The organism is Dechloromonas sp. ARDL1 (genome assembly GCF_051122455.1).
Taxonomy (GTDB): Bacteria; Pseudomonadota; Gammaproteobacteria; order Burkholderiales; family Rhodocyclaceae; genus Azonexus.
This window is the reverse complement of record NZ_CP168939.1, coordinates 1,807,899-1,864,469: the sequence shown is the minus strand read 5'-3', so window position 1 is coordinate 1,864,469 and position 56,571 is coordinate 1,807,899. Positions and strand designations below refer to the sequence as shown.

Sequence of the window (56,571 nt, the reverse complement as noted above, 5' to 3'; positions counted from 1 at the left end):
AAGTCCGGTGAGACCTTGTACGAGAACGATGGCGTCCGTTTGTGGAAACTGCCGGCGGTCGATGGCGGCATCGGTATTTTGTCGATCAAGTCCAAGATGCATACCATCGGCGACGAAGTGCTGGATGGCGTCATCGCCGCAGTACGTCAGGCCGAAGGGACGCTGGATGGTGTCGTTGTCTGGCATGAGGCACCGTTCGCCGTCGGTGCCAATCTGCAGCAGGTTTCCGAAGCCATTGCCGCCGGGCAATTCGAGCTGCTTGAGCAAACCGTCGAGAAATTCCAGCGCGCCTCGCAGACATTGAAGTACGCACAGGTGCCGGTGGTGACGGCGGTTCAGGGCATGGCCCTGGGTGGCGGCTGCGAGTTTGTCATGCATGCCGGCAAGCGCGTGATGGCGCTGGAAAGCTATATCGGTCTGGTCGAAGCCGGTGTCGGCCTGATTCCGGCTGGCGGCGGCTGCAAGGAGTTTGCCGTGCGTGCGGCCGACTGGGCCGCCCAGTCGGCAACGCCGGGCGAGGTGTTCAACTACCTGCAGCCGGTATTCCAGACCATCGCCATGGCCAAGGTCGCCAAGAGCGCGCAGGAAGCTGTCGATTTCGGCTTTGCCAAGCCGTCGGACACCATCCTGTTCAACGCCAACGAACTGCTGTGGGTAGCGATCAGGGAAGCGCGTGCCATGGCCGATGCCGGCTACGCACCGCCGCAAATGGCGCGTGGTATTCCGGTTGCCGGCAAGAACGGCATCGCCACCTTCGAGATGATGCTGGTCAACATGAAGGAGGGCGGCATGATCTCGGCCCACGACTACAAGGTCGCCAAGTCGGCCGCCATCGCCCTGTGCGGCGGCGAGATCGAGACCGGCAGCCTGGTCGATGAGGAATGGCTGATCACCGTTGAGCGCCAGCTGTTCGTCGAATTGCTGAAGACCCCCGAAACCCAGGCCCGGATCAAGCACATGCTCGAAACCGGCAAGCCCCTTCGCAATTAATCGGGTCAGGAGACATATAACCATGAGCAAACAGATTCAAGACGCCTATATCGTCGCCGCCACCCGCCTGCCGGTCGCCAAGCGCAACGGTATGTTCAAGAACGTCCGTCCGGACGACATGCTGGCGGCCGTCATCAAAGCGGTCGTCGCCCAGGTGCCCGGTGTCGATCCGGCGCTGATCGGCGACGTCATCGTCGGCTGCGCCATGCCGGAAGCCGAGCAGGGCATGAACGTCGCCCGTATCGGCGCGCTGCTGGCCGGCCTGCCGATCACCGTGCCGGGCATCACCATCAACCGTTTCTGCTCTTCCGGGGTGCAGGCGGTGTCCGATGCCGCCAACCTGATCCGCCTCGGTCAGGCCGACGTGATGATCGCCGCGGGCACCGAGTCGATGTCGGTGATGCCGCAGATCATGGGCAACAAGATGTCGATGAACCCGGCCATCTTCGCCAAGGAGGAAAACCTCGGCATCGCCTACGGCATGGGCCTGACCGCCGAGAAGGTCGCGCAGCAGTGGAAGATCAGTCGCGAGGCGCAGGATGCCTTCGCGCTGGCGTCCAACCAGAAGGCCTGTGCCGCGATTGCCGCCGGCCATTTCAACGCCGAGACGACGCCCTACGCGATTCGCGAGAGCCTGCCCGACCTGAAGAGCGGCCAGATCAAGCTGCGCGAGCGCACCGTCGAGTTCGACGAAGGCCCGCGTGCCGATGCCTCGCTGGAAAAACTGGCCAAGCTGAAGCCGGTCTTCCATGCCCGTGGTTCGGTCACCGCCGGCAACTCGTCGCAGATGTCGGATGGGGCCGGTGCCGTGATGCTGGTCTCGGAGAAGATCCTGCGCGAACACAACCTGACGCCGCTGGCCCGCTTCGCCGGTTATGCGGTCGGCGGCGTTGCCCCTGAAATCATGGGGATCGGTCCGATCGCGGCGATTCCGAAGGTGCTGGCGCAAGTGGGTATCAAACAGGATGACCTCGATTGGATCGAGCTGAATGAAGCCTTCGCAGCCCAGTCGCTGGCCGTGATGCAGGAACTTGGCCTCAATCCGGAGAAGGTCAATCCGCTGGGCGGCGCCATCGCCCTCGGCCACCCGCTCGGCGCGACGGGTGCCATTCGTATCGCCACGCTGGTCCACGGTCTGAAGCGCACCGGCGGCAAGTACGGCATGGTCTCGATGTGTATCGGCACCGGCATGGGCGCCGCCGGCATCATCGAGGCGCTGTAGGGCGTGAAACCGGCTTGGCTAGCCAAACTCCCGCCATCGTGGCGGGCGCGGATGGTGCGGATGGGGTTCAACTTCCATCCGGCCTTCCGCGGCACGGGCGGCCGGGTGATCCATGTGGCGCAGGATTTGCGCCACATCCGGGTGCGTTTGCCGCTCAACTGGAAGACGAAGAACATCGTCGGCTCGCTGTATGGCGGTTCGTTGTTCGCGATCACCGATGGCGCACACCCCATGATGCTGATGGCAGCGCTGGGTGACGGCTACATCGTGTGGGACAAGGCGGCGAGCATCCGTTACCGCAAGCCGGGTTTTTCGGCGCTGTATGCGGATTTCGTGCTGAGCGATGGCGAATTGGCCGACATCCGCGCCCAGCTCGCCACAACGCCGGAACTGGAGCGAACGTTTCAGGTGGAGTTGAAGGATAGCAGTGGCACGGTGCATACCGTGGTTGAACGAACGGTCTATATTGCCGATAAACATTACTACCGCCAAAAGAGCGGTGGAGGAGACAAAACGTGATTACATCGACATGTGTTCGGCGGGCAGCGCTGATTGCCGCCTTGATGGCCGTTCCCGGCTTGCATGCGGCCGAAGTGGCGGGCGTCAGGGTGGATGACAGGCTGCAAGTCGGCAACAGCGAGCTGGTGCTCAACGGTGCCGGACTGCGCAGCAAGCTGTTCATCAAGGTCTACGTCGGCGCCCTCTATGTGGGGCAAAAGTCCAGCACCCCGGCGGCGATCTTCGACAATACGGGGCCGCGCCGGATGGTGCTGCGCTTGCTCCGCGACCTGGACGCCGATTCGCTGCATTCGGCGCTCGACGAAGGCCTGAAGAACAACCACACGACAGCCGAAATGGCCGACATGAAGGTGCAGGCGGATCAGCTGGCCGGCATCATGAAGTCCATCGGCAAGGTACGCGAAGGAGACGTCATCGCCATCGATTTCTCGACGGAAGGCGTGGCGGTCAGCCAGAATGGAGAGTCTCGCGGCAAGGTTGCCGGCGCCGGTTTTGCCAAGGCGCTGCTCAAGGTCTGGTTGGGCGACAAGCCGGCCGATGCCTCGCTGAAGAAGTCGCTGCTGGGCAGCTAACGCTGACGTACGTAGGAGGAGACAAAAATGGAAAAAATCTGGCTACAAAGCTATCCGAACGGTGTCCCGTCGGAAATCGACATCGACCACATTCCATCGCTGGTTGCCTTGTTCGAGAAGGCTTGCACGACCTACGCGGACAAGGTTGCCTATATCAGCATGGGCAAGGAAATGACCTATCGCCAGCTGGACGAGGAAAGCCAGGCATTTGCCGGCTGGCTGCAGGCCAAGGGGTTCAAGAAGGGGGATCGTGTCGCGCTGATGATGCCCAATCTGCTGCAGTATCCCGTCGCGCTATTCGGCACGTTGCGTGCCGGGTGCGTGGTGGTGAATTGCAACCCCTTGTACACACCGCGCGAACTGGAGCACCAACTCAAGGATTCGGGGGCCACCGCCATCGTCATCGTCGAGAACTTCGCCCATACGCTGGAGCAGGTGCTGGCCCATACGGCGGTCAAACACATAATTGTCACGCCGATGGGCGAAATGCTGGGTTTCAAGGGCGTGCTCGTCAATTTCGTGGTCCGCCATGTCAAGAAACTGGTGCCGGCTTGGAGGATCCCGGCGGCGAGCGGCTTCAACAGTGCCCTGGCCATCGGTCGCAGTCACGGCTGGAAGCCGGTTGCGCTGACCCAGGACGACATTGCATTCCTGCAGTACACCGGCGGTACCACGGGTGTTTCCAAGGGCGCGATGCTGACGCATGCCAACATCGCCGCCAACGTCACCCAGGCCTATAACTGGATCAAGCCCGTCGTGCGCGAAGGTCAGGAATTCATCATCACCGCGCTGCCGCTGTATCACATCTTCGCGCTGACCGCGAACTGCCTGACCTTCCTGATGATCGGCGCACGCAACCTGTTGATCGCCAATCCACGCGACATTCCGGGCTTCGTCAAGGAGTGGGGCAAGTATCCGGTGACCGTGGTGACAGGCGTCAATACCCTGTTCAACGCCCTGCTCAACAATCCGGAATTCGCCAAGCTCGATTTCTCGACCATGCGGGTTACGCTGGGCGGCGGCATGGCAGTGCAGGGGCCGGTGGCCGAGAAATGGCTGAAGGTGACCGGAACCCCCTTGCTGCAAGCCTACGGCCTGACCGAAACCTCGCCGGCAGCAACCATCAACCCGCTGGACATGCGCGAATTCAACGGCGCCATCGGCCTGCCGATTTCGTCGACCGAAGTCGCGATTCGCGACGACAACGGCAACGAGGTACCGCAAGGCCAGGTTGGCGAAATCTGCGTGCGCGGCCCGCAGGTGATGAAGGGCTACTGGCAGCGGCCGGACGAAACCGCGCTGGTTTTCTACCCCGACCGCTTTCTGCGTACCGGCGACATGGGCTATATCGACAAGAAAGGTTTCGTTTTCCTGGTCGATCGCAAGAAGGACATGATCCTGGTCTCCGGCTTCAACGTCTATCCGAACGAGGTCGAGGAGGCCGTGGCCATGCATCCGGGGGTTATGGACGTGGCGGCCATCGGCGTTGCCGACGAGCATTCCGGCGAGGCGGTGAAAATCTTCGTCGTCCGCAAGGACCCGCGGGTGACCGAAAAGGAACTGATCGACCATTGCCGCAAGCAGCTGACCGGCTACAAGGTGCCGAAACATGTCGAATTCCGTGACGACCTGCCGCGTACCAACGTCGGCAAGATCCTGCGTCGCGCATTGAAAGAGGGGGCGTAATGCCCAAGGAGCATCCGTAATGCCTATTCCAGCCGCACTGAACAAGAACCTGTCGCTGCCCGCCATCTGCGCGCCGATGTTCATCATCTCCAATCCCGATCTGGTCATCGCCCAATGCAAGGCAGGCCTGATCGGCTCCTTCCCGGCGCTCAACGCCCGGCCCAAGGAACTGCTCGACGACTGGCTGACGCGGATCAAGGCCGAACTGGCCACCGATCCGAACGCCGCGCCGTTCGCCGTCAACCAGATCATCCACCCCTCCAACGAGCGCCTGGAGCATGACATGGCGCTGTGCGTGAAGCACCAGGTGCCGCTGATCATCACCAGCCTGTCGGCGCCGACGCAGATCGTGCCGCACGTGCATGCCTACGGCGGCAAGGTCTTTCACGACGTGATCAGCGTCCGCCATGCCGAAAAGGCACTGGAAGCCGGCGTTGACGGCCTGATCCTGGTCTGTGCCGGCGCCGGTGGCCATGCTGGCACGCTCAGCCCCTTCGCACTGGTCGGCGAAATCCGCAAGTTCTACGATGGCCCGATTGCCCTGTCCGGTTCCATTACCAACGGCCAGGCCATTCTTGCCGCACAGGCCATGGGCGCCGATTTCGCCTACATCGGCACGCGCTTCATCGCGACGACCGAGGCCAACGCGGTCGAAGCGTACAAGCAGGCCATCCTCGATTCGGCGGCCAAGGATGTCGTCTACACCCCGTATTTCACCGGGGTGCACGGCAACTACCTGATGAAGAGCATCGTCGCCGCCGGTCTCGATCCGGCCAACCTGCCGGAGAAGGACAAGACGTCGATGAGTTTCGGCGGCAGCCGCGACGCCAAGGCGTGGAAAGACATCTGGGGCGCCGGGCAAGGCGTCGGCACCATCGACGAGGTGCTGCACACTGCCGAACTGGTCGCCCGCCTGAAACAGGAATACCGCAGCGCCAAGGCGGCGCTGTGCAGCAATCCGTTCTGAACAATAAACCCAGGAGACAGCAGCAATGAGTGACTATCGCGCCCCGGTGAAAGACATGCGCTTCGTGATGGACGAACTGGCCGGTTTCAAGGAATTGAGCCAGATCGCCGGTTTCGAGGAGGCAACTCCCGATCTCGCCGACGCCGTGCTGGATGAGGCAGCAAAATTTGCGGGCGAAGTGCTGGCCCCGCTCAACCGCATCGGCGACAAGGAAGGCTGCAAGCTGACCCCGAATGGCGTCACTACGCCGCCGGGCTGGAAGGAGGCCTACAAGGCATTCCGTGAAGCCGGCTGGAACGGCATTTCGTCGCCTGCCGAATTTGGCGGTCAGGGCTTGCCGGACTCGTTGGGCGTTGCCGTCAAGGAAATGGTCTGCTCGGCCAACCTGTCCTTCTCGCTCGGCCCCTTGCTGACCACCGGGGCTGTCGAAGCCTTGCTCACCTGCGCCAGCGACGAACTGAAGGCCACTTTCCTCGAAAAGATGGTGACCGGCGAATGGACCGGCACGATGAACCTGACCGAGCCGCAGGCCGGTTCCGACCTGGCGCTGATCCGCTCGCGCGCCGAGCCGCAGGCCGATGGCAGCTACAAGGTTTTCGGCCAGAAGATCTTCATCACCTACGGCGACCACGACATGACGGACAACATCGTCCACCTCGTGCTCGCCCGCCTGCCCGATGCACCGGCCGGTGTGAAGGGCATCTCGATGTTCCTGGTGCCGAAATTCCTGGTCAATGCCGACGGTTCGCTCGGCGCGCGCAATGATGCCCATTGCGTTTCCATCGAACACAAGCTCGGCATCCACGCCAGCCCGACCTGCGTCATGGCCTATGGCGACAATGGCGGCGCCGTCGGCTACCTGCTCGGTGAGCCGAACCGCGGCCTCGAATACATGTTCATCATGATGAACGAAGCCCGTCTCGGCGTCGGCCTGCAAGGCATCGCCCTCGGCGAACGCGCCTACCAGCAGGCGCTCGCGTATGCCCGCGAACGCAAGCAAGGGCGCGACGCGCTGACTGGCGAAGCGCTGGTCAGTATCGACAAGCACCCCGACATCCGCCGCATGCTGATGCTGATGAAGTGCCGCGTCGAGGCCTGCCGCGCCATGGCCTACTACACCTCGGGCCTGCTCGACCGGGCACATGCCGCCGGCCATAGCGAAGAAGGCAAGCGCCAGTTGTGGCTCGCTGAGTTCATGATCCCTATCGTCAAGGGCGGCGGCACGGAAATGGGTATCGACGTCACCTCACTCGGCGTGCAGATTCACGGCGGCATGGGCTTCATCGAGGAAACCGGCGCCGCGCAGCACTGGCGCGATTCGCGGATCACCACCATCTACGAAGGCACCACCGGCATCCAGGCCAACGATTTGCTGTTCCGCAAGCTGATGCGCGACCAGGGCGCCACCGCCAAAGTCGTCTTTGGCGAGGTGTACGCCACGGCGAAGGCACTGGGCGCATCCGGCAAGCCGGAACTGATGGCCATCGGTCAAAAACTCGGGGCCGCCCTCAAGGCCTGGACTGACGCCACCGAATGGCTGGCTGCCAATGCCAAAACCGGTCTCGGCGGCGTACTCACCGCGGCCGTGCCTTACCTTCACCTCGCCGTCACGGTATGCGGCGGCTGGTTCATGGGCAAGGCCGCATTGGCTGCTGCTGGTTATCTCGACAAGGGCGAAGGCGATCAAGCCTTCTACCGCGCCAAGCTGGCCACCGCACGCTTCTACGCCGACCAGATGCTGCCTCAGGCAGCGGCTTACGCAGAAACCGTCAAGGCAGGCGACGCAGCGATTGCTGGCATGTCGGGTGACGAACTGTTCTGAGCATCAATAATCTTCTCTGCGGGTTTGGCAAAGCGAAATCCCCTGGCAACAGGTCTCACGCGTCAAACCATTGGGGGCCTTTGGCCCCCTTTTTTTGGCTCGTTGCGCCTGCCCGCTGAGGGCGGCGTGATCGTGATACCGACGCTTTCGAGGGCTCTTGCCAAATGGATGTTGGCGGCGACTAATTCCCGCTGTGCGGCGATCTGCTCACCCGGGAAGATGCCCCGATTGCGGCGCAAGAGCCATCGGCTGTGCTTGTTTTGGGCGGGCTGCCGGACGGCGTTGGCCTGATCGACGCAGACACGATCCTGCACATATCGCCAAAGGACGCCGCGACATGGAGATGCTCATAGTCCAGCTTTTCAATGGCGGCTGGGGTGCCAGCCGCCAATAAAACAACGATTTATTCCTTGATGGCTTCGATGGCGACGTCGATGCGGACTTCGTCGCCAACGTACGGTGCGTACTTGCCGGCGTTGAATTCGGAGCGCTTGACCACGGTGTAGGCATTGGCACCGATGGCGTCCTTCTTCAGCATCGGGTGCGGCATGGCCTGGAAGGAGGTCACGGTCAGGCTGACCGGTTTGGTGACGCCCTTCAGGGTCAGGTTGCCTTCAATCCTAGCTGGCTTGTCGCCTTCGAAGATGACCTTGGTGGACTTGAAGGTGGCAGTCGGGTACTTGGCAGTGTCGAGGAAGTCTTCGCCCTGAATATGCTCGTTGAAGGTGTCGTTGCCGGTGTCGACCGATTTGGTGTCGATCACGATGTCGACGGAGCCGGTCTTGGCGGCCTTGTCGAAGATGACCTTGCCGCTGTTCTTGTTGAAGCGCGACAGTTGGGTCGAGTAGCCGAAGTGGCTGTACGAGAAGCGCGAGAAGGTGTGGGAGCTGTCGGCGACGAAGGTTTCCGACGCAGCGAAGGCCGGGGCGGCGGCAGCAATGGCGAGGGCGAGGGTGGCGAGTTGCTTCTTCATGGTGGGTTCTCCGATTGAGGTTGGGGTTACTTGCTGTTGGCGGTGATGCGGAACTTGATCAGGACGTCGTTGGCGACGATGTCGAACTTGGCCCAGGAGCCTTCGCCAATGGAAAAGTCGGCGCGGCGGATGGTGAAGCTGCCGTCGAAAACGCCGGTGTTGCCTTGCGCGGTGAAGGTAGCGGGAACGATCACCTCCTGCGTCTTGCCCTTGATGCTGAGCTGACCGGCAACTTCGTACTTGTTGCCGCCGAGCGGCTTGATGGTGCCGGAAACGAATTTGGCAGTGGGGAAGGCCTTGGTGTTGAACCACGGCTTGCCGGCGACTTCCTGATCGCCTTCCGGAGCGCCAGTGTCGACGCTGGCCAGATCGACGTCGAAGGTGGCCTTGGCAGCCGTCGGTTTGGCGGGGTCGAAATTCAACTGGCTGGCAAACTTCTTGAACTTGCCATCGACGGCGACGCCCATCTGCTTGTAAGTGAAGTTGATGGTGCTCTTGTCCGGCTGGACCTGGTTGTATTCGACGGCCTGGACCGAGAAGGCAGTGACCATGGCAAGGGCGAGAATGATTTTTTTCATGTCGGTTCTCCGTTTTTTGGGGGGTATCAGTGCTTGGGCAGCATCCGGGTCAGGATGTCATCCTTGTCGATAAAGTGGTGCTTCAGCGCGGCACCGATGTGCCCGGCGAGCACGGCGACGAAGAGCAGGTTCAGGCTCTTGTGTACCAGGGCGAGCAGGTCACCGACTTCCTTGTTCTTTTCCAGCAGGTCGGGGATGGGCAGCACGCCGAAATAAACGGTCTGGAAGCCCTTGGCCGAACTCATTAGCCAACCGGATAGCGGGATGACGATCATCAGCACGTAGAGCAGCAGGTGACCGGCGTGGGCGGCGAACTGCATGATCTTCGGCATGCTGTCGGGCAAGGGCGGCGGGCGATGGGCCATGCGCCACAGCAGGCGGAAGCTGACGAGCAGGAAGGCGGTGACGCCGGCCCACTTGTGCCAGGAGTAAAGCTTCAGTTTTTCCGGCGACAGCGGCAGGTCTTGCATGGTGAAACCCAGGGCCAGGAGGGCGAAGAGCAGGGCTGCCATCAGCCAGTGCAGGGCCTTGGCGGTTTTCGTGTAGCTCATGCGGGTTCTCCTTGTTCAAAGGCATAAGCGTCCATGGCGATTACGTAATCGTCGATGCCGGCGTGGAAGCGTTGGCTGCGCGGATGGTCGCCGCCGGCTCCAAGTGCGACATGAAAGGGCAACAGATGTTCCTCGCTGGGATGTGCCTGCATGCCGCCCGGCGCCCGACGGCGGTAGTCGAGCAGGGCAGGCGCATCGTCGTCAGCCACCCGCTCGGCGACCCAGTCGGCAAATTCACGGACGTAGGCCGGTGTTTGTCCGCCGTTTTGCCAGGCGGCCTGAAAATCGCGCAGGTTATGGGTGATGCTGCCCGAACCGATGATCAGAAATCCTTTGGCAGCCAGCGGGGCAAGGGCGCGACCGATCCGGTAAGCCTGTTCCGGGCCGCCTCGGCTTTGCACGGAAAGCGGAACGACGGGTACCTCGGCATCGGGGAACATCAGGCGCAGCGGTACCCAGGCACCATGGTCCAGGCCACGTTTGCTATCGGTGGCGACGGGCAGGCCGGCCTGTTCCAGTGCAGTGACCACTTCGCGCGAGGCTTCAGGACAGCCGGTGGCCGGGTAGCGGATGGTGTATAGCGTTTCCGGAAAGCCCCAGAAGTCGTGGATGGTTTCAAGCTTCTCGGCAAAGCCGACGGTTGGCACGGCCGTATCCCAATGCGCGCTGACCATGATGATGGCGCGGGGCAGCGGCAAGGTGGCCGCCTTGGCGACCAGCGCGGCGCCGGCTGCGCCCGGACGCAGCGCGAAGGTGGGCGCGCCATGCGGGACGAAGAGGGCAGGTTGGATCGGGTTCATGACAGCACTCCGTTTGCGATGGGCCTACTGTATGCTCGTTTTTTGGTGCGAAATAGAGGACAATTGACAAATCACTATTGCTAATTAAGCAACAATGGATCGTCTGGATGCAATGCAGTTGTTCGTACGGGTAGCCGAACTCGGCAGTTTTTCTGCCGTTGCCCAGCAGATTGGTGTCGCCCGTTCCGTGGTGACGCGGCAGATTGCCGGCCTGGAGGCGCACCTTGGCGTCAAGTTGATGGCGCGCAGCACCCGGCGCCTGACCCTGACATCGGCCGGCACGGCTTATCTGGAAAAGTGCCGGGTCATTCTCAATCTTGTCGAGGCCGCCGAAACCGGAGTGGCCGAAGAGCGCCAGACGCCACGCGGCAACATTCGCATGGGGCTGCCGCTGAGTTTCGGCCTGAAGCGCCTGGCCCCAATGCTGCTGGCATTTGCTCGGCGCTACCCTGAGGTCCGGCTCGATATGGAGTACAGCGACCAACGGGTCAACCTGATCGAGGAGGGTATCGATCTTGCCATCCGTATCACCCGGCGCCTGGAGTCTGGCGACATTGCGCGCCGGATCGGGGGCAGTCGCCTGCGGCTCCTGGCGGCACCCGAATACCTCGCGCGACACGGAACACCGATGCATCCATCCGAATTGGCGCGACACCAGTGCCTGGGGTACACCAATACCGGCGGGCATAGCATCGCGTGGCAGTTCATGGTTAACGGGCAATTCGAGAGCTTTTCCGTGCGCAGTTGCCTTAACGCGAACAATGGAGAGGTTCTTGCCGAAGCGGCGGCACAGGGGATGGGAATCACCTGCCACCCCGATTTCGTTGCGGACAGCTTTCTCGCCAGCGGGCGCCTGGTCGAAATACTTCAGGACTTCCCATGCCCTGAATTGGGTATTTATGCCTTGCTGCCCAGCAACCGGCACGTGCCGCATCGGGTGCGGGTGCTCATGGACACGCTTGCCGAGCAACTCATGCAGCAGCCGGAGAGAAACAATTCTTTACGCAGTGACGACAACCGCTGAAATGACGAGGCGTTAATATGCAGGAATGCATGTGCTGCCGCTTCGGAGCAGCTGCCATTTCCGGTTCATGCAACTGAAAAAAGGAAAATCTGAATGAGCGGTATCGTGTGGACCATCGTGGTCGGCTTCGTCGTTGGCCTGGTCGCCAAGTTCCTGCATCCTGGCAAGGAAAACATGGGTTTCATCGCCACCATCCTGCTCGGGGTGGTCGGCTCCTTCCTGGCTGGTGTCGTCGGGCAGGCCATGGGCTGGTATCAGGCTGGCCAAGGGGCAGGATTTATTGCGTCGGTGGTGGTCGCGATCATCCTGCTGGTTATTTACGGTCGTTTCCGCGATAAGGGAATCCAATGAAAAAGAAACTGCTTGCTTTGTTGGCCATGGGCCTGGCCGCAACCGCCCAGGCGGGGGCTCTGATCGATCTGTCCGCCGAGGCCAGCCGGCCCGCCGCCAACGACATGGTGCGCGCCAGCGTGTTCAGCGAAGCCACGGGCAGCAATCCGGCCGAACTGGCACGGCGCGTTAACGGCGATATCGCCGAGGCGCTCAAGGTCATTCGCGACAGGAAAGGCGTCAGCGTCAAGAGCGGAAATCAGTCGACCTATCCGGTCTACACCCAGGCACGCAAGATCGATGGCTGGCGGATGCGCAGCGAGCTGCTGATCGAATCGAAGGATTTCGGCACCGTTTCCGATCTGCTGGGGCGCCTGCAGCAGATGCGCCTGGCGGTTGGCGACATCAGCCAGATGCCTTCGCCCGAAACGCGGCATCAGGCGGAAGACGAAGCCATGCGCGAGGCCATCCGCGCCTTCCAGAATCGTGCCGCGTTGATCGCCGATACGCTGGGTAAGGGCTGGAAGATCAAGCAGATGAATATCAACCAGGCGGGCGGCATGCCACCCACGCCGATGCCACGCGTCCGCGCTGCGGCGATGATGGCCGAGGCTGCGCCAGCGCCGCTGGAAGCGGGCGAGAGCGTGGTCACCACCAATGTCAGCGGGCAGATCGAACTAGCCGACTGATGGGCTGGCCGGGGAGGCTGCTGCACCGAGGCAATGCTGCGGCTTCGAAGCGCTAACAAAATGATCCTGGCGTTGTTGTGCCTCCTTGCCGTACGCATTGTACTGTCTGCGTCGGCACGCCTAGCCAAGACCGCTTCATTTCGTTACAGCTTCTTAGAAGCGCAGCGTTGTATGCAGCATGGCGGTTCGACCGAGCTGCGGCATTTGCCAGCGGCGGACGCCCATGATCTGGTCGCTGGATACCGGGTCGGCGTATTGCCGGTCGAACAGGTTGTAGATGCCCAGCGCGACTTCCCAGCGTTCGCCGGATGGGGCATAGCGCAGGTTGAGGTTGGTCAGCAGGTAGGCCGGGACCGACTGATTGCCCATGTCGGCGCAGCGGCGGCTGATCCACTGGCCTTCCAATCCCGCCATTACGTGGGGAATGCCGATCGGCATGCCGATATTGGCCTTGACCATGTGGCGCGGCGAGTTGTCGAAATGGCGCGCTTCGTTCGCCGCGTGCTGGATGCCATAGCCTGTGCGCAGGTGGCCGCCGTTATTCCAGCGTTGCTCATACTCGATTTCCAGGCCGCTTGCCCGGGCTGGTGATCCATTGATGGCCACGTCGTTTTCATCCGTCGTTACCATTCGGTCAATATGGAAATGGTAGGCCGTGGCCGTCAACTTCGACTGTATGCCGAAACGCTTCTCCCAGGCGATTTCCAGTGAGCGCATCTTTTCCGGCTCCAGTGAAGGGTTGCCGTAGGCGAAGCTCGGCGCCGTGTAGTAGCGTTCGTAAACGGTGGGTACGCGGAAGGCGGTTCCGTAAAGAATTTTGAACAGTCCTGCGCTTTGCGTTTCGTGGGTCAGCCCGATGCGCGGGTTCCAGAACGAAGCAAGGCGGCCTTGCGCATCGATGCGATCGTGGCTGAGTCCGAGCGTGAGCAGTGTGGCGTTGCCAATCTGGATCTCGTCCTGTGCAGTGAGCGAAATTTGCGTGCTTCTACGGTGGTCGTCGAGGCAGGGCGTCGTGGTGCCATTGTCTACGCAACCATAGCCGCGGTCGAAATTGAGCTGGTTCTGGCGCCAGTTTGACTTGTATTCGATACCCAGTGTGATCCGTTGGCCGGACCAGGCGGTATTCACCAGTCGGTTCTCGATGCCCCACCAACTGCCGCGTGCCCTATCGATGTTCATGACGTGCGGATCGGCGACCGGAGCTGTCGAATAGTCGTAGGGAAAGTGACCATCGAAACGATAGTCGCCGAGGTAAAGCTGCTGATGCAAGGTGTTGCTGGTGTTGAGTCGCCACTCCTTGCTCAGGTTGAGCAAGGTATAGGCATCGGTTTCCGTGTGGCTATGGTCGTCGGCAATGGTGTCGTAGCTGGCGGTGGGGACGGTTTTTTCGCGTTTGGCGTGGATTAGCGACAGATGCCAGTCGCTCCCCCGGATTTTTGCAAACAGTTGCCCACCTTCCTTGCCGCCGACACGATGCAGGTCGCGGCGCGAGCCGTCACCGCTGACATCGTCGACCGATAGCGTGCGGCCATGGGTCTCGAAGCCGGAAACCGAGAGCAGTACATCGTGACCGCCGACCAGGCCGCCCCAGCTCAGGCGCAGGCGACGGTCCGCGCCACTGCCGACCTTGAGTGAGGCTTCGCTTCCAACGCTGCTCCCGCTGCGGGTCACGACGTTGATGACACCGAACATGGCGTCGCCGCCGTAGATTGCCGCACTGGGGCCACGGATGACCTCGATGCGCTCGATCAGTCCGATATCGAGCGGGAAGGCTGAATCGACCGGCACGCTGGCGAAAACATTTTCATTGATCGACTGGCCGTCGATCAGGGTTTGCATGCGCGGGCGGTAGTCCCCGGGTTGCGAGATGCCGCGCACGCCGCCGTAGGCGTAGGTTTGGTCGTGGGTAACCGTGAAGCCCTGCAGGCTGCGCAGTGCGTCGCCCAGGGTACGCCAGCCGTATAAACGAATATCGTCGGCGGTGACGATGGAGACGACCGAAGGAATCTGGTCCGGATTTTCGGCAAACTTGGGGGTCGATACGATACGGACCTTGAGCAGATCCTCCAGCGAATTGTCGATGCCATCGATGCTGCCCCAGGCCGGGGTAGCCAAGGCGAGCAGCACGCTCAGTGCCGTGATGGAAAGGAGGCGGGCGGGGCGGATATTCCCGGCCGTCATTCGGGTTCGTTTGCCGGTGCGAGCGAAGCTGCCACCGGTTGGAAGTTGAGGAAGTCCTGGACCGGCATGGGGCGCGCGAACAGGAATCCCTGGAAAGTGTCGCAACCGATCTCGCGCAATAACGAAGCTTGGCGCTCGGTTTCGACGCCTTCGGCAACAACCGTCAGGCCGAGGGCGTGGCCGAGGGTGATGATCGCGTGAACCAGCGCCCGCTCGCGGCTGTCGTTTTCGAGATCGATGACGAAGGAACGGTCGATCTTGATTTCGTCGATGCTGAAACGGTTCAGGTAGCCGAGTGAGGAGAATCCCGTTCCGAAATCGTCGAGCGAAACGTGGATGCCGCGTTGGCGCAACTCGCCGATGACGTTCTGGGCGGTATCGGCGTTCTGCATCAGCAGGCTTTCGGTGAGCTCGATGACCAGCGATTCGGGCGGAATGCCGGTGCGGTGGAGTTGTTCGTCGATGAACTGGATGAGCGAGCGTTCGAAAATACTGTCGGCCGACAGATTGATGCTGATCCGTCCCGGTTTCATGCCCCAGGTGTGCCAGTCGGCGATCAGGTCGCAGACATGGGCGATCAGCCATTCGCTGATCGGGTGGATCAAACCGGTTTCCTCGGCCAAGGGAATGAACTCGCCCGGGGAAATCATGCCCAGTTCGGGGTGCTTCCAGCGCAGCAGGACTTCGGCGCCGGTCAGAGCTCCTGTGCGGGCGCACAGTTTGGGCTGGAAGTAGGGTTGCAGTTGGCCGCCTTGATCGATGGCCGCCCGCAGATGGCGTTCGAGCATCATGCGATGGCTGGCTGCGCGGTCATGCTGCGGATCGAAGAAGCTGACGCTGGCGCCGCCGCCAGCCGATGCCTGGGTGGCGACCAGCATGGCCTGGCGCATCAGTTCAGGAATGGCGTCGGCATGCTCAGGGTAGTCTGCGATGCCGAGGAAGGCCTTGACCAGGACTTCTTCGCCTTGCAGCAGCAGCGGACGCTGCATGATTTCGACGATTTGCCCGGAGAAGCATTGAACTCGCTCCTTGGTCATGCTCCCCGGCAGGGCGGCGATCAGGGAGTGTTCGTCGTAGCGCGCCAGCTTGACCTGTTGAATGCTGTCGAGATCGGTCCCGCAGCTGCATTCCGGCGCTTCGAGCAAGCCCTTGAGACGGCCGGTCAGGGCGCGGATGGTGGCGTCGGCAATCTCCTGGCCGAGGACTGTCTGCACATCCCGCAGATTGGCCAAATGGATGAAGACGATCGACAGGGGATGTTTTCCCGATAGTTCGGCCTCGCGTTCGAGCAATTCGACCAGGCGGGCACGGTTATTCAGCCCGGTGACCGCATCGTGCCAAGCCAGGTCGCGTATCCTTTCCTCCTGCGTGACGCGCTCGGTAATGTCCTGAGTGAACCCCTCGGCGCCGATATAGCGATGGCGTTCGTCGAAACGGGGAAAGCCGCGTTCGTGGACGTGCTGCCAGGCATTGCTGTCGGCCAGGCCGCGTAGACGATAGTCGATCTGGTATGGGCGCCCCATGCACAGTTCGGCGCGCTGGCGCAGCAGCAGGGTGCGGTCTTCGCGGTGTACCCGGGCCATCAGGCGCTTGTCGGGGAAGGGGAGCTGGCTGGCTCCGATGATTTCCAGGTATTCCCGCGAGGCGCGAATGATGTTGCCCTCGGTGTCGGTTGTCCAGTTGCCGAGGCGCGCGATCTGCTGGGTGTTGATCAGCGTGGCCTGGCTGTCGTACAGCTCGCGGATGGCTGAGGCGGAGCGCAGCAGGTAGCGGATGCGATGTGGCATCAGCGGAATGTTGAGCGGCTTGGTGATGAAGTCCGTGGCGCCGCAGCGATACGCTTCGTCGATGGAAGTCTGGTCGTCGAGCGCGGTGAGCATGATGATCGGCAGGTGTTCCAGGCGATGCTTGCGGCGCAGGATCCGGCAGGCTTCGAAGCCGTTCATGCCGGGCATCAGCACATCGAGCAGGATCAGGTCGGGAACGTGGCCCTCGCTGATCATCAGGATGGCTTGTTCGGCCGAGCTGGCCGTACTGACGTCAAACTCGTGCTGCGCCAGCACCGATTCGGTGATGGTGCGCATGACCGGCTCATCGTCGACGATCAGGATTCGGGGCTTGATGTTATCCACTTTATCCTGCCTTTTTCTGACCGAGTTCGTCGAGGAGTTGTTCGGCTGCCGAGCGGACCAGCGCGAATTCCGAAACGATGCCCGGTAGCAGGCCGAGGAGCGTAGCGGGCTGCCGGTTGCGGGCTGCCTGTTCTGCTGCCTTGCAAAGCGCCGAGAAATCGGCCAGTCCGAGTGCCGCGCTTGAGCTCTTCAGGTTGTGCACGATGCGGGTAATGTGCTCGAGGTCGAAGTCTCCGCTCAGGTTCGACAGCACCTCAATGTGGGAGGTACCTTCGCGCAGGTACGAGTTCACCACGTTCGGAATAATGCGATCGGCTTCCTTGCCGAGGCTGGCGCGCAGTTCACGGAAGTCGAAGCTCGGGAGCACGGCTGTTCCCGCCTTGTTCTCTGGCACGGCCTGGGGGGGCGGCTCTTCGATTTTCTCCATGGCTTCGTTTCCGATGCGTGTCGCTCGCAGCCAGCGCAGCATCGCCGTGCTGATGCCGCCGATAGTGACCGGTTTGGCGACATAGTCGTCCATCCCGGCCTGCAGGCACATCTCGCGGTCACCGGCGAGCGCATTCGCCGTCAGCGCGATGATCGTCTGTCGCGGCAATCCTTCAGCGGCTTCTCGTTCGCGGATGCGGCGGGTTGCCGTCAGGCCGTCCATGACCGGCATCTGGACATCCATCAGAACCATATCGAACGTTCTCTGCTGCAGGATATCCAGGGCTTCCTGTCCGTTCATCGCATGGCTGGTCTGGCAACCCAGGGTATTGAGAATCTGCTCGAGAATCAGACGGTTCGTGTCGTTGTCTTCGACCATCAACACATCGGCGCCGAAATGCAATGCGCCGCCGGTCTGCGCCGTCTCTTCCTCGTCTTCTTCAGTCAGGCTCCACATCTGCGCCAGTTCGGTCCATAGTGCCAGGTCGCCGAAGGGCTCGCTCAATTCCCCCTCGATCCATTCCGGCATGGGCAGAATCTGTCCTTCCGGGCTGGCCACGCCACGTACGATCAGTGCCGGTGCTGTCGGCCAGGTGTCGCGCAATTTGAGGATGCTGCGCAAATCGGTGCTGTCCTCGACCAGGACCGTGTCCGCGTTGAAATCTCCGGGTGTCGACGCGTCCTGCGTGGGGAACGAGGCGGAAATGGCTTCGATTCCTGCCCAGCGCAACAGCGTCAGCCAGTGCTGGCAACGCGTTTCGTTGCGGCAGGAAACGACGACACGCCTGCCGCGCAGGCCCGGCATCCAGTCCGGTAGTTGGCGGATATCTCCGCAGGTGCCCAACAAGGGCAGCGTGATCGAAAACACCGAACCTTGACCTGGGGTACTGGCGACCGTGATCCGACCGCCCATCAACTGGATGAGATCATGGACAATGGCCAGCCCCAGTCCGCTACCGCCGAAGCGGCGGCTCATGCTGTTATCGGCCTGGCGGAAGGGGGAAAAAATGTCGCGCTGCGCGGCTTCGCTGATGCCGATGCCGGTGTCCTGTACGTCGATGCTCAACTGCTGCTTGCCACCTTCAGGATTGCATCGGCAAGATATACGAATCCCACCGTTGCTGGTGAATTTGATCGCATTGTTGAGCAGGTTGGTGATGATCTGGCCGAGACGATACTTATCGCCGAGGATGTAGTCCGGGAGATTCGGGTCAATATCGAACCATAATTCCAACCCTTTCTTGCGTGCGGCAGGCGCAAAGGCCTGGGCTACCTGCCCGATCACCTCGCGGAAGGGGAAGGGGAGTTTTTCAAGCTGCAGCCCCCCTGCTTCGATACGCGAGAAATCGAGAATGTCGTTAAGCAGGAAAAGTAGCGAGTCGGCCGAGCCACGCAGGGTTGCCAGCTGGCTGAGCTGGTGGGCGCTGAGCTTGCCGGCGGCGAGCAAGTCGGCAACGCCGATGATGCCGTTCATCGGCGTGCGGATTTCGTGGCTCATGTTGGCCAGGAAGGCACTCTTTGCGCGGTTGGCTCCCTCTGCGGCTTCCTTGGCGAGAACCAGTTCCTGAGTTCGCCGATCGACTTCTTCCTCGAGATGTTCGCGATATTGTTCCAGCGCCTCGTCACGGCTGGCAATTTCGACGAGCATGGTATTGAAGGCATCGGCCAATTGTCCAATTTCGTCGTTGGAGTGTTTGGTTGCCCGCTCACTGAAATTCTTGCTACCGGCCACTCGATTGGCGGTGTCGGTCAATGATCCCAGGGCCGAGAGCAGGGAACGCTGCATCCGGTTGGCAATAAGCAGCGCCAGCCCAAATGCGACCAGCGAGGCTGCGGCAAAGGCTGCCAGATCGGTCGCGATTTCGCGCCAGACACTGCCAAGACTCGCAGTCAGGGAAACCATGCCGATGGTGGCTTCATTCATGGAGATCGGCACGATGCTGGTCACATGGCTCCAGTCGGCTACCGCTCCTGATCCGTTGACGAGAACTGTCTGACGATGGGCTACGGCGGGTGAGCCGGCCCCAGCGAGTTGGTAAGTGTGGGTAAAACTGCCGTCGGCGTTGGTCATGCGGCCGAGCACGATGTCCGGGTGCCGGGCCAGGGCGGCAAACAGGCGTTCGGCGCCGGGGGCATCCTGGAACTCGACGACAGCGGTAGCATTGAAGGCGATCACCTCAGCCATCGAGCGCAGTTCGGTCAGTTTGGCTGAGCGCCGGTGTTCGGTTTGTCGTGCGGCAAAGAACAGCGCCGTACACAGCAGGCTGATGCCGATCGATACGGTAATGATCAGGGCCAGCCGGCGGCGAATGGGCAGATCGTGCTTCATCGAGCGGCTCCGGTAACTTGGCGGGCGAGGCGTAGCATTTGCGAACTCGCTTTCAGGTTGGCACGACTGATCGTTTCGGCATTGACATCAAATTGCAGGCGCCCTTCATTGCGGATCAAGGCGATGGCCCCGCCATCCCGGACGAAGGTTTCGACGTCGCTCACCGTCAGTATGGGTTGTCGGTCGACCCAGCGCAAGACGGCGCCAATGCGGGCTTCTTCAGTGTCGGGGATGAACAGCGCCTGGCAGTCCGAAAGCTGGTCCGGGCTGCTCACCTTACGGATGCGCAGTTCGCGCCCAGCGATCAGGCGTCCTTCGTAGCTGGCCAGATAGGGGCCGAGATTTTCGCGTCCGAACAGGCAGATGCTGATCGTGCTGCGGGTTCCCGGCCATTCGACGTATTTCAGGAAGTTAACCAGGTAGGCTGCCTTGAGTTGCGATTCCGATGTCACCTCCCCGAAGGTCGACGGCATCGCCAGCGCCAGGCCCAAGGCCAGCGTCAGTGGTGCGATGATTCGACGGAGGATGCGATGAGGCATGCTTGAGGTATCAGAACGTCCAGCGGGTGCTGACCAGCCAGGTTCTCGGGATCTCTGTGGGCGTGGTGGGGATGTAGTCGGAATAGCTTTCGGGGCGATTTGAAGCGATCAGATTGCGGCCGATCAATGCAAATTCGAGATCCTTGTTCCAGCGATAGGCATAGCGTAGATCCAGGGTGATATAGCCGCCAATGCGGTCGAAGCGGGGGGCGGTGCCGGTATTGGGTACCGTGTCGATCAGCCTGAGTTGCTGGTAGCCGCTGGAGCCGCGCAGCCACAGGTCGAACTGTTGGTGGCTGGTGATGTTCCACTGCGAGCGCAAGGAGGCAACGTGCCTCGGATGGGCCTGCTCGGTGATTTCGGCATCGCTATTGACGATGGGGTCGTTGTTGCGATCCATCTTCAAGGTGCTCCAGGCATACGACAATTGCAGTCGCCAAGAGGGTGCGACCAGCCAGTCGGCGGAGAGCTCGATGCCGTTATTCCAGCCAGCCCCTTCGTTTACCACATGGGTCAGGTTGAACAGTGCCAGCGTTCCGGGAAAGGTGGTGGGGACGCCGAAGTAGTTGCAGGCGGCGACGTTCTGTGCCGGCAGAAATGCGTGACAGCCGAACATGCCGGTCTGGGCGCCCGAACGTTGTTTGGTTAGACGGTAGCGATAGGCGTTTATATCGGCATTGAAGTTGCTGGAGAATTGCTTGCGGTAGCCGAGTTCCACGCCGCGCGACATTTCGGGGCCGAAATTGCTGTTGGCGCTGGCATAGGTGATGACCGGAATGGCGGCGCCGGCCTGTTGGGTGACGGATCCCTGGGCGACGATGGATATGTCGCGCTCGGCGCGCGTGGAGACGCGCGGCGCCTGGGCCAGTTTCAGCCAGGCGGAGTCGGTGCGCGTCGGGGTCCACAGCATGGTGGCATTGGCGGAATAGTTCGTACCATTCCGGCTACTCTTGTCGGCCCGTGCTCCCATACCCAGTTTCAGGGTGTCGGGCAGCAGCGTCCAGTCGTCGTGCAGGAAAATGCCGGTGTTTTTCTGGTTGTACGATGAGCCGCTCACCTTGATGTAGGGTTCGTTGGTTGAAATCTCATCCATCGATGAGCGGTGGTTGAGACCCCAGATCAAGTCGTGCTGCTTGAGGACCAGGCGGCCCTGATAGTCCATGTCATAGGTATTGCGGCTCTCGTGGATGAAGTCGGTAATGTCGATGCCGGAGTTGATCACCGACATCAGCAAGGAAGATTCGATGCCGGCATCGCTCAGCCACCGATAGCGACCGACCAGGCTCTGACTGTTCAGCTCCTGTGTCGGGAAGTAGGGAGAAACGTGAAGTCCGGGCTGGTTCCAGTCCGGTTTGGTCCGCCAGATGTCGCCGGTTCTCGACTGGGTGGCGTTGGCCCAGATGCTCAGATCGCGGCCGCCGCCCAGCGCATGGTCGAGACGAAAGTCGACCAGCATGTTATCCAGGCGGTCGCGGGCATTTCCTGGGTAACCGTGTTGTTGGGAGTTGTCGATATGACGCCCCTGGGCGGAAAGGCGCCAACTGGTGCTGTCATTGACGACCTGTCCGAACCGGGCGTACAGGTTGCCGTTGCCCTGCGTGCCGCCGGCAACGCTGAGTGCGGCCCCCGCCTGACTGCGCGTTGGCTTGCTGATGATGTTGATCAGGCCATTGACCGCGTTGGCGCCCCACATGACCGCCCCGGCTCCGCGAATGACTTCGATGCGCTCGATATCCTCAAGCGGAATCGGATCGAGCTCCCACATGACGCCGGCAAATAGCGGGTGATAGATGCTGCGGCCATCGATCAGGACTTGCAGCTTGGTCGCGAATCGTCCGTTATGGCTGCGTGCAGTGACCGCATAGCGGCCATTGTCGATTTGCGCGACCTGGATGCCCGGCACCATGCGCAATACATCGGGCAGGGCCTGTGCACCAGACGCCGGATGTCTTCAGAGGAAATGACGAAAGCCGCAGCGGCCACGTCGGAGATACTCTGACTCTTGCGTGTGACCGAGGTGATGTCGGTCTTGACGAGCTCTTCGAGACTCAGGTCATCGATAAAAGGGTCGGTAGCCAGGCTGTTTGTCGAGAAGCCTGAAAGGAGTGCCAGCAAAACGCTTGCATATCTCATTGTTGCTCCCAATATGCGGCATATCATAAATATTGTTTTTGTTAATTTGTAGCTTCGCCCGTGATTTTCGCCTTGGCTGTTTGATAATGCAAGCTGAATTAGCAGGAAATTGATAAGGCTATTTATAAAAATGTGAAATATTTCAGCCTGGCATCGTTTTTCGCATCAACTGGGCGGGCTGGGGTTTGGATGCCCGTGTTGTCGGCTTCCGGGGGCGAATCGTCGGAGAGCAACCTACCCCGCCTGTGCTGTCGCTCAGCTGAGCAGGGCAACCGCCTTGATCTGGGCGCGCAGGACGAGGCCGGGGCGTATTTCGAGCTTCTCGGCTGATCGTCGGGTAATGCGCGCGAGCAAAGGCTCGCCACCTGCCTGTAATTTGACCATAACGTGGCCCGGGGTGTCGGTTGGCGCCAGGTCGATGACGGTGGCGGTCACACAATTCAGGATGCTGGACAACATTTGCGGCACCAGCGCCAAGCTGACATCCCGGGCGTGAATGCGGCAGCGCAGCGTCGTGCCGATGGCTTCGCTGCGGCGGGAAACGAAGATCATGCCACCCGAAAACTCGAGGCGCGTGAGGTCGTCGGCTTCGTGAGCCGCGATGCGGGCATCAATGACGACCCCTGCATCGTCGGCAAAGGCTGCCGGCAAGTCGATGCGGCCGAGCACGTCGTTGAGCGGTCCGCTGGCGACCGCCTTTCCGTTGTCGAGCAGAACCAGGTGGTCGGCCAGGCGCGCCACTTCGTCCGGAGCGTGACTGACGTAGATGATTGGAATATCCAGGTCGCGGTGCAGGCGTTCGAGGTAGGGAAGGATTTCGTTCTTGCGCCGGAGGTCGAGGGCGGCCAGCGGCTCATCCATCAGCAGTATCCGTGGGGCGGCCAGCAAGGCACGGGCGATGGCCACGCGCTGGCGTTCTCCCCCTGACAATTGCCGTGGCGAGCGCTCGAGCAAAGGGGCGATGCCGAGCAGGTCGGCGACATCGGAGATGCTCAGGATGCTGGCGCCGCGAGCCCGACGTTGGCCGTATTCCATGTTTCCGCGTACCGAAAGGTGAGGGAAGAGGCCGGCGTCCTGGAAAACGACCCCCAGGGCACGCTGGTGTGGCGGCAGGAAAATGCCGCGCGTTTCGTCCTGCCATACCGCGTCACCAAGGGCGAAATAGCCTTGGTTTGCCCGTTCCAGGCCGGCCATGGCACGCAGGCAGGTGGTCTTTCCCGAGCCGGAATGGCCGAACAGCGCGGTTACGCCCTGTCCGGGCAATCTCAAGTCGACATCGAGCGAAAACTCGGCCCGCTCAATAAGAAAGCGCGCGCTGATTTCACCGCTCATGGCGTCCTCCGCGTGCCGGGTTGAAGGTATACAAGGCCATCAACACCATGAAGCTGAACAGAACCATGCCACCGGACAGCCAGTGGGCCTGGGTATATTCCAATGCCTCGACATGATCGTAGATCTGTACCGAGACGACGCGCGTCTTTTCCGGAATGTTGCCGCCGATCATCAGTACAATGCCGAATTCGCCCACTGTATGGGCAAAGCCGAGAATGGCACCGGACAGGAAACCCGGCTTGGCGAGTGGTACCGCGACCGACCAGAAGGTGTCCCAGGGACTTGCGCGCAGCGTGGAGGCCACTTCCAGCGGTCCGTCACCGATGGCTTCGAAGGCGTTCTGTATGGGTTGCACGACGAAGGGCAGGGAATAGAACACCGAGGCGATGACCAGGCCAGGGAAGGTAAAGGGCAGCAGGCCGAGGCCCAGCGATTGTGTTAGCTGACCGATGGGCCCGTGCGGCCCCATGGTGACCAGCAGGTAGAAGCCGAGAACTGTTGGCGGCAGGACCAAGGGCAAGGCAACGACCGCACCGACCGCGCCCTTGAAAACCGAGCGGGTGCGTGCCAGCCACCAGGCGATCGGCGTACCAATGATGAGCAGCAGCAGCGTGACAATCGTGGCCAGTTTCAGGGTCAGCCAGACGGCTGCGAGATCGGTACTATCCATGCGGGCCAGGACGGTGGGAAAAGTTCAGGCAGTTTACACAGGGTTGACGCGATACCGAAGTGCCCTGAACGCATGGCATGCATTCCTTGCGATGGCGAAAATCAATTCCATGTGAATTTGCTCACGGACGTTTTTTTTCGCCTGGGTGACACTGACATCAAGCCAATACGAAAGCCGGATCATGTCAAGCATTTACTCCAAGACGCTACGCCCGCAGCCCGCTGACGCCGCGCGGGGCAAATCCGTGATGCAATCAGGTCAGGACGAAATCGGTGCCTTTAGCCTGCGCGATACCCTGAGCGGCATTTCGGTTCGTGAAGCCAACTTCGGCGAGTTTCTCGCCGCCATGAAACAACGTGGCATGCTGGCAGCCAAGGTCTGAACGGGAAAATGTTCGCCGACGGATGCTTCTCGGCGTCTCGGTCGTGCAACGACCGGAAGGGTGGTGCCCATGGGCAGGATCGAACTGCCGACCTCTCCCTTACCAAGGGAGTGCTCTACCACTGAGCCACATGGGCAACCTGGTGCGTCCTGACGGGGTCGAACCGCCGACATTCGCCTTGTAAGGGCGACGCTCTACCAACTGAGCTAAGGACGCGAAAGGGGGCGCATTGTAACCGATATCTGCCGGAAGTCGAGCCTTTGTCGCGCTAAATGTGAGAAAAAGCCCGATTTTTCCGGTCCGGTTCGTGCCCTACGGGAAAGTCCGAACTTGCTGCGGAGTTCCGAACCCCCGACAATGCGCTGCTTTTCAGGCCCGCTGTTCCCTCGTTACGCTGACGGCAGCGAATCCAGAATCCCTTTCTTGCGAATAGCCATGCACCGTATATTGCTTGCGTTCCTTCTGTTGCCCGCCACCGCCTTCGCTGCCGGTTCCCTGCCATCGGTCGGCGGCATTCCCGTCGATTTCATCCTCTTCGCCTTGACCTTGCTCGGTGTCGCGCTGTTCCATCACGCCACCTTGTATGTCGCGCTGACCGGCTTGGTCACCATCAGCCTGTACAAGATACTGTTCACCGGCTTCAAGACCGGCCTCGGCGTCGCCGGCTGGTTCGGCCACCTCGGCCATGAATGGGTGACCATCGCCAACCTGTTCTGCCTGCTCACCGGTTTTGCCCTGCTTGCCCGCCATTTCGAGAAGAGCCACGTGCCGGTCATCCTGCCCAAGTTTCTGCCCGACGATTGGAAAGGCGGCTTCGTTTTGCTGGCCATGGTCTTCGTCATCTCCAGCTTCCTCGACAACATCGCTGCCGCGCTGATCGGCGGCGCCATGGCCCACCAGCTGTTCAAGGGCAAGGTCCATATCGGCTTCCTCGCTGCCATCGTTGCCGCTTCCAACGCTGGCGGCTCTGGCTCGGTGGTCGGCGATACCACCACCACGATGATGTGGATCGACGGCATCAGCCCGCTCGTCGTTTTCGATGCCTACGTCGCCGCCGGCGTCGCGCTGCTCATCATCGGCTACTTCGGTGCCAAGCAGCAGCACGCCTACTGCCCGATCATCAAGCATGCCCACAGCCACACCAAGGTCGACTGGGGACGCATCTTCATCGTCGTCACCATGCTCGTCTTCGCGGTCGTCACCAACATCACCATCAACGTCAAGTTCCCCGAACTGGCCGAACATTTCCCCTTCATCGGTGTTGCCGTGTGGGCGGCCATCCTGCTTACCATTCCGGTACGCCGCCACGACTGGGAACTGTTGCCGGAAACGATCAAGGGATCCATCTTCCTGCTCTCGCTGGTGCTTTGCGCCTCGATGATGCCGGTCGAGGAACTGCCTCCGGCTTCCTGGCAATCCGCCTTCGTTCTCGGCTTTGTTTCCGCCGTCTTCGACAACATCCCGCTGACCGCGCTGGCTCTGCGTCAGGGCGGATTTGACTGGGGCTTCCTGGCCTACGCCGTCGGCTTCGGCGGTTCGATGCTGTGGTTCGGTTCCTCGGCCGGCGTCGCGCTGTCCAACATGTTCCCGGAGGCCAAGTCGGCGGCGCAGTGGCTGCGCCACGGCTGGCACGTGGTCGTCGCCTACGTGGTCGGTTTCATGGTCATGCTCGCCGTGCTCGGCTGGCATCCCGATGCCGGGCACAAGCAAGTCGCCGAACCGGTCAAGGCCGAAACATCGGTGGCCGTACCCGCCCAATAGTCAGGGAGTCCGTTGGCGTTTTGCAAAGGGCGGCCGCGGCCGCCCTTGTCGTTTCTACGCGGCCTGTCGTCATATTCGAGTCAGCTTGCGATGCTAGATTCTTTCGATTGCCTTTGGCTTGGCTGAAGGCGGCACTCGAAGAAAACCGGTGTAAACCCACCGACAGGGGGAATCATGCAGTCACGTCAGGCCTTGTCCACGCTGACACTGGGCGCAATCGGCGTCGTCTTTGGCGATATTGGCACCAGTCCGCTCTATGCCTTGAAGGAAATCTTCAACGGCCACCATCCCATCCCGGTCACGCCGGACAATATTCTCGGCATCCTGTCGATGGTGTTCTGGTCGATCATGCTGCTGGTTTCGCTCAAATACGTTTTGGTGATCATGCGTGCCGACAATCGCGGCGAGGGCGGTTCGCTGGCCCTGCTGGCGCTGGTTACGGAGCGCGCCAGGAATCCGCGTCTGGCCTGGATCGTTACCTTGCTCGGCATCTTCGCGGCGGCGCTGTTCTACGGCGACAGCATGATTACCCCGGCCATCTCGGTGCTATCTGCTGTCGAGGGGCTGGAGCTGGTGACGCCGACATTAAAGCCCTATGTCATTCCGATCACGCTGGCCATTCTGACCGGGCTGTTCTTCATCCAGAAACGCGGCACCGGCTCGGTCGGCCTCTTCTTCGGGCCGATCATGACCGGCTGGTTCGCCGTCCTGGGGCTGCTCGGCGTGTTGCAGATCGTGCACAACCCCGGCGTACTGGCCGCATTGAATCCGCTGTATGCCCTCGGTTTCATTGGCGCCCATCCGGGCCTCGCCTTTCTGGCGCTGGGTTCGGTCGTGCTGGCTGTCACCGGCGGCGAGGCGCTCTATACCGACATGGGGCATTTCGGTCGTTTTCCCATCCGCCTGGCCTGGTTCGCCTTCGTGATGCCGGCGCTGGTTCTCAATTACTTCGGCCAGGGGGCTCTGCTGCTGGCCGAACCGGAGGCGATCGAAAACCCCTTCTTCCACCTGGCGCCCGATTGGGCACTGATCCCGATGCTGGGATTGGCTACCCTGGCGACGGTGATCGCCTCGCAGGCGGTCATTTCGGGGGCTTTCTCGGTGGCGCGCCAATCGGTGCAGATGGGCTTGCTGCCGCGCATGCAGATTGTCCATACCTCGGGCAACGAGGAAGGGCAAATCTATGTTCCCTTTACCAACTGGAGCCTTTATCTGGCCGTCGTGGCGCTGGTCATCGGCTTCAAATCGTCGTCCAACCTGGCGGCTGCCTACGGCATTGCGGTGACCGGGACGATGCTGATCGATACCATCCTGCTCGCCTTCGTGATGGCGCTGATGTGGAAATGGCACTGGTCGGTCGCGGCGCTGGTGGCCGGCTTCTTCCTGACGGTGGATGTCGCCTTCTTTGCCGCCAATGCCATCAAGATTCCTGAAGGCGGCTGGTTCCCGATCGCCATGGGGCTGATCTCATTCACCGTGCTGACCACCTGGCGGCGCGGGCGGCGGCTGGTGTCGCAGGAGATGGCCAAGCAGAGCATTCCGATGGAAGACTTCATCACCGCCATCGACGACGTGCATCGCATCAACGGCACTGCCGTCTTCATGACCAGTTCCAAGGAGGGCGTGCCGCCGGCCTTGCTGCACAACCTCAAGCACAATCAGGTGCTGCACGACCGCGTCGTGCTGGTCACCGTACAAACGGCCGACACACCGCACGTCAACGACATGGATCGCATCTACCTGCACCGCATGGGCAAGGGCTTCATGCGGGTGATCGTTCGCTACGGATTCATGGAAAGCCCGGATATTCCGGCCGTTCTCGACCAGTGCAAGCACCAGGGTGAACGCTTCGACATGATGGAGACGACTTTCTACCTGTCGCGGGAAACCATCGTGCCGTCGATGACCCGCCGCATGACGCTGCTCCGGGCCCGCCTGTTCGCCTTGATGTCGAAGAACGCCACCAGTGCCAGCGATTTCTTCCAGATTCCGACCAATCGGGTAGTCGAACTGGGTACGCAACTGGTTATCTGAGGGTTTCGGCGATAGGGATAGAACGGAAGTCGACGGTGCTTGGCTTTGATGATTGAGTTTTTATTGTTTTTGGTGAATCATAGGCCGACATGGTCGCCCGTCTTCTCCGTCCCGACGTTGTTTCCTCCCCGCAGCATCTCCAGCTATCCGAATTGATCTCAGCGCTGAGTCACGCGCTGGATATCACCGAAGGGCAGCCGGAGGGGCACTGCGTGCGTTGCTGCTGGATAGGCATGCACATCGGTCGGCGCTTCGGCCTGGATGACGGCGAACTATGGAACCTCTACTACACGCTCTTGCTCAAGGATCTGGGGTGCAGCAGCAATGCGGCGCGTATCTGCGAGCTGTATCTGACCGACGACCTCCGATTCAAACGCGATTTCAAGACGGTTGGCGACAGCCTGCCCCAGGTGCTCGGCTTCGTGCTCGGGCATACCGGCTTGAAGGCGCCGCTGGCCGAGCGTTTCCGCAGCGTGCTGACCATTTTCCGGGAGGGTGACGAGATCGCCCAGGAGCTGATTTCCACGCGTTGCCAGCGCGGAGCCGATATTGCCCGCTTGCTGCGCTTCCCCGACAGCGTGGCAGCCGGTATTTATAGCCTCGACGAGCATTTCAATGGCCAGGGAAGGCCGCAGAGGCTGGCTGGCGAGGCGATCCCGCTCTACTCGCGCATCGCGCTGCTGGCTCAGGTTGTCGACGTATTTCATACGGCGGGTGGCCCGCAGGCTGCTGTCAACGAAGTGCGCGGCCGCTCTGGAAGCTGGTTCGATCCCGCGCTGGTCGGGATTTTCAATGACCTTGCCGCCGAGGATACCTTCTGGGCGACGCTGGCCTCCTCGGATGTGATGCATGCCATTCTGGCGCTCGAACCGGCCAGTCACATCGTCGCGCTCGATGACGATTACCTGGACGACATTGCAGCGGCCTTCGGTCAGGTCGTCGACTCGAAAAGTCCCTACACCAGCGGCCACAGCGCCCGGGTCGCGCTGTATACCGACCTGATTGCCGAAACGCTCGGTTTGCCGCTTGATCGTCGGCGCTGGCTCAAGCGCGGCGCCTTGCTGCACGATGTCGGCAAGCTTGGGGTGAGCAACAGCATCCTCGACAAACCCGGCAAGCTCGATGCCGACGAGTGGGCCGCCGTACAGTCCCATGCTGCCTATACCGAGGCGATCCTGTCGCGTATCGGTGCCTTTGCCGAATTGGCGGTCGTCTCTGCGGCACACCACGAGCGACTGGACGGCAAGGGCTATCCGCGCGGATTGCTGGCCGATCAAATCACGCTTGAAACGCGCATCATCACCACTGCCGACATCTTCGACGCCATCACCGCCGAACGCCCGTATCGCGGTGCCGTGCCGATTCCGAAAACGCTGGAGATCATGGCCGAAAACGTCGGGACAGCCATCGATCCCGAGTGTTTCGAAGCCTTGAAGAAAGCCATTGCCCACTTGCCGGCCTGAGCGTTTGCGGCAAGGTTTTGGCGTTCACCCGGTAAAATACGCGTTTTGCTCGCCGGCCAGTCCGGACAAGGTTTCATTGCATGACTACTGAACTCAAAGTGCCGACCGTCGGTATCGTTTCCCTGGGCTGCCCCAAGGCAGGCTCGGACACCGAACGCATTCTCACCAAGCTGCGCGCCGAAGGCTACAACCTGTCGCCCAACTACGATGACGCCGACCTGGTCATCGTCAACACCTGCGGCTTCATCGACGCTGCCGTCGAGGAGTCGCTCGACGCCATCGGCGAGGCGCTCAGCGAAAACGGCAAGGTCATCGTCACCGGCTGCCTGGGCGCCAAGGGTGACATCGTGCAGACGACGCACCCGTCCGTGTTGGCCGTCACCGGTCCGCATGCCGCCGACGAGGTGATGGGCTACGTGCACCAGCACCTGCCCAAGCCGCACGATCCCTACACCGACCTCGTGCCGCCGCAGGGCGTGCGCCTGACGCCGGACCACTACGCCTACCTGAAGATTTCCGAAGGCTGCAACCACAGCTGTACCTTCTGCATCATTCCGTCACTGCGCGGCCCGCTCGTTTCGCGCCCGGTCGGCGACGTCCTGGCCGAAGCCGAGAACCTGGCCCGTGCCGGCGTCAAGGAACTGCTGGTGATCTCGCAAGACACCTCGGCCTACGGTGTCGATGTGAAATACCGTACCGCCTTCTGGGGCGGCAAGCCGGTGAAGACCCGCCTCAAGGAACTGTGCGAGGCCATGGCGCAGTTCGGTATCTGGGTCCGTTTGCACTACGTCTATCCGTATCCCTCGGTCGACGACGTCATTCCGCTGATGGCCGAGGGCAAGATCCTTCCCTACCTCGATGTGCCGTTCCAGCACGCCAGTCCGGAGATCCTCAAGGCCATGAAGCGCCCGGCCTCGGCCGAGAACACGCTGGAGCGCATCGCCAAGTGGCGCTCGATCTGCCCGGAAATCGTCATCCGCTCGACCTTCATCACCGGCTTCCCCGGCGAAACGGAAGAGGATTTCGACCAGCTCATCCAGTTCCTCGAAGATGCACAGCTCGACCGCGTCGGTGCCTTTGCCTACTCGCCGGTCGAAGGTGCGGCGGCCAACGATCTGGGCCTGCTGCTGCCGGAAGACGTGCGCGAGGATCGCCGCCGTTGGCTGATGCAGGTGCAGGAAGATATCTCCGCTGACAAGCTGGCCGCCAAAATCGATAGCGTGATCGAAGTGCTGGTCGACGAAGTCGACGAGGAAGGCACCATTGCCCGCTCCAAGGCCGATGCGCCGGAGATCGATGGCCTGGTCTATATCGACGGCCATTTCGACGCCCAGCCGGGTGACTTCCTGCAGGTCAAGGTCATCGATGCCGACCACCATGACCTCTACGCCCAGATCGCCTGATCTGATTTCCACTTTGGTTGGCATCGTCGGTGCCAACCAGGTGCTGACCGAACCGGCTGATATCGCGCCTTTCGTCACCGATTGGCGCGGTCGTTATCGCGGCGCGGCGCGCTGCGTCGTGCGGCCCGCCCACACCGCTGAAGTAGCGGCCGTGGTCAAGGCCTGTGCCGAAACCGGCACGGCCATCGTACCGCAGGGGGGCAATACCAGCTTGTGCGGTGCGGCGACGCCGGATGCGGCGGGCGAGGCGGTCGTCCTCAGTTTGGGGCGATTGAATCGTGTTCTGGCCCTCGATACCGGTAACAACACCATCACCGTCGAGGCAGGGTGTACCCTGGCCGCCGTGCAGGAGGCGGCGCGTGCCGCCGACCGGCTGTTTCCGCTGGCGCTGGCCTCCGAAGGCAGCTGTCAGATCGGCGGCAACCTGTCGACCAACGCCGGCGGCGTCCAGGTCCTGCGTTACGGCAACGCCCGTGAACTGACCCTCGGCCTGGAAGTCGTGCTGCCCAATGGCGAAGTCTGGGCTGGTCTGCGCGGTCTGCGCAAGGACAACACCGGCTACGACCTGAAACATCTGTTCATCGGCGCCGAAGGAACGCTGGGCGTCATCACCGCCGCCGTCCTCAAGCTTTTTCCGCTGCCGAAGCGGCAAACCACCTGCTGGCTCAATGTGGCCTCGCCGGCGGCGGCCGTCACTCTGCTCAATGCTGCCAAATCGGCTTTCGATGCCCAACTCACGGCTTTCGAACTGGTATCGGAAACCGCGTTGCAACTGGTATTGAAGAATATTCCGGGGGCTGCGCGCCCGGGCGACGCCAGCCCGTGGTACGTACTGGCCGAGTTCTCCGATACCGAACCGGCTTCCGTCGAAGCTTGGCTCGCGGCACGCCTGGCAGCCGGCGAGGTGAGCGATGGCGTGCTGGCTGCCTCCGAAACCCAGGCCGGAAAGCTCTGGGCCTTGCGCGAGCATATTTCCGAAGCGCAGAAGATCGAAGGCGTCAGCATCAAACACGACGTGGCGGTGCCGGTGTCGCGTATCGCCGATTTCCTGGCGGCTGCCGATGCGGCGCTGGCGAAAGCCTACCCGGGGATTCGCGTCGTTGCCTTCGGGCATGTCGGGGATGGCAACCTGCACTACAACCTGTCCAAACCCGACGCCCAGGACAACGCGGCCTTCCTTGCCGGCCAGCCGCAGGTCAATCGCATCGTGCATGACCTGGTCCATGCCTTTGCCGGTTCGATTTCCGCTGAGCACGGGCTGGGGCAACTCAAGCGCGACGAGATACTGCGCTACAAGAGCGCGGTGGAGATGGCGACGATGCGCTCGATCAAGCAGGCGCTGGACCCGCGCGGTCTGATGAATCCGGGCAAGGTGCTCTAAGCGCCGTGCGGCGCGCCAAGATGGTGGCTCAGGCCGATACGAGGTCGGCGGTCACTTCGGGCGTGGGCAGTTGCAGCGGGACGGCGAAGCTGAACACACTGCCTTGACCCGGGCTGCTGTCGATGCGCAGTTCTCCACCCAGCAGTTTGCTCAGGCGGCGAACGATCGCCAGGCCGACGCCCAATCCGCCGTGGCGTCTGATACTGGAGCCATCGGCCTGGATCAGCAGCCCTTCGATGGCTTTCAACACATCCGGCGACATGCCGTGACCGGTATCGCTGACGGCAAATTCAATCCAGACGGTATCGCCGGCTTGCTGCCTGACCTTGGCGGAGACGCTGACGGTACCCGTCTCGGTGAATTTGATCGCATTGTCGATCAGGTGGTCGAGTGCATTGAACAGGCAGTCGCTGTCGCCAACGACAGTCTTGGGGGTGTCTGGGGAAGCGGTGTGATGAATCGCAAGCCCCTTGGCGGTGGCATCGCCGCGGCGGCGATGCGTTGCCCGGGCGAGCAGGTCGGCGCACAGGAAGGGGGCGGGGGTCAATTCAATCTGATCCGCCTCGAGTTCCGATAGCTTGATCAGGTTGTTAATTTGCGTCATCAGGAGCGTCGACGACATCTGGAGGTGCTTGAGCAATTCCTTCTGCTCCGGCGGCGCGTCGAGCATCAGCAGATCGGAGATGCCGATGATGCCATTCATCGGCGTGCGGAGTTCGTGGCTGATATTCGACAGGAACTCGGTTTTTGCACGGAGCGATTGCTCGGCGACCTCGCGGGCGTGGGCGAGGTGGGCGGCCAATTTGGTCTGCTCGCGTTCGAGCCGGATTGTGTCATGCAAGGTTTCGTTGAAAAACTGGGCACTGCGGGTGACGGTCACCAAGAAGAGCAGGCTCATCAGCGAGAAGGCGATTCCCGTGCTGTCGGCGCTGAACCCGCAGAGCGCAACGGCCAGGACGATCGGCCAGGCATAGCAGCGAAAGGCGGTGAGGTCCGCCGCGACAACCTGTACCGCGCCCGCCACCATGCCGGCCATGACAAAGGCCGTGAACAGCTTCAGTACCGGGTCGCCAGCCGTCATGAAGAGGACGGCACCACTGGCCCAGGTCAAGCCGCCGAGGCAGGCGCCGACGATGGCGCGCTGGCGCCAGCGTGCGGCGTGGGCATCGCGCTCGGCGGTGTCCTGCCGCCGATAGACGCGGTCGGCGAACAGGCGCAGCAGGGCGACGGCCAGGGCGACGCTGCCCCAGGCGATCAAGTATTCCTTGGCTAGGTGTGCCGAGCCGAGCCAGACCAGAAGGGCCGTGTTAAGAATGGAAACGATCTGTCCCAGTCGCAGGTTGCGATACAGCAGGGCAACTTGCGGACCCAGAACATCGGGATCGTTTCCGGAGGTCAATTCAGTGCCCGTCCTTCGCTGGCTGCGAACAGCGCCGCAACGTCGTCCGGCGTGAAGCGATATTCGCGGTTGCAGATGTCGTCGCGAATCAGGATCTCGCCGTGCTCGGCGAGGATGGCTTCGGCGTCCGCACGGCCAATGCCGCGGATCATGTCGCGCACCTTTTCCCAGTCTTCCGGGCAGTGGTAGGCGACGGGCAGCGGATCGTAGAGGCGGATGCCGTGCGCCTCGATATCTTCGTGGAAAAGGCGGGTGAGCAGGCTTTCCGCTTCCAGTTCGAGCAATTCGGCGGTTTTTACCGTCGCGGCAAGTTGCGTGATGCGGTGCCAGCCATCCGGATCGCGGGCATCGGCATCCGGCATTTTCTGCAGGAACAGGCAGACGGCCGCACGCGGGCTCGCGGTGGCGAACAGGCGGGAAGGCTGCTGCTCGGATTGTTCCAGATAGTGTTCGAAAATGCCGGCAATGCTGTCGCCGACCATGGGGACGTAGCTCTGGTAAGGCTGGCGCGCGGTCGGCAGGTCGAGGCTCATCAGCAACTGGCCGCCCTGGTGCGCGCCGAGTAGCTCGGGTACCGGCGCCGGCAGCACGACCAGGTTGCTGCGCGCCATGCCGCGCATCTGCAGCTTTTCGTTGCAGTCCATGACCAGCAACTGGATCGGGCCGCCGCCGCGCAATTGCAGGGTCAGGCGGCCGGGTTGCTTCAACTGGGCGGCGATCAGCGCGGTGACGGCAGCCGTTTCGCCGAGCAATTGTGCGACGGTGGGCTGGTAGTCGCGGTCGTGCTGCATGGCCGCCCAGGCATCGCCGAGGTGCACGAAGGCGCCACGAATATCCAGGCCTTCGAACAGGAAGCGGCGGACGAAACTGTCACTCATTTCTTCAGCTCCGCCGCATAGGTTTCCGGGGCAAAACCGACCAGCAGTGTCGTGCCGGTATCGAGTACCGGGCGCTTGATCAGTGACGGATACTCGGCCATCAGTTTCAGCGCCTTGGCTTCATCGACGTCGGCGCGTTCCGCGTCCGACAGCTTTTTCCACATCAGGCCGCGCGTATTGAGCAGTTTTTGCCACCCGGCCCGCGCCGCCCAGTCGGGCAACCGGCTCTCGGCGACGCCGGCCTTCTTGTAATCGACGAATTCATAGGCGACGCCATTTTCGGTCAGCCAGTTCATGGCTTTTTTCATGGTGTCGCAGTTCTTGATGCCGTATACCTGGATCATGTCTGGTCATTCTAGCGAAGGAGGTAAATTTTATCATTTCATTGCCCGGGCGCCTGAGATCGACAAAAAAGGCAGCCACGCGGGCTGCCTTTTCGGGGGTGAGCGACTTTCCGCCGGGCGCCGAGCTTACTTCCGCAACTTGGCGAAGGCGGCAGCCATCGCGTTGCCCGAGGGGGGGGCGCTGCTGTGCCGGGACTGTCCGCTGCCGGAGTGCTGTTTCGACAGCGGCGCACCGCGCTGGGCGCCGGCTTCGTGGCTGCGGCCCTTGCCCGGCTCGTCGGACATGCGCATGGTCAGCGCGATGCGCTGGCGCTGCAGGTCGACTTCGAGCACCTTGACCTTGACCACCTGGCCGGCCTTGACCACGTCGTGCGGGTCCTTGACGAAGGTATTGGACAGCGCCGAGACATGCACCAGGCCGTCCTGATGCACGCCGATATCGACGAAGGCGCCGAAGGCGGCGACGTTGGTGACGACGCCTTCGAGGATCATGCCCGGGCGCAGGTCCTTCACTTCCTCGACGCCGTCGGTGAAGGTCGCCGTCTTGAATTCCGGGCGCGGGTCGCGGCCCGGCTTTTCCAGTTCCTTCAGGATGTCCTGCACGGTCGGCAGGCCAAAGCGCTCGTCGGTGAACTTGCTGGCGTTCAGGCTCTTCAGCAGACGGCCGTCGCCCATGATTTCCTTGATCGGCTTCTTCAGGTCGACAATGATCTTTTCGACCAGCGGATAGGCTTCCGGATGGACCGACGAGGCGTCGAGCGGGTTGTCGCCGTTCGGCACACGCAGGAAGCCAGCGGCCTGTTCGAAGGTTTTGTCGCCGAGGCGCGGTACCTTCTTCAGGTCGTCGCGGCTCTTGAACGCGCCGTTGGCGTCGCGGTAGCTGACGATATTGGCGGCCAGGCCGGCGTTGAGGCCGGAGATGCGGGTGAGCAGCGGCACCGAGGCGGTGTTCACATCAACGCCGACGGCATTGACGCAGTCCTCGACCACGGCATCGAGATTACGCGCCAGCTTGGTCTGCGACACGTCGTGCTGGTACTGGCCGACACCGATCGACTTCGGCTCGATCTTGACCAGTTCGGCCAGCGGGTCCTGCAGGCGGCGGGCGATGGATACCGCGCCACGGATCGACACGTCGAGATCGGGGAATTCCTTGGCGGCCAGTTCGGAGGCGGAGTAGACCGAAGCGCCGGCTTCGGAGACGACGATCTTGGTCAGGCGTGCTTCCGGATACTTCTTCATGACGTCCTGCACCAGCTTGTCGGTTTCACGGCTGGCCGTGCCGTTTCCGATGGCGACCAGCGATACGCCATGCATCGAAGCGAGGCGGGCGATGGTCGAGATCGAGCCGCCCCAGTCGTTGCGCGGCTCATGCGGGTAGATGGTGGCGGTGTCGAGCAGCTTGCCGGTGGCGTCGACGACGGCGATCTTGCAGCCGGTGCGGATGCCCGGGTCGATGCCCATGGTCACGTGCTGGCCGGCCGGCGCGGCGAGCAGCAGGTCCTTGAGGTTCTTGCCGAAGATGCGGATGGCTTCTTCCTCGGCCCGCTCGCGCAACTCGTTCATCAACTCCAGCTCGAGGTGGGTATAGACCTTGACCTTCCAGGTCCAGCGCACGGTGTCCTGCAGCCATTTATCGGCCGGGCGGTTCTGGTGCTTGATGCCGAAGCGGGCGGCGATGCGCTGCTCGCAGGGATTGGGGCCGGGCTTGATGTTGTCCTCGTCGAGTTCCGAATCGAGCACCAGCGTGACACCCAGCACGCCTTCGTTGCGGCCGCGCAGCAGGGCGAGGGCGCGGTGCGAGGGCATGGCCTCGATCGGTTCGGCGAAGTCGAACCAGTCGCGGAACTTGGCCCCTTCGGCTTCCTTGCCCTCGACGACTTTCGAGCGGACCTGGCCATGCTCGGTGAGGTATTCGCGCAACTGGGCCAGCAGGTCGGCATCCTCGGCGAATTTTTCCATCAGGATCTGGCGGGCACCGTCGAGCACGGCCTTGGTGTCGGCGAAACCGGCTTCGGCGTTGAGGTATTTTTCGGCTTCGTCTTCCGGCGTCAGGTTCGGATCTTCGAGCAGGCCGAGGGCCAGCGGCTCGATGCCGGCTTCGCGGGCGATCTGGGCCTTGGTACGGCGCTTCTGCTTGTACGGCAGGTAGAGGTCTTCGAGGCGCTGCTTGGTTTCGGCGTCGTCGATCTCGGCCTTCAGCTCGGGCGTCAGCTTGCCCTGTTCCTCGATGCTGGCCAGGATGGCCGCACGGCGGTCTTCCAGCTCGCGCAGGTAGCCGAGGCGCTCTTCCAGTGTCCGCAGCTGGGTGTCGTCCAGTCCGCCGGTGACTTCCTTGCGGTAGCGGGCAATGAAGGGCACGGTGGCGCCTTCGTCGAGCAGGGCGATGGCGGCGTTGACCTGGGCCGGGCGAACGTTCAGTTCAAGGGCGATGCGGTGTTCTATGGGTGCGAGCATGGGTGCGGCAGTGCAGCAAAAAAGGGGGGTGAACTATGCGCAATACTTCCGGAAAATACAACCTCGCGCAGTTGGTGTAGGATGGTTGGGATCGATATTCCAATTGAATCGAGGAGGAGGGGGTATGAAAGTAGAAACCTATTTGTTTGGTGCGGTCGAGGTGAGTCCGGAAAAGGTCATTGCATTCCCGAATGGCTTGGTCGGGTTCGAGCAGAACAAGCGGTTCATGCTGGTGCATGAGGAGGGCAAGGCGCAGCCGAGCAGTTACACGCTGCAGTCGCTGGACGATCCGGCGCTGGCCTTGCAGATCGTCGATCCGGTGACGCTCGGCTTCAACTATGAGCTGGCGCTGTCCGATGCCGAGATGGCCATCCTGCAATCGCCTGCCGTCGAGGATGTTGCCGTGATGCAGGTCTTGTTCAAGCAGGAGGAGGGTGGCAAGGCGGCGATCATCCCGAGCCTGCGCGCACCGCTGGTGATCAATACCAAGGCCCGTGTCGGCCTGCAGAAGGTCATGGAGCAGGTGAGCCAGAACATCACCCTGTCGAACCTGGCCAGCACCGTCTGAAACGAACGTTCCCGCTTTTTGAAAGGCCGCCCTCGTCATGATGGCGGCTTTTTTACGGGCGCTTACTTGCCGCGCTGCAGCCTTTTGGCGATTTCGCCGTCGCAGGCATTGGCTACCCGCGCATATTCTTCGTCGGTATCAATCAAGGCCTGCGCCGCGTCCACTTTCCTTAGCTCGCGCTGCACGTAAGGCAGCCAGCGTTCGTTCAGTTCGTCCTGCAAGCGCCCAGTGGACTGGCCGACCGGACCTCGCCACGGCCCGCCGGTGGCAAAACGGGCGTTGAGCGTATCGGCAAGTATTTTCTCGATGTCGGCCTGATGCTTGCGGTAAGCGTCCACGTGCCGCATCTCGTGTTCGTGAATTTCCTTGTGGGCGCAGCTGCCCGGCGGAAACTCGCGGGCCACGTAGACGGTCATCGGGCTGAACCCGTAGGTCAGGGCGATCTGCGGGCTGGCGCATTCCCAACGCTTGCTGTCGTCGACGATGCTTGGCGTGTTCGACGTGAAGCGTGCTGTCGCATTCCCCCGCGTCAGGCCGAGCACCTGCCGGCCGGGACGCGCCAGGGCCGAGCCGAGGTTGGTCAGCGAACGGTAGCTGTAGGTCGTGTTGAGCGCCAACGGCGTTTCCAGGAGCTTGACGGTCACCGAGGGCTTGGGGAGTTCGGCGCATGGGTCGGCCGCCCGGACTGGCGAGGCCAGGACCAGCAGGGCAAGGGCGACCAGGGGCGACATGGCGTGCTCAGATTTCCTGTAGCTGGTCGCGGTAGCGCGCGGCGTTGTCGACGTAGTGCTCGGCCGATTTTTTCAGGTTTGCGATATCCGCATCGCTCAGTTCGCGCACGACCTTGCCCGGCGAGCCAACGATCAGCGAACGGTCGGGGAAGACCTTGCCTTCGGGGATCAGCGTATTGGCGCCGACGATGCAGCCTTTGCCGATCACGGCGCGGTTGAGGACGACCGAGCCGATGCCGATCAGGCTGCCGTCGCCGACCGTGCAGCCGTGCAACATGACCAGGTGGCCGACAGTGACGTCGTTACCGATGTGCATCGGCACACCCTCGTCGGTGTGCAGCACCGAGCCGTCCTGGATATTGGTGTTGTCGCCGATGTGGATCGGGTCGTTGTCGCCGCGCAGGGTGGCGTTCCACCAGATCGAACTGTTCTTGCCGAGACGCACGTCGCCGATGACGGTGGCGTTGGGAGCGACCCAGGCGTTGTCGCCGAGTTGCGGCTGTTTGTCGCCGAGTTTGAAAAGGGGCATCTGTGTCTCCTGTTGATCGTGAAGGGCGGTCTTCGTGTCGGTCGACCCGGGGCCGGTCGCCAATGTTACGCTGAGAGCCGGCTGGGGGCAGCACTGCGGGCGATACATTGCAACAGGAGTCGATATGAATTTTCGTGGAATCAAGTCGTGGCAATGGATTGTGATGGCTATTGCGCTGCTGGCGGCAATCGATTGGGCCATCCAGCGGCCCGACCCGCGCACGCGCGAGTTGAACCGGGCGTTGGCGACGCAGGCCAGCCAGAAATTGCGGGACTACCCATATCCGTTCCATGTGATCCGGGTCGAAGGTGATACGGCGGTGATGGGCACGCCGCGCAATTTCGACGTGCCGGCCTTCCGCATGCTGGGGGTGCTGTATCCCGACATCAACGTCAAGGATGCCAACAACCCGGCCTTCATCGCCGTCGAGCGCCTGCTCGGCCAGGTTCAGGACGAAGCCAAGGATATCGTGCTGGCCCAACCGGGTATCAAGCAGGTGCGCTGGGAGCTCGACAGAAACTGGTTGCAGCGCAAGGGTATCGAGGTGCAGAAGTAGTGAAGGCTTGCTGGGGCGAGGCTTGACGCTTCAAATTGGAGCGGCGGTCTGTCGAAAAGACTACAAATCAATTGTCTTGAGGTGAGCCAGAAACAACCTGGGAGTTGGCTTTCAAACAGATGCTGGCTGAGATGCAGGCTGGTTTGAAAACGGTTGTTTGAGCATGACGAAGCAAATTTTTTTGGAGTAATCCGAAATGCCTATTTTGATTGGGCTGATTTGCGATATATAGTTGTGTATATAACGATTGGTGGCTATCTGGGTTGCCACTGAAACGGGGGGGGGTATGAAACGCTGTGCCATCGCTATTTTCATCGCACAATTGCTTGTCGGAGGGGCTCGTGCCGATTCGCAAGTATTCGCCCTGGGGGAAATCCGGGTCAGTGCAACATCTGTTAACGAGGATTCGCTAGGTAGCGTCAGTCTCGATGCTGACGAAATCCGCCAGAATGATCGCTACACCGTTGGCGAAGCACTCGACTTGGTGCCCGGAATCACCCTCAGCAAGCAAGGGCGGCGTAATGAACAAATGATCTGGATGCGTGGTTTCAATTTGCGTCAGGTGCCGGTCTTTCTAGATGGCATACCCATCTATGTGCCTTACGACGGGTATGTCGATTTCGGCCGATTTTCGACCTATGATCTCTCGCGCATCGAGGTCGCCAAGGGTTTTAGTTCCGCGCTCTACGGTGCCAATACCTTGGGGGGCGCTATCAACCTGATCAGCCGTCGCCCCAGCAAGGTTTTCGAGGGCGAATTTGGTGGCAGCATGAGCTTCACCAGCCGCGGCGAGTTCAATGGGCATCAGCTGTACACCAATGTGGGTACCAACCAGGGCATGTGGTACCTGCAAGCTGGTGCTTCCTATGCCAATCAGGATTTTTATCGCCTGCCCGACAATTTTTTACCTAGCGCTGCCGAAAACGGAGGGCGGCGTGAAAACAGTTCCTATCACGATGGCAAGATCAATCTTAAATTGGGCCTGACCCCAAATGCCACCGACGAATATGCCATCAACTATATCAATCAGCAGGGGGTCAAGGATGCTCCACCATACGCCGGGAACGCTCCTGCCAACGAGTCTCCGGCATACTGGCGTTGGCCGCAATGGGACAAGGAAAGCCTTTATTTCCTGTCGTCGACACGCATCGCTGAGCACACGCTGAAGCTGCGCGTCTATCACGACAGCTTCAAGAATTCATTGGCCAGCTATGACGACGCCAATTACAGCACGATGAAGAAAAGCACTTCGTCCAGGAGCTACTACGATGACTACACCAACGGTTTCAGCATTCAGGGGGATCTCCGCCTCTCGGTCGACAACCTGTTGCGTACCTCCTACAACATCAAGCACGATATCCACCGGGAGAACAGCCAAGGCGAACCGGTCCGCCGTTTCGAAGACCTGACGCAAACGCTCGCATTGGAAGATACGCACGCGATCACTGCCAAGCTTTCCCTGGTTGGCGGTATTTCCTTCGAGGAAAGAAAAAGCCTGGAAGCACAGGATTACAACAGCACCACCCGGAAGCTGTCGGATTTCGCACGCGCCGACAATTCGGCCACCAATGGTCAACTCGGCCTCAATTACGAGCTCAACAATAGCGATGCCTTGTATGCCAGCGTCGCCAGCAAATCGCGCTTTCCGACCATCAAGGATCGCTATTCGTATCGCAGGGGTCGTGGGCTTCCCAATCCCGAGCTCAAGACGGAGGAAGCTATCCACTATGAAATCGGCTACAACGGCAGGCTCGGCGAACGCTGGATGGTCAAGGCAGCAATCTTCCATAGCGACATCACCAACCTGATTCAGAGCAACACGTTGAACAGGAATTGCGGCCCGGCCAAGTGCCTACAGACGCAGAATATCGGCAAGGCGCAGTCCCGCGGCATCGAGCTGGGGATTGCCGGCAGCCTTGCCCGCTGGGACTTCAACGCCCATTACGCCTACCTGGAACGCGAAAACCTGTTCAATTCGGACAAAATGACTGACACACCCAGGCACAAGGTATTCGCCAACGCCATCTGGCATGCCGGTCATGGCTGGATGATCACTGGGACTACAGAGGCTTATTCGCGGCGCTATTCGTCGTCCGACGGTGTGCAGGTTGCCGATGGCTTCGCCGTCGCCCATCTCAAGGTCGGTTATCGCCTGACGGGGAGTACCTTGGTCGAGTTTCGCGTCCACAACCTGTTCGACAAGCTCTACGCCTACGTCGAAGGCTACCCGGAAATGGGGCGTACCTATTTTGTCCAGTTCAACACGCCATTCGGTGGCTAGGGCAAGCAGCATGTTTGCGATTGCCGCTCCTCGTTCCCCCTCGCGGAAAAAGCTGCTGGCCTTGCTGCTGGGGATATCGCTTGCCACTCCACCGGTCTGGGCAGAAACGGTCACAGTCCGTGTTGCCGTAGTCGGTGGCCTTGTTCTGTGCGATGTCTGGCCGCGGTTGGCAAAAAAAGCCGAGCAGGCACTTGGCCTGCGCGTGGAGACGGTGGCCGCTTCGCCCAAAGAGGGGGTTGTGCCGGCCTTCGCTACGGGGCAGGCCGATTTGCTGCTTATTCACGGCAGCGATGCTGCCAACGCCTTGCTTGCTGCCGGCATTGCCGCCCCGCTGCGGGCCTGGGCGCTGAATGAGCATGTCATTGTCGGCCCGCCGGATGATCCGGCCAAGGTGCGCGAGGCGCCGAACGGCGCCGAGGCGGTGCGACGTATCGCTGCCAGCGGCGCATCCTTCGTGGCTTTTCGCGATCCCGGCAGCCATGCAGTGGTTTCGGCGCTTTGGCGCTCTGCCGGTATCCGGCCGGGGCAGTGGGTCATTCCCGATACCTCTGACACCGCTCAGGGGATTCTCGGCCTCGCTGCCGAAAAGGGTGCTTATACCGTCGTCGGCCATATCCCGGTGGCCTTCGGAAAAATGCCGGCGGCCGGTAGCGAAGTGCTGCTGAATGGCGACCCCGAGATGCGTCGGGTGTATGTCGTGATCGAACCCGGCCCACGTCATCCGGCTACTGCGGAACAACGCGCTGCCGCCCGGGAGTTGGCGGACTATCTGTTGTCGCCGGTCGGGCAGGCCGATCTGCGGACTGTGGACCGCGAGGCAGGCGGTCCCTGGATCTATACGTTGCCCTAACAGGCTGCTGAAATACCGCCCTGCAACTGCAGACGGTGGCATGGAACGGAGTCGTTTTTCGTAAGGCGAAGCGGATTTTCGGTCGTTCGCACGTGTTTTACAGGGATTCCGAGGTGTTTTCCTATCATATTGCCCCCAGCGGACGGATTGCTCCCAAGGAGCGCATGCGCGTCAGGTTGTAGGCGGCCATGGTCAGCACGAACAACTGATCGACCTTCTCCAGTCCGCGCACCATCACCTGGCGTATCGGCCCAATGAACTTGGCCCAGCCGAATCCCTGTTCGATGAGTTTGCGCTTTTGCTGGGAGATCGCGTAACCGTCACTGCCGGCAATGTCGTCCGGCACGGCAGAACGGCGATGGCTGGTGTTCTGCGCCACATGGGGAATGACATTCAGTTCGATGAGTGCCGCAATGAATTCCTGGGCATCGTAGCCCTTGTCCGCGCCGAGGGTGATTTCAGCCGTTTCGCCGGCGACTTGGCGGGCATCGGCGATCAGGGCCTTGGCAACTTCCCGCTCGGCATAGCCATCGGCCGTGGTCACGACCGCACTGGCAATGAGTCCGTGGCGGTTGTCGCTCAAGGTGTGTCCCATGTAGCGCAACTCACTGGCGGTATTGCCCTTGCGGTACAGTCGGGCATCCGGGTCGGTACGTGAGGCGTGGGTGTCATTGCTGCGTGACTGGCCCTTGAAATTGCCGCCGCCTTCATCATCTCCGCCGTCCTTGCGCAGGAAACTCTTGTGTCCCGCCCAAGCCTGGATGAGCGTGCCGTCGACACTGAAATGTTCGCCTGATAGCCAGTTCTGCTTCTCGGCAATGGCCAGTACCGCATTGAAGAGTTCGATCACGGCATCGTGGGCAATCAGGCGTTCGCGATTCTTGGTGAAGACGGTGGGCACCCAGACTGCATCGTCCATCGATAGGCCGATGAACCAGCGAAAGAGCAGGTTGTACTGGGTCTGCTCCATCAATTGCCGTTCCGAGCGAATGCTGTAGAAGATTTGCAGCAGCATGGCACGCAGGAGTTTCTCCGGGGCAATGCTGGGGCGACCGCCTTTGACGTCGGCGGCATACATGCCGCTGAGCAGGGGTTCGATATCCTTGAGCGCCCGATTCACCATCGCCCGGATCGGCCGCAACGGGTGCTGCGCCGGCACAAAGTCGTCCAGGCGACGCATCGTAAACAAACTCTCGGTGAAGGTGTCGGCTCCGCGCATGATCCGCTTTGTGCTCTCGGTAATCTCGGTGAATCTCTATAACGATCAAACCCGCTGTTTCGTCGACAGGATGGGGAAGTATTTCAGCAGCCTGCTAACGCTGAGTCGGTTGCGACAGCGCTACCTGGCCGACGCCGGCGAGCGTGGTGTCAGTCTTGCTCGACGGACAGTTTCTGCACTACCAGGCTGCCGACCATATCGCCTTCGACATTGACGGCGGTGCGCACGGTGTCGAGTATGCGGTCGATGGGTAGCAGGATGGCGATGGCTTCGGTAGGCAGGCCGACCGATTCGAGTACGAGCACCATCGACAGCATGCCGACGCTGGGGATGCCCGGCGCGCCGATGGCGCCGAGCATGGCGACGAAGAAAATGATCATCTGGCTGGCGATGTCGAGTTCGATGCCGGCCAGGCGGGCGACGAAGAGGGCTGCCGCCGCCTCGTAGAGGGCGGTACCGTCCATGTTGACCGTGGCGCCGAGCGGCACCACGAAGCTGGCAATATCTTTTCGTACGTGCAGGTGCTGCTCGGTACAGCGCAAGGTAATGGGCAGCGTCGCCGCGCTGGAACTGGTGACGAAGGCTGTCAGTAGCGCTTCGCGCGAACCCTTGAAGAACGACCAGGGCGAATGGCGGGTGACCAGCCAGAGGATAAGCGGCAGGACGATGATGCCGTGGAACAAGGTCGAACCGATGACGACGGCGATAAAGTGGCCGAGGCTGGCCAGCAGGGCATGGTTCTGCGTGGCGACCAGTTGCAGTAGCAGGGCGGCGAGGCCGAGCGGGGCGAGGCGCATGATCCAGCCGACGATCATCAGGCAGAGCTCTTGCAGTTCGGTCATCAGCATGCGGATGTTGCGGTAGCGCTCGCCGCCGATGACCAGCGCAATGCCCAGGAAGAGCGCAACGATGACGACGGCCAGGATTTCGCCCTGGGCCAGCGCCTTGAACGGGTTCTGGAACAGCCCGCGCATGAACTGCGCGATGTAGTCGGGCAGTGGCATCTGCCGCGCCTGGTAGTTGCGGGTTGCCTCGGCGAACATTTCCAACTGTAGCCCTTCGCCGGGGCGGAAAATATGCGCGGCACCGAAACCGATGACGATGGCGATGGCCATGGTCAGGAAGAAGAAAGCCAGCGTCGTCGTCCATACCCGGTGCATCTGGTCGTGGGCGCGCAGGTTGGCAACGCCGGTGACGATGGAGGCGAAAACCAGCGGCACCAAGACCATGCGCAGCAGATCGAGGAACAGGTTGCCGGCTATCTTGGCGCCGTAGAGCACCTCCGGCACGACCGGTGCGGCGTTCGGTGTCGACAGCCAGCTGCCGCCCGCCAGGCCGAGCAGGCAGCCGATCAGGATTTGCGTGTTCAGCGAAGGGAGTCTCATGGCGCGGTTCGGGGGTGGAAATGCGCCAATTCTACGTTGTCGGCGGCGCTGACGACTGGCATCATCGCCGCTTCTTATCGGGGAATTGGGACATGAGCGAACTTTCCGTACTCACCGCTGCCATACAGGCCTTTCGCGATGCGCGCGACTGGCGCCAGTTCCATTCCTTGCGCAATCTCATCGTGTCGCTCAATCTCGAGGCGGCCGAACTGCTCGAGCTGACGCAGTGGAAGAGCGATGCCGAGATCGATGCGATGCCGGGCGATGCGAAATCTGCCGAGGCCCTGCGCGACGAATGCGCCGATATCCTGCTGCTTCTGCTGCTGGTCGCCGACAAGGCCGGCATCGATCTCGCCGAGGCGGCTCATGCCAAGCTGCGCAAGAACGAACTCAAGTACCCCGTCGCCAAGGCCTACGGTTCGCGGGCCAAGTACACCGAGTTCAGCTAGCTGGCGAGGTGTGTCGGTCGGCGGGGTTCCGGTTCAGACCGATTCGCTCTCCAGCGCGTATTTTGCGCCGTCGCCCTGGGCGAGCAGTTCGGTGACACGGGGCAGGGTTTCGTGCAGTTTCTTTTCCAGCGTCCACGGCGGGTTGATGATGAACATGCCGCTGCCGTTCATACCGAAGCCGTCCCTGGCTGGCGCCTTCACTTCCAGCGTCGCGTGCAGCCAGTTCTTGGCGCCCAGTCCTTTCAGCCTTTCCGGCAATTGGCGGGATTCGAGCTTGGCGAGCATCGGGTACCACACCGCGTAGGTTCCGGTCGGGAAGCGCTTCAAGGCTTCCTGCATGCCCTTGACTACCGCGGCATAGTCGTTCTTGGTTTCGTAGGACGGGTCGATCAGCACCAGGGCGCGCCGGGGCGGGGGCGGCAGCAGCGCCTTCAGACCGGCGAAGCCGTCGCCTTCGGAAACCGTGACGGCGCGGCCGCTGCCCTTGAAGCATTCCTGCAGCAGCTTGATGTCCGTGCTGTGCATTTCAAAGACACGCAGCCGGTCGCTTTCACGCAGCAACTGGCGAGCCAGCCACGGCGACCCCGGGTAATGCTTGAGCTGGTCGTCGGGATTCAGTTGGCGGACGAGATCGACATAGTCGGTGACTGCCGGCGGCAGGCCCTTGGCATCCCATAGACGGCCGATGCCGTCCTTGTATTCCCCGAGCTTGGTGGCGTGCGGCGATTCCAGCGAATAGCGCCCCGCTCCGGCATGGGTGTCGATAATCCAGAACGGCGCCGGCTTCTCGCCCATGTATTCCGCTATCTGGACGAGGATGAGGTGTTTCAGTACGTCGGCGTGGTTGCCGGCGTGAAAGGCATGGCGGTAGCTGAGCATCGGGAAGGGGACCTGTTTCGGGTGGAAAGTCCTGTACCGGAGCAGCACTGGACAAGGCCGGGATTGTGCCGCGTAGTCCTTGCGACAGGCAAGCGCCGGGGGGCGAGCCGTCCCTAGTCGGGGAGCTGCTCCAGGGAGAAGAATGCCAGGCCTTCGTTGGCTTCCATGCAGTTGCCAAGCTGGCGGAGCAGGGAGCGGCCGGGCAGCTTGACCAGGACCTTCTGGCCGGAGCGATAAGTGCCCGGCGGGATGATCAGGCCGGCGAACTTGCCGTAAGCCGGCAGGCTGTGCAAGAAGATAGCCCGGCAATCGTCCGTTACGTCCTCGATGGTGACATCGACCACGCTGACTTGCGGCGACATCAGCTGGAGCCCGATTTCGAGGCGGACCTGCGACGACGAGATACGCCGAACGAAGCAAACATGGATCTTGCTCGATTCGCGAGGCTGCAGGGCGACGACGTCGCCGGCACCCAGCGTTTTCTTTTCTCCCTTGATGAAGCGCAGACGGAATCCGTCCGGGCTTTCGTCAACCAGCGCCCATTCGCTGGAGGTAAATTCACGTCCGTTGTAACGATGGGCGGCGTCGACCGAGCGCCGCGAAAAAGCGTTGCCGTCGAGAAAGGTGACGACGGAGTTGAATCCGGAAACCAGATCGCCACGGGGGCGGAAGTGCGTCCGGCTGAAGCGTCGCGAGCTCTTGCCGCCAATGGCCACGCGCAGCGATTGCAATACGGCGGGCGGCGCGTTGAGGTCTGGCTCGACGGTTTTACCTGGCCGACGGGTGATGTTGCGGTCGAGCGCCGCCAGCACCTGCGAACAATCGACCAGCAGGCTGCCGAACGTGGAGGTGGTCGCCGGCAGGCGCGATAGCGGATAGCCCGGATTGCCTTCGTCGGGACGCACCATGAAGCAGGAGTCCGGATGCCTGATGCCGGCGGGATCGGCTAGCGCGTCGCCGATGCTGGCATAGGCCGCCAGCTGTCGGGAGCAGATGTTGATCATCTCCAGCTCGGAGCGTGGCAGTTTGCTGGGCTCCAGATAGGCGAACAGTAGCGCACCGAGGTATTCATGCTCAATGGGCGCCGTTTCGCCGTTCAATGGCATCGAAAGCGGCCCGCGCACCATTTGGTAGAGATCGTGCAGTGTCTGCCAGGATGACGCGGAGGGCGCAGCGTAGGCTCGGTAGGCCAACAGCTGGCGTCGGGAAATCATGGCCATCGCGCGCTGGACGCTGCGATGGAAGAGGTGGCTCAAGCCGCTTTCGAGTGGCCCCTTGTTGATACCCCTCGCGATGCTGGCATAAGCGATCGACAGGCCCTTGAGCAGGTTGTCGACGTGGAGCGCGGCGGTCGTCGTGGCAAGCGGAAGCGGCAGGACGGCCTCGCTTATTTCCTGCTCGAGAGTCGGGAGGGCTTGTTCTGTTTCGTGCCGGATATCCTCGAGCAGCTTGAAGCGCATGTGGAGGTTGGGCTGGCGATTCACCGTCGGCAATACTGTCCCGGCCAGTTTGGCGACGGTCTCCTGTGGAGACAGGCCGACCAGGGTATCCAGCAGACCACGGACTGCCGCAACGCTTTTCTGCTCGGCGCTTGACGGGCCGAACGGGAGCAATTCGCGAAATAATTGCAGCGGGGAGTCCATGGCTTGGGGATATATTTTGACGTGCGAATTATCAGATAAATCTAATCGATTTTCTGTGGAGAATTTCCGCTTTTCGTATACTAATGCGATGAACTGGTACGAATTGTTACTTCTGTGCGCGCTCGCCGGCGCTATATGGTTTTGGCTGGATAGCCTGAAGGCGCGCGAGATTGGGGTTCTGGCGGCGCGCAAGGCCTGCCAGGAGGAGGGCTTGCAGTTTCTGGACGAAACCGTGGTTGGACGGTCCGTGAGATTGCAGCGGGATGACGAGGGCGTGATGCGGCTGCAGCGTATTTTTGCCTTCGAATACAGCGATACGGGCAATAATCGCTGTTTTGGCAGTGTGACCATGACCGGACATCAGGTCGACATGCTGCATGTTCGTCCTCACCTTTACATCGTTCCGAATCCACATGAAACCCTCCATTGAAGAAATCGAATTCCACGGCATCCCGGCTCTGCGCCTGCAAGGGCCGCGCGGCGCCCGTGCCGTGGTCAGCAAGCTGGGCGCCCAGGTGTTGTCCTGGATCACACCCGACGGCCGCGAGCGGCTGTTCCTATCCGACAAGGCCGTTTTCGACGGCAGCGTGGCTATCCGGGGCGGCATTCCGGTCTGCTGGCCGCAGTTTTCAGGCCTGGGCGACCTGCCCAAGCACGGCTTCGTCCGGACGCGCACTTGGCAGCTTGGCGCTCAACGTTGCGGCGACGACTACGCACTAGCCACGCTGGCGTTGTCGGATGACGAGGCGACCCGGGGCCTGTGGCCGCACGCTTTCCACCTCGAATTGACGGTGATGCTCGAGGCCGACCGCCTCGATCTCGAATTGAGCGTGACCAATACTGGCGGCGCCGAATTTTCCTTCACCGGTGCCCTGCATACCTATCTGCGCGTCGTGCAGGTCGAGGATGTGACGCTGGAAGGGTTGTATGGTCACGATTACCGCGATGCGGCCAACGGTGATGCGGTGATTCGCGATAGCGGCACCCATATCGCCGTTGAAGCCGAGATGGACCGCGTCTATCGCCGGGTGAAGCGGCCGCAACTGCTACAGGCCGGCAACTTGAGCCTGGCGACGCAAAGCCAGGGCTTCCCGGACGTGGTGGTGTGGAACCCGTGGGTCGATAAGTGCGCGGCTCTGGCCGACATGCCGGCCGATGGCTGGCGGCACATGCTGTGCGTCGAGGCTGCCGCCGAGCAACCAGTCGTTGTGGCGGCCGGCGACGAATGGTACGGCAGGCAAACGCTGGTGGCGGTCTGACCGGCCGGCAAATTTGATTTGCATTAGAGAGCCGGGCGGCATGCTCCGTTAGTCTCGTCGGAGATTGCGCCCGTAGGGCGCCATGACACCGGAGACGCCATGACTGCCCAGCCGCTTACTCTCGATACCTTGTTCGACGCCCTGGCCGAAGGTTGGCGGCTGGCCGGCGAGACGAAGGGAACCAGCATCGCCTATACCGCGATTTTCGTACTGGTCGGCGCCGGCATCATTGGCGGCCTGCTGGTCCGCGGCTGGACCCCCTTCGTCATCGCGGCGGCGGGCGCCTTCATGCTCGTCGGGCCGGCCATCTTGGCGGGGTTCTTCGGAATTGCCAGGGATCATGAAGCAGGGGGGTGCGTGCGTTTTTCGTCGGTGGCTGCCGGGTTTTCCGGTGCTAGTCGCGCCATCTGGGCACTGGCGCTGGTTTGCGGCCTGTTGTTCATGATCTTCGTGACCGACGCCGCGATCCTCTATGCCTACATGATCGGCGACGTGCCGGTCTGGCTGGGCGAACTTTTGCCGGCCTCGGCCAGCGTTTCTCGCTTCGTGCTGTGGTCTTCGGTTTCCGGGGCGGTGGTCGCTTTCCTGCTCTTCACCATATCGGCCTTTGCCGTGCCGCTTTTGTGCGAGCGCCGGGCCGGGCTGGTCGAGGCAGTGGTGACCAGCGTCCGCGTCGTCTTCGGCAATTTCTTCATCGCCATGGTGTGGGCCGTTCTGCTGTCGGCGACGGTCATCGGCAGCATTCTGGCCTTGCCGCTGCTGTTGCTGACCTTGCCCTGGCTTGCCTACGCCAGTCGGGCGTTGTATCGGGCCGCGCTGCCGGTCTGAGGTGGTGGCCGGACGGGGTATAATGCACGGTTTTCCGCCTTTTCCCGTCTACCGTGTCCGCTCTCGACCAAGAAATCTCCCGCCGTCGCACTTTTGCGATCATCTCCCACCCCGACGCCGGTAAAACGACGCTGACCGAAAAGCTGTTGTGGTTCGGCGGCGCCATCCAGGTCGCCGGTGAAGTGCGTGCCCGCAAGGCGTCGCGCCACGCGACCTCGGACTGGATGGAGCTGGAAAAGCAGCGCGGCATCTCGGTGACCTCGTCGGTCATGCAGTTCCCGTACCGCGAATGCATGATCAACCTGCTCGACACGCCGGGCCACGAAGACTTTTCGGAAGATACCTATCGCACGCTGACCGCCGTCGACTCGGCGACCATGGTCATCGACTCGGTGAACGGCGTCGAGGCGCAGACCATCAAGCTCTTGAACGTCTGCCGCATGCGCGATACCCCGATCCTGACCTTTATCAACAAGCTCGACCGCGAAGGTAAGGAACCGATCGATCTGCTCGACGAAATCGAATCCGTGCTCGGCATGCAATGCGCGCCGATCACCTGGCCGATCGGCATGGGCAAGCGCTTCCGTGGCGTCTATCACCTGTACGACGACACCATTGCCTTTTTCGACCCGCAGGCCGAGAAGGGCACGGCCGAGATCATCAAGGGACTCGATAACCCGCGTCTGGATGAACTGATCGGTGCGCAGGCGGATGAATTGCGTACCGACATCGAGCTGGTGCGCGGCGCTTCGCATCCCTTCGATGCCGAGGCCTATCTTTCCGGCAAGCAGACGCCGGTTTTCTTCGGCTCGGCGGTCAACAATTTCGGCGTGCAGAGCCTGCTCGACGCCGTGGTCGAACTGTCGCCGGCCCCCAAGGCACGTCCGGCGTTGGCCAAGGGCGAGGCGCGCGAGGTGGCTCCCAACGAGGGCAAGTTCTCCGGCTTCGTGTTCAAGATCCAGGCCAACATGGATCCCAAGCACCGCGACCGCATCGCGTTCCTACGCGTCTGTTCCGGCCGCTTCGACCGGGGCATGAAGGTCAAGCAGGTGGCGACCGGCAAGACCCTGTCGATCAACAATGCCATCACCTTCATGGCGCGTGATCGCTCCACTGCCGATGAAGCCTGGTCCGGCGACATCATCGGTATTCCCAACCACGGCACTATCCGCCTGGGCGAAACCTTTACCGAGGGTGAAGACCTGCGCTTCACTGGCATCCCGTCCTTCGCGCCCGAAATGTTCCGCTTGGCGCGCATTGGCAACCCGCTGAAGATCAAGCAACTGCAGAAGGGCTTGCAGCAGTTGGCCGAGGAGGGCGCGACCCAGCTCTTCCGTCCGATCTCCGGCTCAGACATGATCCTCGGTGCGGTTGGCGCGTTGCAGTTCGATGTCGTCGCCCATCGCCTGGAGCACGAATATGGCGTGCAGGTCATTTTCGAAAGCTACAACTGCTCGACAGCGCGCTGGATTACCGGTGACGCGGCCGAACTGCGCCAACTTTCCGACCGCTACAGCGCCAACGTTGCGCTCGACGGGGCGGATGATCCGGTCTATCTAGCGCCGAACAATGTGTATCTGAACATGGTCAAAGAGAAATATCCCAACCTGCGCTTCCTTGAGGCGCGCGAGGTGGCTTGAGGCGGTAGTTCGTTCGTGGTTGTCGGGGGCAAGTGGGGGAGAGCAGAATGGCGGTTCGGGTACAGGAAGCAGATTTCGATGTTGGCGCAGAACTGGCCGCGCTGCGTGCCGGCGATGCCCGGATTGGCGCGTTGGCCAGCTTTCTCGGCCTGGTGCGCGACCTGAACGACGGAGCCAGCGTGTCGGAAATGACGCTGGAGCACTACCCTGGCATGACCGAGAAAGCGCTCGAGGAAATCATCACCGAGGCGAGAGGTCGCTGGGCGCTTTACGATGCATTGGTTATCCATCGCGTTGGGCCGCTGAAACCCTGCGATCAGATTGTGCTCGTCGCAGTGACCAGCGCTCACCGTGGCGAGGCATTTGCGGCATGCGAGTTCATCATGGATTATCTGAAGACGCGCGCACCGTTCTGGAAGAAGGAAGCGACGCCGGATGGCGGGCGCTGGGTCGACGCGCGTGAAACGGACGACAGCGCGGCCAACCGCTGGACAGCCTGAGGCACGGCGCAATGGGCTTCGCGAAGCGGTGGTGCGCGGTGCTTGGCTGTGTGCTGCCGGCCGTGCTGCTTATGGCCAGCGGCGCTGTGCGGGCCATGGATTCGGCGTCGGCTTTGCCAAGAACATTGGTCCTGGGTACCTACCCTTCCGAGCTGCCCAGCGAAGAGCTGGAAAAGATCAAACCCATTCGTGCCGGCCTTGAAAGGCGTTTTTTGGCGGCTGGTCATCGGGTTGATATCGAGATCCAGATTTTTCAGAGTTATGAGGAGGCGATCCAGGGGCTCGTTGCCGGCAAGGTTGATTTCGCGCGCATGGGGCCGGTTAACTACGTCCTGGCCAAGGAGCAGAAGCCATCGTTGAGATTGCTGGCCATGGAGACGCAGAATGGCTTGCGTTTACTGACCGGCTATATTTTCGTGCCGGCGAATTCGCCTGTTCGAACGCTCAAGGATTTGCGGGGAAAAACCTTCGCATTCGGTTCGCACAACTCGACCACGGGCCGCTATTACCCGCAAGCAGCGCTTGTCGAGGCGGGGATATATGCCAGCGACCTGGCCGGTTATCGCTACCTCCATCGGCACGACAAGGTCTTGAAGGGGGTAAGCGACGGCGGTTTCGACGCGGGGGCTTCCAACGAAGTCACTTTCCGGAAGCTTGGGGCGGGGAAGAAACTCCGTGCCATCCACACGATGAAGAGCCCGGCACATGCCTGGGTGGCGAGGGCCGATTTGCCGACGGCGGTAGCTGACATGTTGGTCCTGTCATTGCTGGGTCTGTCCGCGGTGGAGCTTGAACTGCTTAGTCGCGACGGTCTGGTTGCGGCCACGGATGCGGATTTCGATCGTGTTCGGCAAGTCATGAAGCGTGCCGAGCGCTTCATCGAGTAGGGTTCCAGCGAGGTAAGCGCCAGAACCCTGTCGGCGTTCAGGTCCGGAAGCGGGCGACCGTTTGGTGGAGCGATGCGGACAGCGATTGCAAGTGCCGGGCTGCATCGGATGTCTGGCGGACGGCCAGGGCACTTTCCTCGGACATCTGGGCGATGGTTTCCAGCTTCTGGGCGATTTCGTTGCCGGCCATGCTTTGCTCGGCAATCGACTCGGAAATGCCGTTTACAACATCGGTCACCCGCGAGGCGCCATCGCGGATCTGGTTGATCGATTCGCCGGCCTGATTGGCCAGCGCGACGCCGTTGGTCACTTGTTCTACCCCTGCCTGCATGCTGTCAACCGCATTGCGCGTACCGGTCTGTATCTTGGAAACCATGTCCGCAATCTCGGTGGTCGACAGGCTGGTGCGTTCGGCCAGCTTGCGCACTTCGTCGGCGACGACCGCGAAGCCGCGGCCCTGTTCGCCGGCGCGCGCTGCTTCGATGGCGGCATTGAGGGCGAGCAGGTTGGTCTGGTCGGCAATTTCCTTGATGGTATTGACGATGGAGGTGATCTGGTCGGATTGTCGTCCCAGTTCCTCGACGATTTGCGACGAGGACTGTACCGCGTCGGAAATCTTGCGCATTTCGCTGGCGGCATGATGGATCACTGCGGCCCCTTCCTGCGATAGCGAGCCAGCCGTTTGCGAGATGCCATGGGCTTCGGCGGCATTCTCCTTGACTTGGTCGATACTCACGGCCATTTCTTCCACCGAGGCCGCCATTGACGAGGCGGCATCGCTTTGTTGGCTGGCGCGGTCGGCAACGGCTTCGGAGGCATGGAGTAGTTGGTCGGCTGCATTGGCTACCTGTTCGGCATTGTTGACGATGCTGGCGATCATGTTGCGCAGCGTTTCCTGCATGGAGCGGATGTTGGCCAGCAAGCTGGTCTGGTCGTTGGGATTGCAGTCCACCGGGGTTGCCAGGTCGCCGCTGGCGATGCGCTGGGTGATGGCTGAAGCGAGGGACGGATCGCCGCCCAGCGTCTTGACGATGTTGTGTGACAGCGTCAGCAGGGAAATGGCGATGAAGCCGCCGATCAGCAAACCCAGAATGCCTAGCTTGATGGCATCGACACGGAACTTGGCGTCCACGTCGTCAACATAAATACCGGAACCGATGACCCAGCCCCAGGGAGCGAAACCCATGACGTAGGATATCTTGGGAACGCCCTCGTCGGAGCCCGGCTTTGGCCACTGATAATCGACGAAACCGGCGCCGCTGGCATTGACCACTTTGTTGAACTCGAGGAATAGCAGCTTGCCGTTCTTGTCTTTCAACTGATCCAGCTTTTTCCCCTCAAGTTCCGGTTTGATCGGATGCATGATCATCATGTCCTGCAGATCGTTGATCCAGAAATATTCAACCTTGTCGTAGCGCATGCTGCGAATGGCGGCGGCGGCGCGCTGTTTTGCCTCATCCATCGATATCTGGCCGTCACGTGCCGATTTTTCGAAATGGGCAGCAGTGGCATGGGCAACCTCAACCAGATTTCGTACTTTTGCCTGTCGGTCTTCGAGCATCTGGCTTTTCTCGTTGATCAGCAACACGACGAACAATGCAGCCAGGGCCACAATCGTGGTGGCTGTCATGGCCAGTAATTTGGTACGTAGTGTCAGTCCCGGGCTCGACATCTCGCTCTCCTTCCGGATGGTGAATTGACTTGTTATTAATGTTAAAAATATTAATTTTTCTTGCCAATGTAGCACAAGCTTTGCCATAAAGAACCCCGAAATCTCAAATAAGCGGCAGATTGTCGTCGTCAGCTTGAAATTGGCCGGTGCAATCCTTATCTGTCCGGTATTGGAAATTCCACGATGGGAGAGCAGGTATGCGACTCGATAAATTTACGACCAAGTTCCAACAAGCTTTAGCCGATGCGCAGAGCCTGGCCATCGGTGGCGACCAGCAATTCATCGAGCCGCAGCACCTGCTGCTTGCCTTGCTGCAGCAGGACGATGGCGGCACGGCTTCCTTGCTGTCGCGGGCCGGTGTCAATGTGCCGGGCCTGAAGCGCGATCTGGAGCAGGCGCTGACCCGTTTGCCCAAGGTGGAAGGGCATGGCGGCGATGTCTCGGTAGGCCGCGACCTCAATAACCTGCTTAACCTGACCGACAAGGAAGCGCAGAAGCGTGGCGACCAGTTCATTGCCAGCGAAATGTTCCTGCTCGCTCTGTGTGACGATAAGGGCGAAACCGGTCGTATCGCCAAGCAGCACGGCCTGAGCCGCAAGTCGGTCGAAGCTGCAATCATGGCCGTGCGCGGCGGGCAGGGCGTCGACTCTCAGGAAGCCGAAGGCCAGCGCGAATCGCTGAAGAAATACTGTATCGACCTGACCGAACGCGCCGCGCAGGGCAAGCTT

Annotated in this window: 50 protein-coding genes and 2 tRNA genes (2 of these 52 running past the window's edge); 28 read left to right on the top strand and 24 right to left on the bottom strand. The window is 61.4% G+C overall.

Annotation, left to right across the window (positions count from 1 at the left end; all coding sequences use genetic code 11):
• The 7 genes in view from AB6Q56_RS09265 to AB6Q56_RS09235 are tightly spaced (at most 60 nt apart) and all read left to right on the top strand, a layout consistent with a single transcriptional unit that may run on beyond the window.
• Positions 1-990, top strand: partial view of a 3-hydroxyacyl-CoA dehydrogenase/enoyl-CoA hydratase family protein gene (locus AB6Q56_RS09265; RefSeq protein ID WP_434516761.1) — the 3' portion only. 1,410 nt of this gene lie to the left of the window's left edge; only the last 990 of its 2,400 coding nucleotides appear in the window; the start codon falls outside the window, past its left edge; it ends in the stop codon at positions 988-990.
• A gap of 22 nt (positions 991-1,012) precedes the next feature.
• Positions 1,013-2,212, top strand: coding sequence for an acetyl-CoA C-acyltransferase (locus AB6Q56_RS09260; RefSeq protein WP_434516760.1), 1,200 nt, complete (start codon positions 1,013-1,015; stop codon positions 2,210-2,212).
• Positions 2,213-2,272: 60 nt separating this feature from the next.
• Entirely contained in the window at positions 2,273-2,731 is a 459-nt protein-coding gene (locus AB6Q56_RS09255) for a DUF4442 domain-containing protein (RefSeq protein ID WP_434516759.1), read from the top strand.
• A complete protein-coding gene (locus AB6Q56_RS09250) occupies positions 2,728-3,303 on the top strand; it encodes a chalcone isomerase family protein (protein ID WP_434516758.1) in 576 nt (191 codons plus the stop codon). The genes AB6Q56_RS09255 and AB6Q56_RS09250 overlap by 4 nt, the downstream gene beginning before the upstream one ends.
• Before the next feature lie 27 nt (positions 3,304-3,330).
• A complete protein-coding gene (locus AB6Q56_RS09245) occupies positions 3,331-4,989 on the top strand; it encodes a long-chain-fatty-acid--CoA ligase (protein ID WP_434516757.1) in 1,659 nt (552 codons plus the stop codon).
• 19 nt (positions 4,990-5,008) lie between these two features.
• Positions 5,009-5,956 (top strand): NAD(P)H-dependent flavin oxidoreductase, encoded by a 948-nt coding sequence (locus AB6Q56_RS09240; RefSeq protein ID WP_434516756.1) that lies wholly within the window; start codon positions 5,009-5,011, stop codon positions 5,954-5,956.
• Between the two features lie 25 nt (positions 5,957-5,981).
• Positions 5,982-7,778, top strand: coding sequence for an acyl-CoA dehydrogenase C-terminal domain-containing protein (locus tag AB6Q56_RS09235; RefSeq protein WP_434516755.1), 1,797 nt, complete (start codon positions 5,982-5,984; stop codon positions 7,776-7,778).
• 403 nt (positions 7,779-8,181) lie between these two features.
• Here the strand turns inward: AB6Q56_RS09235 and AB6Q56_RS09230 are convergent, their stop codons facing one another.
• Genes AB6Q56_RS09230 through AB6Q56_RS09215 form a run of 4 tightly spaced genes read right to left on the bottom strand, consistent with a single transcriptional unit; the run spans position 8,182 to position 10,680 of the window.
• Entirely contained in the window at positions 8,182-8,751 is a 570-nt protein-coding gene (locus tag AB6Q56_RS09230) for a YceI family protein (protein ID WP_434516754.1), read from the bottom strand.
• 26 nt (positions 8,752-8,777) lie between these two features.
• On the bottom strand, positions 8,778-9,329 hold the full coding sequence (locus AB6Q56_RS09225) for a YceI family protein (RefSeq protein ID WP_434516753.1): 552 nt from the start codon (positions 9,327-9,329) through the stop codon (positions 8,778-8,780).
• Between the two features lie 26 nt (positions 9,330-9,355).
• Complete coding sequence (locus tag AB6Q56_RS09220) at positions 9,356-9,880, bottom strand: cytochrome b (protein ID WP_434516752.1); 525 nt, start codon at positions 9,878-9,880, stop codon at positions 9,356-9,358.
• Positions 9,877-10,680, bottom strand: a complete 804-nt coding sequence (locus AB6Q56_RS09215) for a DODA-type extradiol aromatic ring-opening family dioxygenase (protein WP_434516751.1) — start codon at positions 10,678-10,680, stop codon at positions 9,877-9,879. Before AB6Q56_RS09215 ends, AB6Q56_RS09220 begins: the two co-directional genes overlap by 4 nt.
• A gap of 112 nt (positions 10,681-10,792) precedes the next feature.
• Here AB6Q56_RS09215 and AB6Q56_RS09210 point away from each other — a divergent pair, with 112 nt between their 5' ends.
• The 3 genes from AB6Q56_RS09210 to AB6Q56_RS09200 all read left to right on the top strand — a co-directional run bounded on the left by AB6Q56_RS09210 (position 10,793) and on the right by AB6Q56_RS09200 (position 12,723).
• Positions 10,793-11,704, top strand: a complete 912-nt coding sequence (locus AB6Q56_RS09210) for a LysR family transcriptional regulator (protein ID WP_434516750.1) — start codon at positions 10,793-10,795, stop codon at positions 11,702-11,704.
• A 93-nt stretch (positions 11,705-11,797) separates the two neighbouring features.
• Positions 11,798-12,055: a GlsB/YeaQ/YmgE family stress response membrane protein gene (locus AB6Q56_RS09205; RefSeq protein WP_434516749.1), complete on the top strand. Its 258-nt coding sequence runs from the start codon at positions 11,798-11,800 to the stop codon at positions 12,053-12,055.
• Complete coding sequence (locus tag AB6Q56_RS09200; protein WP_434516748.1) at positions 12,052-12,723, top strand: SIMPL domain-containing protein; 672 nt, start codon at positions 12,052-12,054, stop codon at positions 12,721-12,723. Before AB6Q56_RS09205 ends, AB6Q56_RS09200 begins: the two co-directional genes overlap by 4 nt.
• Positions 12,724-12,876: 153 nt before the next feature.
• On the opposite strand, the gene AB6Q56_RS09195 is transcribed toward AB6Q56_RS09200, so the two are convergent.
• From AB6Q56_RS09195 to modB, 7 genes are all read right to left on the bottom strand, one after another.
• On the bottom strand, positions 12,877-14,904 hold the full coding sequence (locus AB6Q56_RS09195; RefSeq protein ID WP_434516747.1) for a TonB-dependent receptor plug domain-containing protein: 2,028 nt from the start codon (positions 14,902-14,904) through the stop codon (positions 12,877-12,879).
• Positions 14,901-17,036, bottom strand: a complete 2,136-nt coding sequence (locus tag AB6Q56_RS09190; protein WP_434516746.1) for a putative bifunctional diguanylate cyclase/phosphodiesterase — start codon at positions 17,034-17,036, stop codon at positions 14,901-14,903. Before AB6Q56_RS09190 ends, AB6Q56_RS09195 begins: the two co-directional genes overlap by 4 nt.
• A gap of 1 nt (position 17,037) precedes the next feature.
• Positions 17,038-19,791, bottom strand: coding sequence for an ATP-binding protein (locus tag AB6Q56_RS09185; protein ID WP_434516745.1), 2,754 nt, complete (start codon positions 19,789-19,791; stop codon positions 17,038-17,040).
• Positions 19,788-20,330, bottom strand: a complete 543-nt coding sequence (locus AB6Q56_RS09180) for a YfiR family protein (protein WP_434516744.1) — start codon at positions 20,328-20,330, stop codon at positions 19,788-19,790. Before AB6Q56_RS09180 ends, AB6Q56_RS09185 begins: the two co-directional genes overlap by 4 nt.
• A 10-nt stretch (positions 20,331-20,340) precedes the next feature.
• The gene (locus tag AB6Q56_RS09175; RefSeq protein ID WP_434516743.1) at positions 20,341-22,236 is read right to left on the bottom strand and encodes a TonB-dependent receptor plug domain-containing protein; all 1,896 of its coding nucleotides are present in this window, start codon (positions 22,234-22,236) and stop codon (positions 20,341-20,343) included.
• Positions 22,237-22,718: 482 nt separating this feature from the next.
• Positions 22,719-23,795, bottom strand: a complete 1,077-nt coding sequence (gene modC / locus AB6Q56_RS09170; protein ID WP_434516742.1) for a molybdenum ABC transporter ATP-binding protein — start codon at positions 23,793-23,795, stop codon at positions 22,719-22,721.
• Complete coding sequence (modB, locus tag AB6Q56_RS09165) at positions 23,785-24,465, bottom strand: molybdate ABC transporter permease subunit (protein ID WP_434516741.1); 681 nt, start codon at positions 24,463-24,465, stop codon at positions 23,785-23,787. The genes modC and modB overlap by 11 nt, the downstream gene beginning before the upstream one ends.
• 181 nt (positions 24,466-24,646) lie before the next feature.
• Between modB and AB6Q56_RS09160 the strand changes: the two genes are divergently transcribed.
• Positions 24,647-24,847 (top strand): hypothetical protein, encoded by a 201-nt coding sequence (locus AB6Q56_RS09160; RefSeq protein ID WP_434516740.1) that lies wholly within the window; start codon positions 24,647-24,649, stop codon positions 24,845-24,847.
• A gap of 61 nt (positions 24,848-24,908) precedes the next feature.
• On the opposite strand, the gene AB6Q56_RS09155 is transcribed toward AB6Q56_RS09160, so the two are convergent.
• A tRNA-Thr gene (locus AB6Q56_RS09155) sits at positions 24,909-24,983 on the bottom strand.
• Between the two features lie 4 nt (positions 24,984-24,987).
• Positions 24,988-25,063 (bottom strand) — tRNA-Val (locus tag AB6Q56_RS09150).
• 219 nt (positions 25,064-25,282) lie between these two features.
• Between AB6Q56_RS09150 and AB6Q56_RS09145 the strand changes: the two genes are divergently transcribed.
• From AB6Q56_RS09145 to AB6Q56_RS09125, 5 genes are all read left to right on the top strand, one after another.
• Positions 25,283-26,608, top strand: a complete 1,326-nt coding sequence (locus tag AB6Q56_RS09145; protein WP_434516739.1) for a citrate transporter — start codon at positions 25,283-25,285, stop codon at positions 26,606-26,608.
• Between the two features lie 174 nt (positions 26,609-26,782).
• Complete coding sequence (locus AB6Q56_RS09140; RefSeq protein ID WP_434516738.1) at positions 26,783-28,642, top strand: potassium transporter Kup; 1,860 nt, start codon at positions 26,783-26,785, stop codon at positions 28,640-28,642.
• Between the two features lie 89 nt (positions 28,643-28,731).
• Positions 28,732-30,105, top strand: coding sequence for an HD-GYP domain-containing protein (locus AB6Q56_RS09135; RefSeq protein ID WP_434516737.1), 1,374 nt, complete (start codon positions 28,732-28,734; stop codon positions 30,103-30,105).
• An 80-nt stretch (positions 30,106-30,185) separates the two neighbouring features.
• On the top strand, positions 30,186-31,508 hold the full coding sequence (gene rimO, locus AB6Q56_RS09130) for a 30S ribosomal protein S12 methylthiotransferase RimO (protein WP_434516736.1): 1,323 nt from the start codon (positions 30,186-30,188) through the stop codon (positions 31,506-31,508).
• Positions 31,483-32,889 (top strand): FAD-binding oxidoreductase, encoded by a 1,407-nt coding sequence (locus AB6Q56_RS09125; RefSeq protein ID WP_434516735.1) that lies wholly within the window; start codon positions 31,483-31,485, stop codon positions 32,887-32,889. The genes rimO and AB6Q56_RS09125 overlap by 26 nt, the downstream gene beginning before the upstream one ends.
• A 28-nt stretch (positions 32,890-32,917) precedes the next feature.
• Here AB6Q56_RS09125 and AB6Q56_RS09120 read toward each other — a convergent pair whose 3' ends face one another.
• The 4 genes from AB6Q56_RS09120 to AB6Q56_RS09105 all read right to left on the bottom strand — a co-directional run bounded on the left by AB6Q56_RS09120 (position 32,918) and on the right by AB6Q56_RS09105 (position 37,967).
• Positions 32,918-34,288: a sensor histidine kinase gene (locus AB6Q56_RS09120; RefSeq protein ID WP_434516734.1), complete on the bottom strand. Its 1,371-nt coding sequence runs from the start codon at positions 34,286-34,288 to the stop codon at positions 32,918-32,920.
• A complete protein-coding gene (locus AB6Q56_RS09115; protein WP_434516733.1) occupies positions 34,285-35,166 on the bottom strand; it encodes an Hsp33 family molecular chaperone HslO in 882 nt (293 codons plus the stop codon). Before AB6Q56_RS09115 ends, AB6Q56_RS09120 begins: the two co-directional genes overlap by 4 nt.
• Entirely contained in the window at positions 35,163-35,510 is a 348-nt protein-coding gene (locus tag AB6Q56_RS09110) for an arsenate reductase (protein WP_434516732.1), read from the bottom strand. The genes AB6Q56_RS09115 and AB6Q56_RS09110 overlap by 4 nt, the downstream gene beginning before the upstream one ends.
• A gap of 126 nt (positions 35,511-35,636) precedes the next feature.
• Positions 35,637-37,967, bottom strand: coding sequence for a Tex family protein (locus AB6Q56_RS09105; protein ID WP_434516731.1), 2,331 nt, complete (start codon positions 37,965-37,967; stop codon positions 35,637-35,639).
• Between the two features lie 124 nt (positions 37,968-38,091).
• Here AB6Q56_RS09105 and fliW point away from each other — a divergent pair, with 124 nt between their 5' ends.
• A complete protein-coding gene (gene fliW / locus AB6Q56_RS09100) occupies positions 38,092-38,535 on the top strand; it encodes a flagellar assembly protein FliW (protein ID WP_434516730.1) in 444 nt (147 codons plus the stop codon).
• A gap of 62 nt (positions 38,536-38,597) precedes the next feature.
• Here fliW and AB6Q56_RS09095 read toward each other — a convergent pair whose 3' ends face one another.
• Together AB6Q56_RS09095 and AB6Q56_RS09090 are read right to left on the bottom strand one after the other, a co-directional pair.
• A complete protein-coding gene (locus AB6Q56_RS09095) occupies positions 38,598-39,266 on the bottom strand; it encodes a hypothetical protein (RefSeq protein WP_434516729.1) in 669 nt (222 codons plus the stop codon).
• 7 nt (positions 39,267-39,273) lie between these two features.
• Positions 39,274-39,795, bottom strand: a complete 522-nt coding sequence (locus tag AB6Q56_RS09090) for a gamma carbonic anhydrase family protein (RefSeq protein WP_434516728.1) — start codon at positions 39,793-39,795, stop codon at positions 39,274-39,276.
• 124 nt (positions 39,796-39,919) lie between these two features.
• Between AB6Q56_RS09090 and AB6Q56_RS09085 the strand changes: the two genes are divergently transcribed.
• From AB6Q56_RS09085 to AB6Q56_RS09075, 3 genes are all read left to right on the top strand, one after another.
• A complete protein-coding gene (locus AB6Q56_RS09085; RefSeq protein ID WP_434516727.1) occupies positions 39,920-40,351 on the top strand; it encodes a hypothetical protein in 432 nt (143 codons plus the stop codon).
• A gap of 286 nt (positions 40,352-40,637) precedes the next feature.
• Positions 40,638-42,632, top strand: a complete 1,995-nt coding sequence (locus tag AB6Q56_RS09080; RefSeq protein WP_434516726.1) for a TonB-dependent receptor plug domain-containing protein — start codon at positions 40,638-40,640, stop codon at positions 42,630-42,632.
• Positions 42,633-42,642: 10 nt separating this feature from the next.
• Positions 42,643-43,482: a tungsten ABC transporter permease gene (locus tag AB6Q56_RS09075; RefSeq protein WP_434516725.1), complete on the top strand. Its 840-nt coding sequence runs from the start codon at positions 42,643-42,645 to the stop codon at positions 43,480-43,482.
• Positions 43,483-43,606: 124 nt separating this feature from the next.
• Here the strand turns inward: AB6Q56_RS09075 and AB6Q56_RS09070 are convergent, their stop codons facing one another.
• Positions 43,607-44,701 carry an IS5 family transposase gene (locus AB6Q56_RS09070; RefSeq protein ID WP_046535740.1) on the bottom strand — a complete coding sequence of 365 codons (1,095 nt, stop codon included), beginning with the start codon at positions 44,699-44,701 and terminating at the stop codon, positions 43,607-43,609.
• Positions 44,702-44,850: 149 nt separating this feature from the next.
• Positions 44,851-46,086 carry a dicarboxylate/amino acid:cation symporter gene (locus AB6Q56_RS09065; protein ID WP_434516724.1) on the bottom strand — a complete coding sequence of 412 codons (1,236 nt, stop codon included), beginning with the start codon at positions 46,084-46,086 and terminating at the stop codon, positions 44,851-44,853.
• A 92-nt stretch (positions 46,087-46,178) separates the two neighbouring features.
• Here AB6Q56_RS09065 and AB6Q56_RS09060 point away from each other — a divergent pair, with 92 nt between their 5' ends.
• The gene (locus tag AB6Q56_RS09060) at positions 46,179-46,535 is read left to right on the top strand and encodes a nucleotide pyrophosphohydrolase (protein ID WP_434516723.1); all 357 of its coding nucleotides are present in this window, start codon (positions 46,179-46,181) and stop codon (positions 46,533-46,535) included.
• Between the two features lie 33 nt (positions 46,536-46,568).
• Here the strand turns inward: AB6Q56_RS09060 and AB6Q56_RS09055 are convergent, their stop codons facing one another.
• Entirely contained in the window at positions 46,569-47,414 is an 846-nt protein-coding gene (locus AB6Q56_RS09055; protein WP_434516722.1) for a 23S rRNA (adenine(2030)-N(6))-methyltransferase RlmJ, read from the bottom strand.
• A 113-nt stretch (positions 47,415-47,527) separates the two neighbouring features.
• A complete protein-coding gene (locus AB6Q56_RS09050) occupies positions 47,528-49,057 on the bottom strand; it encodes a hypothetical protein (protein ID WP_434516721.1) in 1,530 nt (509 codons plus the stop codon).
• A gap of 88 nt (positions 49,058-49,145) precedes the next feature.
• Here AB6Q56_RS09050 and AB6Q56_RS09045 point away from each other — a divergent pair, with 88 nt between their 5' ends.
• The 6 genes from AB6Q56_RS09045 (at position 49,146) to AB6Q56_RS09020 (ending at position 54,171) form a co-directional block, all read left to right on the top strand.
• Positions 49,146-49,487, top strand: coding sequence for a DUF3301 domain-containing protein (locus AB6Q56_RS09045; protein ID WP_434516720.1), 342 nt, complete (start codon positions 49,146-49,148; stop codon positions 49,485-49,487).
• Complete coding sequence (locus tag AB6Q56_RS09040) at positions 49,471-50,316, top strand: D-hexose-6-phosphate mutarotase (protein ID WP_434516719.1); 846 nt, start codon at positions 49,471-49,473, stop codon at positions 50,314-50,316. Before AB6Q56_RS09045 ends, AB6Q56_RS09040 begins: the two co-directional genes overlap by 17 nt.
• A gap of 99 nt (positions 50,317-50,415) precedes the next feature.
• A complete protein-coding gene (locus tag AB6Q56_RS09035; RefSeq protein WP_434516718.1) occupies positions 50,416-51,144 on the top strand; it encodes a DUF2189 domain-containing protein in 729 nt (242 codons plus the stop codon).
• A gap of 53 nt (positions 51,145-51,197) precedes the next feature.
• The gene (locus tag AB6Q56_RS09030) at positions 51,198-52,784 is read left to right on the top strand and encodes a peptide chain release factor 3 (protein WP_434516717.1); all 1,587 of its coding nucleotides are present in this window, start codon (positions 51,198-51,200) and stop codon (positions 52,782-52,784) included.
• 47 nt (positions 52,785-52,831) lie between these two features.
• On the top strand, positions 52,832-53,284 hold the full coding sequence (gene moaE / locus AB6Q56_RS09025) for a molybdopterin synthase catalytic subunit MoaE (protein ID WP_434516716.1): 453 nt from the start codon (positions 52,832-52,834) through the stop codon (positions 53,282-53,284).
• An 11-nt stretch (positions 53,285-53,295) separates the two neighbouring features.
• A complete protein-coding gene (locus tag AB6Q56_RS09020; protein ID WP_434516715.1) occupies positions 53,296-54,171 on the top strand; it encodes a PhnD/SsuA/transferrin family substrate-binding protein in 876 nt (291 codons plus the stop codon).
• A gap of 37 nt (positions 54,172-54,208) precedes the next feature.
• Here AB6Q56_RS09020 and AB6Q56_RS09015 read toward each other — a convergent pair whose 3' ends face one another.
• Positions 54,209-55,843, bottom strand: a complete 1,635-nt coding sequence (locus tag AB6Q56_RS09015) for a methyl-accepting chemotaxis protein (protein WP_434516714.1) — start codon at positions 55,841-55,843, stop codon at positions 54,209-54,211.
• Between the two features lie 197 nt (positions 55,844-56,040).
• On the opposite strand from AB6Q56_RS09015, the gene clpB reads away from it, so the two are divergent.
• Positions 56,041-56,571, top strand: the beginning of a protein-coding gene (gene clpB / locus AB6Q56_RS09010) for an ATP-dependent chaperone ClpB (protein ID WP_434516713.1). The gene runs 2,052 nt beyond the window's last position; the window shows 531 of its 2,583 coding nt (coding positions 1-531); it begins with the start codon at positions 56,041-56,043; the stop codon falls past the right edge of the window.

What these genes read in the sequence shown, in the direction of transcription:
- AB6Q56_RS09260 (WP_434516760.1), top strand. Translation starts at nt 1,013, where the DNA reads ATGAGCAAACAGATTCAAGACGCCTATATCGTCGCCGCCACCCGCCTG.
- AB6Q56_RS09255 (WP_434516759.1), top strand. Translation starts at nt 2,273, where the DNA reads ATGGGGTTCAACTTCCATCCGGCCTTCCGCGGCACGGGCGGCCGGGTG.
- AB6Q56_RS09245 (WP_434516757.1), top strand. Translation starts at nt 3,331, where the DNA reads ATGGAAAAAATCTGGCTACAAAGCTATCCGAACGGTGTCCCGTCGGAA.
- AB6Q56_RS09240 (WP_434516756.1), top strand. Translation starts at nt 5,009, where the DNA reads ATGCCTATTCCAGCCGCACTGAACAAGAACCTGTCGCTGCCCGCCATC.
- AB6Q56_RS09235 (WP_434516755.1), top strand. Translation starts at nt 5,982, where the DNA reads ATGAGTGACTATCGCGCCCCGGTGAAAGACATGCGCTTCGTGATGGAC.
- AB6Q56_RS09230 (WP_434516754.1), bottom strand. Translation starts at nt 8,751, where the DNA reads ATGAAGAAGCAACTCGCCACCCTCGCCCTCGCCATTGCTGCCGCCGCC.
- AB6Q56_RS09225 (WP_434516753.1), bottom strand. Translation starts at nt 9,329, where the DNA reads ATGAAAAAAATCATTCTCGCCCTTGCCATGGTCACTGCCTTCTCGGTC.
- AB6Q56_RS09220 (WP_434516752.1), bottom strand. Translation starts at nt 9,880, where the DNA reads ATGAGCTACACGAAAACCGCCAAGGCCCTGCACTGGCTGATGGCAGCC.
- AB6Q56_RS09215 (WP_434516751.1), bottom strand. Translation starts at nt 10,680, where the DNA reads ATGAACCCGATCCAACCTGCCCTCTTCGTCCCGCATGGCGCGCCCACC.
- AB6Q56_RS09210 (WP_434516750.1), top strand. Translation starts at nt 10,793, where the DNA reads ATGCAGTTGTTCGTACGGGTAGCCGAACTCGGCAGTTTTTCTGCCGTT.
- AB6Q56_RS09205 (WP_434516749.1), top strand. Translation starts at nt 11,798, where the DNA reads ATGAGCGGTATCGTGTGGACCATCGTGGTCGGCTTCGTCGTTGGCCTG.
- AB6Q56_RS09200 (WP_434516748.1), top strand. Translation starts at nt 12,052, where the DNA reads ATGAAAAAGAAACTGCTTGCTTTGTTGGCCATGGGCCTGGCCGCAACC.
- AB6Q56_RS09195 (WP_434516747.1), bottom strand. Translation starts at nt 14,904, where the DNA reads ATGACGGCCGGGAATATCCGCCCCGCCCGCCTCCTTTCCATCACGGCA.
- AB6Q56_RS09185 (WP_434516745.1), bottom strand. Translation starts at nt 19,791, where the DNA reads ATGAAGCACGATCTGCCCATTCGCCGCCGGCTGGCCCTGATCATTACC.
- AB6Q56_RS09180 (WP_434516744.1), bottom strand. Translation starts at nt 20,330, where the DNA reads ATGCCTCATCGCATCCTCCGTCGAATCATCGCACCACTGACGCTGGCC.
- AB6Q56_RS09175 (WP_434516743.1), bottom strand. Translation starts at nt 22,236, where the DNA reads ATGGTGCCGGGCATCCAGGTCGCGCAAATCGACAATGGCCGCTATGCG.
- modC (WP_434516742.1), bottom strand. Translation starts at nt 23,795, where the DNA reads ATGAGCGGTGAAATCAGCGCGCGCTTTCTTATTGAGCGGGCCGAGTTT.
- modB (WP_434516741.1), bottom strand. Translation starts at nt 24,465, where the DNA reads ATGGATAGTACCGATCTCGCAGCCGTCTGGCTGACCCTGAAACTGGCC.
- AB6Q56_RS09160 (WP_434516740.1), top strand. Translation starts at nt 24,647, where the DNA reads ATGTCAAGCATTTACTCCAAGACGCTACGCCCGCAGCCCGCTGACGCC.
- AB6Q56_RS09145 (WP_434516739.1), top strand. Translation starts at nt 25,283, where the DNA reads ATGCACCGTATATTGCTTGCGTTCCTTCTGTTGCCCGCCACCGCCTTC.
- AB6Q56_RS09140 (WP_434516738.1), top strand. Translation starts at nt 26,783, where the DNA reads ATGCAGTCACGTCAGGCCTTGTCCACGCTGACACTGGGCGCAATCGGC.
- AB6Q56_RS09135 (WP_434516737.1), top strand. Translation starts at nt 28,732, where the DNA reads ATGGTCGCCCGTCTTCTCCGTCCCGACGTTGTTTCCTCCCCGCAGCAT.
- rimO (WP_434516736.1), top strand. Translation starts at nt 30,186, where the DNA reads ATGACTACTGAACTCAAAGTGCCGACCGTCGGTATCGTTTCCCTGGGC.
- AB6Q56_RS09125 (WP_434516735.1), top strand. Translation starts at nt 31,483, where the DNA reads ATGACCTCTACGCCCAGATCGCCTGATCTGATTTCCACTTTGGTTGGC.
- AB6Q56_RS09115 (WP_434516733.1), bottom strand. Translation starts at nt 35,166, where the DNA reads ATGAGTGACAGTTTCGTCCGCCGCTTCCTGTTCGAAGGCCTGGATATT.
- AB6Q56_RS09110 (WP_434516732.1), bottom strand. Translation starts at nt 35,510, where the DNA reads ATGATCCAGGTATACGGCATCAAGAACTGCGACACCATGAAAAAAGCC.
- AB6Q56_RS09105 (WP_434516731.1), bottom strand. Translation starts at nt 37,967, where the DNA reads ATGCTCGCACCCATAGAACACCGCATCGCCCTTGAACTGAACGTTCGC.
- fliW (WP_434516730.1), top strand. Translation starts at nt 38,092, where the DNA reads ATGAAAGTAGAAACCTATTTGTTTGGTGCGGTCGAGGTGAGTCCGGAA.
- AB6Q56_RS09095 (WP_434516729.1), bottom strand. Translation starts at nt 39,266, where the DNA reads ATGTCGCCCCTGGTCGCCCTTGCCCTGCTGGTCCTGGCCTCGCCAGTC.
- AB6Q56_RS09090 (WP_434516728.1), bottom strand. Translation starts at nt 39,795, where the DNA reads ATGCCCCTTTTCAAACTCGGCGACAAACAGCCGCAACTCGGCGACAAC.
- AB6Q56_RS09085 (WP_434516727.1), top strand. Translation starts at nt 39,920, where the DNA reads ATGAATTTTCGTGGAATCAAGTCGTGGCAATGGATTGTGATGGCTATT.
- AB6Q56_RS09080 (WP_434516726.1), top strand. Translation starts at nt 40,638, where the DNA reads ATGAAACGCTGTGCCATCGCTATTTTCATCGCACAATTGCTTGTCGGA.
- AB6Q56_RS09075 (WP_434516725.1), top strand. Translation starts at nt 42,643, where the DNA reads ATGTTTGCGATTGCCGCTCCTCGTTCCCCCTCGCGGAAAAAGCTGCTG.
- AB6Q56_RS09070 (WP_046535740.1), bottom strand. Translation starts at nt 44,701, where the DNA reads ATGCGCGGAGCCGACACCTTCACCGAGAGTTTGTTTACGATGCGTCGC.
- AB6Q56_RS09065 (WP_434516724.1), bottom strand. Translation starts at nt 46,086, where the DNA reads ATGAGACTCCCTTCGCTGAACACGCAAATCCTGATCGGCTGCCTGCTC.
- AB6Q56_RS09060 (WP_434516723.1), top strand. Translation starts at nt 46,179, where the DNA reads ATGAGCGAACTTTCCGTACTCACCGCTGCCATACAGGCCTTTCGCGAT.
- AB6Q56_RS09055 (WP_434516722.1), bottom strand. Translation starts at nt 47,414, where the DNA reads ATGCTCAGCTACCGCCATGCCTTTCACGCCGGCAACCACGCCGACGTA.
- AB6Q56_RS09050 (WP_434516721.1), bottom strand. Translation starts at nt 49,057, where the DNA reads ATGGACTCCCCGCTGCAATTATTTCGCGAATTGCTCCCGTTCGGCCCG.
- AB6Q56_RS09045 (WP_434516720.1), top strand. Translation starts at nt 49,146, where the DNA reads ATGAACTGGTACGAATTGTTACTTCTGTGCGCGCTCGCCGGCGCTATA.
- AB6Q56_RS09040 (WP_434516719.1), top strand. Translation starts at nt 49,471, where the DNA reads ATGAAACCCTCCATTGAAGAAATCGAATTCCACGGCATCCCGGCTCTG.
- AB6Q56_RS09035 (WP_434516718.1), top strand. Translation starts at nt 50,416, where the DNA reads ATGACTGCCCAGCCGCTTACTCTCGATACCTTGTTCGACGCCCTGGCC.
- moaE (WP_434516716.1), top strand. Translation starts at nt 52,832, where the DNA reads ATGGCGGTTCGGGTACAGGAAGCAGATTTCGATGTTGGCGCAGAACTG.
- AB6Q56_RS09020 (WP_434516715.1), top strand. Translation starts at nt 53,296, where the DNA reads ATGGGCTTCGCGAAGCGGTGGTGCGCGGTGCTTGGCTGTGTGCTGCCG.
- AB6Q56_RS09015 (WP_434516714.1), bottom strand. Translation starts at nt 55,843, where the DNA reads ATGTCGAGCCCGGGACTGACACTACGTACCAAATTACTGGCCATGACA.